Below are 56,438 nucleotides of genomic sequence, written 5' to 3'. Positions count from 1 at the left end.
CTGGTGGAACCGCTGAGCCTCGACGAGGCGTTCGTCGACCTCGAGGCGGGCGGCGTGGAGCCCACCTCGGCGGCGGTCCGGGCCGTGGGGGAGCGGCTGCGGCAGGACATCGCGGCGGCCACCGGGCTCACCGGCTCGGTCGGGCTCGCCGGCTCCAAGATGCTCGCCAAGATCGCCTCCGAGGAGGCCAAGCCCGACGGCCTGGTCGTCATCGAGCCCGGCACGGAGCTGGAGATACTCGGGCCCATGTCGGTCCGCGCCATTCCCGGGGTGGGTCCCGCCACTGCCGAAACGTTGCGCCGGGCCGGGATCACCACCGTGGCCGAGACTGCCGAGGCGGGCGAGGCCGAGCTGGTGCGGCTGCTCGGCAAGTCCCACGGCGCCGGCCTCCACGCGCTGGCCACAGGCCACGACGACCGGCCCGTCGTCGCCGAGCGGGACGCCAAGTCCGTCTCGGCGGAGGACACCTTCGCCGAGGACCTCACCGACCGCACCCGGGTCCAGCTGGAGCTCGCCCGCCTCGCCGACCGGTGCGTGCGGCGGCTGCGGGAGGCGGGCCGCTCCGGGCGCACGGTGGTCATCAAGGTCCGTAGCTACGACTTCTCGACGCTGACCCGCTCGGAGACGCTGCGCGGCCCCACCGACGACCCCGCGGTGGTGCGGGAGGCGGCGGCCCGGCTCCTCGACGGCGTGGACACCACCGCGGGCGTGCGGCTGCTGGGCGTCGGGGTCTCCGGGCTGGCCGACTACACCCAGGAGGACCTCTTCGCGCAGGCCGCGAGCCGGGCGGAGGAGGCCGCCGGGGCCACCCCGCAGGACGGCCCCGAGCCCCAGCAGGCCCCGGAGGCCCCGGAGAGGCCCCACCAGTGGCTCCCGGGGCTGGACGTGCGGCACGCGCAGTACGGGAACGGCTGGGTGCAGGGCAGCGGCGTGGGGCGGGTCACCGTCCGCTTCGAGGAGCCCTGGTCCGGGCCCGGGCGGGTACGCACCTTCCGCGTCGACGACCCCGCGCTCGAACCGTCCGAGCCGCTGCCGCTCGTCCGCGCCCCGGAGGATCAGGTGCCGGAGGTCTCGGAGGTGCCCGGGGTGCCGGAGGTGCCGGGCAGTTCGAGCCCGTAGTGGTGGTACAGCTGCAGCTCCTGCTCGGGCGAGAGGTGCCGGCCCACCCCGAAGCCCGGTGCCTCCCTGATCAGGGCCCGGTCGTAGGGGATGCGCAGGACGTCGCCCTCGACACGGCTCGGCTCCAGCGGTACGAACGCGTCCCGGCCGAACAGTCCGGTGCGCACCGCCGCCCACTCCGGTTGCCCGGTCGCGTCGTCGAGGTAGACCTCGTCCACCGTGCCGATCTTCACGCCGTCGCGGTCGAAGGCCTTCCGGCCGATCAGACTGCGGGGGTCGATGTCGGTCTGCACGGTTCCTCCCTTGATCGCGCCTGCCTGCGCCGGGCCCCCGGACAACCCGCCCGCGAGCCCCCCGGGACGCCCCGCAGAGCACTTCGGAGCCCTTCGGTAACCACGAAAAGCCACAAAGCGGGAACCGGCCACTCGGGAGATCCGCCCGGAAAGCCGCGCTGGTAGGCTGGCGATTGGCCGCAGAACCCGTGCGGGAGAGTCCTCCGTCGAAACCCAGCCGATGCGCTGGGGGACGAGAGGGGGCGCCGAAGGAGCAAATCCTCCCCGGAATCTCTCAGGCACACGTACCGCACAGGCGAGGTCACTCTGGAAAGCAGGGCGGGCCCCGGTCAGGCACGACGCCGAGCCCTTCCTCACCGACGGTGAAAGCCGGGCCGCAGCATGGCCCGGTGAAGCTCTCAGGTTGACATGACAGAGGGGGAGGCCGTCCGGGTACCCGCGCCGTGGTACCCCTCGCAGGTCGTGTATGACCAGGAGGCCTCCGCAGATGACAGCCCACCGCAGCTCCCTTTCCGACCTGGAACGCGGCACTCCCTTCGAGGCCCGCCACATCGGCCCCGACGCGGGCGCCCAGGCCAAGATGCTCGCCCAGGTCGGCTTCGGCTCGCTCGACGAACTCACCGCGGCCGCCGTGCCCGAGGTGATCAAGAGCACCGAGGCGCTCCGGCTGCCCGACGCCCGCACCGAGGCCGAGGTCCTCGCCGAACTGCGCACCCTCGCGGACCGCAACCAGGTGCTCGCCCCCATGATCGGCCTCGGCTACCACGGCACGTTCACGCCGCCGGTGATCCTGCGCAACGTCATGGAGAACCCCGCCTGGTACACGGCGTACACGCCCTACCAGCCCGAGATCTCCCAGGGCCGCCTCGAGGCGCTCCTGAACTTCCAGACCGTCGTCGCCGACCTGACCGGCCTGCCCACCTCCGGCGCCTCCCTCCTCGACGAGGGCACCGCCGCCGCCGAGGCGATGTCGCTGGCCCGCCGCGTCGGCAAGGTCAAGAACGGCGTCTTCCTGGTCGACGCCGACACCCTGCCGCAGACCATCGCCGTCATACAGACGCGCGCCGAGCCCACCGGCGTCGAGGTCGTCGTCGCCGACCTCGCGGCCGGCATCCCCGACGAGATCGCCGAGCGCGGCGTCTTCGGCGTCCTGCTGCAGTACCCCGGTGCCTCCGGTGCCGTACGCGACCTGCGCCCCGTCATCGAGCAGGCCCACGGCCTCGGCGCGATCGTCACCGTCGCCGCCGACCTGCTGGCCCTGACGCTGCTCACCCCGCCCGGCGAGCTCGGCGCCGACATCGCGATCGGCACCAGCCAGCGCTTCGGCGTCCCCATGGGCTTCGGCGGTCCGCACGCCGGCTACATGGCCGTGCGCGAGCAGTTCGCCCGCAGCCTCCCCGGCCGCCTCGTCGGCGTCTCCGTCGACGCCGACGGCAACAAGGCCTACCGCCTGGCCCTGCAGACCCGCGAGCAGCACATCCGCCGCGAGAAGGCCACGAGCAACATCTGCACCGCCCAGGTGCTGCTCGCCGTCATGGCCGGCATGTACGCGGTCTACCACGGCCCCGAGGGCCTCGCCGCCATCGCCCGCCGCACCCACCGCTACGCCACCGTCCTCGCCGAGGGCCTGCGCGCCGGCGGGGTCGAGGTCGTGCACGGCTCCTACTTCGACACCCTCACCGCACGCGTCCCCGGCCGGGCCGCCGAGGTCGTCGCCGCGGCCCGCGAGCTCGGCGTCAACCTGCGGCTGACCGACGCCGACCACGTCGGCATCGCCTGCGACGAGACCACCACCCGCGCCCAGCTGGCGTCCGTGTGGGCCGCCTTCGGCGTGGAGGGCGATGTCGAGGCGATCGACGCCGCGGTGGCGGACACGCTCCCCGAGGGCCTGCTGCGCACCGACGAGTACCTCGCGCACCCGGTCTTCCACCAGCACCGCTCCGAGACCGCGATGCTGCGCTACCTGCGTCGCCTCGCCGACCGGGACTACGCCCTGGACCGCGGCATGATCCCGCTCGGCTCCTGCACCATGAAGCTCAACGCGACCACCGAGATGGAGCCGGTGACCTGGCCCGAGTTCGGTGCGCTGCACCCCTTCGCGCCGGTCGAGCAGGCCGGGGGCTACCTCACGCTCATCACCGAGCTGGAGGAGAGGCTCGCCGAGGTCACCGGTTACGACAAGGTCTCCATCCAGCCCAACGCCGGCTCGCAGGGCGAGCTCGCGGGCCTGCTGGCCGTCCGCGCCTACCACCGCGCCAACGGTGACGAGCAGCGCACCGTCTGCCTCATCCCGTCCTCCGCCCACGGCACCAACGCCGCGAGCGCCGTGATGGCCGGCATGAAGGTCGTCGTCGTCAAGACCGCCGACGACGGCGAGGTCGACGCCGAGGACCTGCGCGCCAAGATCGAGAAGCACCGCGACGAGCTCTCCGTGCTGATGATCACCTACCCGTCCACGCACGGCGTCTTCGAGGAGCACGTCGCCGACATCTGCGCGGCCGTGCACGAGGCCGGCGGTCAGGTCTACGTCGACGGCGCCAACCTCAACGCCCTGGTGGGCGTGGCCAAGCCGGGCGAGTTCGGCGGCGACGTCTCGCACCTGAACCTGCACAAGACCTTCTGCATCCCGCACGGCGGCGGCGGCCCCGGCGTCGGCCCGGTGGCCGTCCGCGCCCACCTCGCCCCGTACCTGCCCAACCACCCGCTGCAGCCCACCGCGGGCCCGGAGACGGGCGTGGGTCCGATCTCGGCCGCCCCCTGGGGCTCCGCCGGCATCCTGCCGATCTCCTGGGCGTACGTCCGGCTCATGGGCGGCGAGGGCCTCAAGCGCGCCACCCAGGTCGCCGTCCTCGGCGCCAACTACATCGCCAAGCGCCTCGAGCCGCACTACCCCGTGCTCTACACCGGCCCCAACGGGCTGGTCGCGCACGAGTGCATCGTGGACATCCGGCCGCTGACCAAGGCGACCGGGGTGAGCGTCGACGACGTCGCCAAGCGGCTCATCGACTACGGCTTCCACGCGCCGACCATGTCCTTCCCGGTGGCCGGAACGCTGATGATCGAGCCGACGGAGAGCGAGGACCTCGCCGAGCTGGATCGTTTCTGTGAGGCGATGATCGCCATCCGCGCCGAGATCGAGAAGGTCGGCTCGGGGGAGTGGGACAAGGACGACAACCCGCTGCGGAACGCCCCGCACACCGCCGCCTCGGTGGCCGGGGCCTGGGAGCACCCGTACAGCCGCGAGGACGCCGTCTTCCCGGCCGGGGTGACGCCCGCCGACAAGTACTGGCCGCCGGTGCGCCGCGTCGACGGCGCCTACGGCGACCGCAACCTCGTCTGCTCCTGCCCGCCGCTGGAGGAGTACGACGGCTGACGCAGGAGGCCCGTACACGGGTCGGGGCCGGTTCGGCGTTCTCGCCGGGCCGGCCCCTTCATCTTTTTCTGTGTGTCATATGAAGTGGTGCAGGGTAGATGCCGCGCTAGGCGGCCGTCACCACATGATCGGTGCCGAGCGACCGGTGCGGCGCGATGATCTGGCCGTCCGGCAGCAGCTCACCGGTGTCCTCGAAGCAGAGGACGCCATTGCACAACAGGCTCCATCCCTGCTCCGGGTAGGCGGCCACGAGATGGGCGGCCTCCCGGTCGGCGGAGTCGGCTGACGGGCACGTGGGCTGGTGCTGGCACATGGAAGGGATCTTTCGCTCTGATGTGGTGGCTGTCCTGCGGCTCGATGCGGTGGTCATGCCGCCCCCCGTAATCAATCGTCGGTCGGTCCCAGTGTTGCCCTACGGGCCTGATTCCGCAGGGATTTCACAGTGACGCTCCTCACAGGGTGATGACGCGTCACCCATGCGGGCGGTTGCCTCCAACTCGGCAGTCCCTTTGGGTGGTTAGGGCTGACCCCGGTGGGCTAGCCCGTGAGGGTGAGGGTGGGGACAGCGGTGCGCCCCGCGGCTCCCCGGTCTGAGGAGGTGCGGGGCGCGTGATCGTACGGCCCGCTCAGGCGGTCGCCTTGAGCGCGGGTCCGGGGGTCAGCCGGAGGGTGAGCATGGGCAGCAGATCGGAGACCCGGTGCGGGCGGTGCGCGGCGATGCCGGGCGGCGCGGGGGCGAGCGGCACCAGAAGGTCGCCCGGGGCGAAGAGCTCTGACGAGGCGTCGGCCGCGATGTCGGCATGCAGCCAGAGCGTGAGCATGTACAGCTCCGGCACCGACAGCAGCCGCGGCTGGTACGGCGTCGGCAGCGCCTCCGCCTGGCGCAGCGCACGCTCGGTGGACGCGAGGTAGGGGCCCTCGAAGAAGTGCGAGAAGGCCCAGCCGTCGGGGGTGAGCATCGCCTCGCCCGCGGCCACCGCGCGGTCGCCCCCCTTGATGAGGAAGCGCCAGCCGGTGAGCCGGGTGCGGGGTGCCGTGCCGCGCGGGGTGACCCGCTCCAGGACGTGGACGGGCAGCGGGAGTTCGGGGCTGAGCGGCGTCCGGGCGGACGTCAGCGACGGAGTGCGCGCCTCGCGGACCGCGGTGGGGGAACCGAGGGCCGTGCGGACGCTGCGGAGGGCAGGCGCGGGGGCAGGGGGGACATGCAGCGGCATGGTGTGGGTCGCCTCTCGCTTCGGAGACACGGTGGAGCTGGGCAGGTGCGGACGACGCTGTCGGCGTGCGGGGCCAGAGGGGGGCCGGGACCGACTCCAGGGCGCCTACTCTCTGCCTCATTCCGGAGTTTATACGACACATGTTCACATGATGTTTCGCCTAGCGGTCGCCAGTATTTCCGGCAAGGGCAAATCGGGACCCGTTCGAGGGGGGATTTCGGTGTTTTTGTGACGGGCCCGCGCCGATGACCTCGGCCTTTTCTCCGTATACGGTAGGCCGGATCCGATCGGTGTTTATCACCAGCGCATTACGTCGCGCCCCGGTGGCCACTTTATGCCGACGGAATGTGCCGGAGTGCGCTCGGCGAGAGCCTACCGGGTATGCGGCCGCCGTGAGGCGTTATCGATCGCGTCGCCTGGGCATCATCGACCGTGACACGGAGGTCGGCGCCGGGGGCGACCCGCTTGAGAAGGGACGCTTGAATGGGTGAGAAGGTCGTGGCCATGGGGTTCGACCTCGCCGACCGACAGCACCACCGGGACAAGCTCCGGCAGTGTCTGGAAGGGCTGGCGAGGCTGCTGGCGGAGAAGCGGTTCGACCGCCCCCGGAATCTTATGGGGCTGGAGATCGAGCTGAATCTCGCGGGCCCCGACGGCATGCCGAGCATGGTGAATGCCGAGGTGCTGGAACGCATCGCGAGCCATGATTTCCAGACCGAGCTGGGACAGTTCAACCTGGAAGTGAACATCGTCCCTCACCGGCTCTCGGGAAGGGTTCTGGACCAGCTTGCCGAGGAGTTGCGCACGGGTCTGTCGTACGCCGACCGCAAGGCCATGGAAGTCGATTCCGGAATCGTCATGATCGGAATTCTTCCGACCCTCACCAGCGGCGATCTCGTGCCCACGAGCCTGTCCGTCGCGGACCGGTACTACCTGCTCAACGACCAGGTGGTGGCCGCCCGGGGCGAGGAGTTCACCATCGACATCTCCGGCGTCGAGCACCTCACCTGCACCGCCAGGTCCATCGCCCCCGAGGCCGCCTGTACGTCCGTGCAGCTGCACCTGCAGGTGACCCCCGGACGGTTCGCCGCGGTGTGGAACGCCGCGCAGGCCGTCGCGGCTGCCCAGATAGCCGTCGGCGCCAACTCGCCCTTTCTCTTCGGCCGGGAGCTGTGGCGAGAGTCCCGACCGCCGCTGTTCGTCCAGTCCACCGACACCCGTCCGCCCGAGCTGCAGGTCCAGGGTGTGCGGCCGCGCACCTGGTTCGGGGAGCGCTGGATCACCTCCGCGTACGAGCTGTTCGAGGAGAACCTGCGCTTCTTCCCGCCCCTGCTGCCCATCTCGAGCGACGAGGACCCCCTGAGCGTCCTGGACGCGGGCGGGGTGCCGATGCTGCATGAACTCACCCTGCACAACGGCACCGTCTACCGCTGGAACCGCCCCGTCTACGGCATCGCCGACGGCGTCCCCCACCTGCGCGTGGAGAACCGGGTGCTGCCCGCAGGCCCCACCGTCACCGACGTCATCGCCAACACCGCCTTCTACTACGGGCTGATCAGGGCGCTGGCCGAGGAGCCCCGCCCGGTGTGGACCCGGATGCCGTTCGCCGTCGCCGCCGACAACTTCGACGTCGCCTGCCGCCACGGCATCGAGGCCTTCCTGCGCTGGCCACGGGCGGGCCGGGGCGGCGCCCCCGCGCGGGTGCCCGCCGTGCGGCTGGTCCTGGAGGAGCTGCTGCCGCTGGCCGCCGCCGGCCTCGACGCCTGGGGCGTCGAACCCGCCGACCGCGACCACTACCTCGGCGTCATCGAAGGACGCTGCCGCCGCCGGGTGAACGGCGCCTCCTGGCAGGCCGCCACCTACCACCGGGCGCTGGAGAAGGGCCTGGACCGCGAGCAGGCGCTCGCCGCCACCACGCGGCGCTACTGCGAGCTGATGCGCACCGGCGAACCCGTGCACACCTGGCCCGCCGGCCTCGCCGGCTGACACGGGGCGCACCCCTGTCGGTACCGGCGCGCGGCCGTCGGGCAAGCTGTGACGACCGTCGTACGACGGTGGTGACGGCGGCCAGACGGGAGACGACAGTGCGGCGGAACGCTCCAGACGGTGGCGCGGGCACCCGGCCGGAGGCCCCGGCCGGGCTGCCGGGCGGCGACGGCACACTGCCGCGGCGGACGCTGCGCGCGGAGCTGCTGATCGTCCTGGCGCTCTCGCTCGGGGCCAGCGGCGTGTCGTCGCTGATCAGCTTTGTCGGGGCGGCCACCAGGCCGGGCGGGCTCAAGGACCAGGCCGCCACCCTCAACGCCTCGCACGCGCCCGGCAGGCCCTGGCTCGACCTCGCCTGGCAGCTCTTCGGCATCGCCACCGCGCTCGTGCCCGTCTTCCTGGTGGCGTACCTGCTGATGCGCGAGGGCCGGACGCTGCGCGTCATCGGCTTCGACCGGGAGCGGCCCGCCTTCGACCTCAGCCGGGGAGCGGGCCTGGCCGCGGCCATCGGCGGCACGGGGCTGGCGTTCTACCTCGCCGCGCGGGCGGCCGGATTCAACCTGACCGTGGTGCCGGAGAACCTGCCCGACGTGTGGTGGAAGATTCCCGTGCTCATCGCCTCGGCCCTGCAGAACGCGGTGCTGGAGGAGGTCGTGGTCGTCGGCTATCTGCTGCGCCGGCTGGGACAGCTGGGCTGGACGCCGGCGGCGGCGCTGGCGGCGAGCGCGGTGCTGCGCGGCTCGTACCACCTCTACCAGGGGATCGGCGGCTTCGTCGGCAACATGGCGATGGGCGTGCTCTTCGTCCTGCTCTACCGGCGCTGGGGGCGGGTCGGGCCGCTGGTCGCCGCGCACGCGCTGATCGACATCGTGGCCTTCGTCGGTTACGCGCTGCTCGCCGGCAAGGTGGGCTGGCTGCCCACGGCCTGACCCGTCCCCCGGTGGCTCTTTACGCCAGCAGCTCGCCGTCGATGACGGTGACGGCGGAGCCGGTCAGCAGCGTCCGGTCGCCGCGCAGCGTGGTGCGGACGAGGCCGCTGCGGGCGGACGCCTGAAGACCCGTGAGCTCCTCGCGGCCCAGGCGGGCGGACCAGAAGGGCGCCAGCGCCGTGTGCGCGCTGCCGGTGACGGGGTCCTCGTCGATCCCGACGTTCGGGAAGAAGCAGCGCGAGATGTAGTCGTAGCCGCGGCCGGGGTCCTCGGCCGGGGCGGTGGCGATGATGCCCCGGCGGGAGTGCCGGGCGAGCGCGGGGATGTCGGGGGACAGGGCCCGTACGGTCTTCTCGTCGGCGAGCTCGATGACGAGGTCGCCGATGTGCGAGCCGGTGTCGTGCGTGCTCAGCGGCGTGGCGCCGAGGGCCTCGGCCACCCCGTCGGGCGCGGCCACCGCGGTGAGCGGCGCGGTCGGGAAGTCCAGGGTGATCGTGCCGTCCTCGTGCGCCGTCGCGGTGAGGATGCCGCAGCGTGCGGCGAAGCGCACGGTTCCGGTGGCGGCCCCCGTGGTGCGCAGGACATGGGCCGTGGCGAGCGTGGCGTGGCCGCACATGTCGACCTCGGTGGCGGGCGTGAACCAGCGCAGCGCCCAGTCGGCGTCGGAGCCGGGCGGCAGCCGGTGGGCGAAGGCCGTCTCGGCGTGGTTGACCTCCCTGGCGACGTGCTGCAGCCAGACGTCGTCGGGGAAGGCGTCGGCTTCCAGGAGCAGGACTCCCGCGGGGTTGCCGGCGAAGGGACGGTCGGTGAAGGCGTCGACGATTCGAATCCGCATGGCGGTGACCGTAGGCGCCCGTAAAAGCCGCAGGCCAGAGCCAATTGGCGAGAGGTGGCCCGGGTGCGGGCCCGGGACGGCCCCTGCCGCGGTGCCTGCGTGATCTTGCTGACCCGGTCGACTTCTCTTGTCATCCGATCGGTTCCGATATATCGTTGAGGTATCGCGACCGATCAATGATTGGAGGGACGCAATGCGTTTCCATGGACACGGTCATGAACACCGCGGACCCCGCTCCGGCGCCGGCCCGCAGGGCTTCGGAGGCCGGCGCGCCTTCGGCCCCTTCGGCCCGCCGTTCGGCGGCCCGCCCATGGGCGGCCGCGGGCGCGGCGGAAGGGGCGGCAGGGCGCGGCGCGGCGACGTACGGGCCTCGATCCTGGCGCTGCTCAAGGACCGCCCGATGCACGGCTACGAAATGATCCAGGAGATCGCCGAACGCAGCGGCGGCAGCTGGAAGCCGAGCCCCGGCTCCGTCTATCCGACGCTGCAGATGCTGGAGGACGAAGGCCTGATCGTCAGCGAGAGCGAGGGCGGCAAGAAGCTGTTCACGCTCACCGCCGACGGCCGCGCCGAGGCCGACGCGGGCCCGCAGACCCCCTGGGAGGACGTCGGGCGCGGCGCCGACTGGGAGGGCGCGATGGAGATCCGGCAGGCCGGTTCCGGCCTCATGGAGGCCCTGGTCCAGGTCTGGCGGACCGGCAGCCCCGAGCAGCGGGAGAAGGCCCTCGCCGTCGTCAACGACGCGCGGAAGAAGATGTACCTGATCCTCGCCGACGAGGACTGAGGCGACGAGGACCGACGCACCACAATGGCGGGGCCCACGGAATCGGTATTCCGTGGGCCCCGCCGCGTTCCTTGACCGGGTCGCGGGGCGTGAGCAGACTCCGGTTCCGGATCTGATCGGAACGGAGCCCCCATGGCCCTGCGTACGCACCGGCGGCATGCCGCGGTCGCGGTCACCGCCTTCGCCGTCTGCGCGGCCGCTCCCCTCGGCGTCCCCGCCGGCGCCGGCGACGCACAGCCGCTCTACCGCGACGCCCGCGCCGATCCGGACGAGCGGACGCGTGACCTGCTGCGCCGCATGACGCTCGACGAGAAGATCGGGCAGATGGCCCAGATCGCCGTGGTCCGGCTGCAGGGCGACTGCCACGAGAGCGGCGGCGAGCTGAGCCGGGCATGCCTGAAGAGCGTGCTCGACGACCACGCCGTCGGCTCCGTGCTCTCCGGCGGAGGCATGGGACCGCCGCGCAACACACCGGGCGACTGGGCCCGCATGGTCAACGGGGTGCAGAAGTACGCCCTGGACCACAGCCGGCTGCGCGTTCCCGTGCTCTACGGCGTCGACGCCGTCCACGGCCACAACAACGTCCTCGGCGCCACCGTCTTCCCCCACCAGATCGGCCTCGCCGCCGCCTGGGACCCCGCGCTCGTGCGCGCCGTCGCCGACACCACCGCCCGCGCGGTCGCCGCCACCGGCATGGACTGGAACTTCACCCCCGTCGCAGACCTCGCCCGCGACCGGCGCTGGGGGCGCTACTACGAGACCTTCGGCGAGGACCCCCTGCTCGCGGGCGCGCTGGCCGCCGCCGCGGTGCGGGGCACCGAGAGTGCCGCCGGCGCCAAAAAGGTCGCCTCCACGGTCAAGCACCTCGGCGGCTACTCCGAACCCGCCAACGGCCACGACCGGGTACCCGCCGACGTCTCCCCGCGCTACCTCCAGGACACCCTCCTCGTGCCCTACCGCACCGCGATCCACGCCGGCGCGAAGACCGTGATGGTCAACTCCGGAGCCCTCAACGGCGTACCGGCGACCGCCTCCCGCCATCTGCTGACGACGGTGCTGCGCCGGCAGTGGGGCTTCACCGGCGTCACGGTCTCCGACTGGCAGGACGTCCGCGCCCTGTGGACGAAGTACAAGGTGGCGGCGGACTATCCGCACGCGATCGCCCTCGCGGTCAACGCGGGCGTCGACATGGCGATGGAACCCTATGAGGCGCGCGAGTTCACCGAGGGCCTGCGCGGCGCGGTACGGGCCGGCCTGGTGCCGCGGGAGCGGATCGACGAGGCCGCCGGGCGCGTGCTGCGGCTGAAGTTCGACCTCGGGCTCTTCGAACGACCATTTGTCGACGCCGAGCGCGCAAACACCGAAATCGTGGGGACGGGACGTGAACTGGCCCGGCATGCCGCCGCCGCGTCGCAGGTCCTGCTGCGCAATGAGAAGCGCCATGGCAAGAACGTCCTGCCGATCGGGCCGTCCGCACGGAAGATCGTGGTCGCCGGCGCCCTCGCGGACGACATCGCGGACCAGGCGGGCGGCTGGACCGTCGGCTGGCACCGGGTGCCCGCAGGGGTGAAGCTCGAGGGCGCCACCGTGCTCGAGGGCATCAAGGCGGCCGCACCCGACGGCACTCGCGTCGTCCACGCCGAGAACGCCGCACAGGCGGCGCGGGAGGCCCGTACCGCCGATGTGACGGTCGTCGTGGTCGGGGAGAAGGCCGCGGCCGAGGGCGAGGCCGACACTCCTCGGCCCGAACTTCCCGCGGACCAGCAGGCGCTGGTGTCGGCACTGAAGGCGAGCGGACGTCCGGTCGTGGTCGCCGTGATCGCCGGCCGACCACTGGCCCTGGGAGAGGCGGCCGGCACGGACGGGCTGCTGATGTCCTGGCTGCCGGGCACCGAGGGCGGCCACGCGATCGCCGATGTGCTCTTCGGCAAGGTGAACCCCGGCGGACGGCTTCCCGTGTCCTGGCCCCGGCGGACGGGCAACGAACCGCTGTACTACCAGCAGTTGCCCGGAACCAACGCGGGCGCGGAATCCGCGCACGACGTGGCGTACGACTTCGGCGACGGGCTCTCCTATACGACCTACCGCTTCGACTCGATCGCCCTCGCGGCGTCCTCCGTACCCGCGGGCCGCGAGGTAGGGGTGACGGTGAAGGTGAGCAACACCGGTGCGCGCGACGGCGACCTCGTCGTACCGGTCTACGTCTCCCGGCCCGTCAGCGACGTCCTCGCCCCGCCACGGAAGCTGGTGGCGTTCGCCAGGATCCATCTGAAGGCCGGGCAGTCGGACACGGTACGGCTCACCGTCCCGCCGAGCGCGCTCGCGGTGACCCCGGGCGACCTCGACGGCGCGGGGACGCCGCGCGTCGAACAGGGGGCGTACGTCTTCACGGCCGGGGAGCGCACGGCCCCACTGGACGTCACCCCGGGCGAACCGGCGGGAAACGCGCGCCCCTGAGACGAAATGCGTCACTCGTCCTTCTTGAGGATGAGGAACCCGCGTCGCATACCCGACCGGCGTCGGATGTGTGAATGCAACTCTCCGGGGATGCTCTCATCACATGGGACTGATGGGGTAGCGGGGTGCAAAGCCGTACACCTGACACCGGACGGACCGGGGCCGCGGGCGGGACTCCGCTCAGCACGGAACTCGCCTCGGCGGTCATGGGTGCCCGCAGGCGCGCCGCACGCGACGGCGACCGGCAGATCGACACCGCCCATCTGCTGCACACGCTGCTCGAGGCCGACCCCGCCGCGCGGGGTGCCTTCCCCGGCGGGCCGGCCCAGGTCGCCCGGCTGCTCGGCTATCTCGTCCAGCGCACCATCGGCTACGGACTGCGCTGGAGCGGCACGGTGGAGGACTCCGGTCGCCTGCCCGCCCTGTCCGGCGGCGCGATGCCCGGCTGGTCGCCCGCCGCCGCCGGCGCCATGCGGGAGGCGTACGCCCGGGCCCACGCGCGCGGCGCGGGGCGCGTGCACGGCACGGACCTGCTCGCGGCGCTGGTACGCGACCCCCGCTGCCGGGCCGTCGACGTCCTGCAGCGGGCCGGCGTCGACGCGGGCCTGCTCGCCGCATGTGTGGATGGTGCGTGTGTGGATGGCGCGCTGATGGACGCGGGCAATCACTCCGAGTGCGGCTGAGCCGTCGCCTGCGCGGGCGGGTTGTGGCGGGCCCGTGTCTGGTCCGGGGTGGTACGTGGTGGGTCGTGATGGGTCGTGATGGTTCGTCGGGCGGGGCGAATCTGCCAGGACCAAAAAGGGTGACGGTCCTGTCCGTTGCTGCCATGATGCAGCGATGCAAGCGTCTCCAAGAAAAAGCGCCGGTCTGGGCCTCGCCCTGGTGTCCGCGCTCGCGTTCGGTGGATCGGGTGTCGCGGCCAAGCCGCTGATCGAAGCGGGCCTGGACCCCCTCCATGTGGTGTGGTTGCGGGCGACCGGCGCGGCCCTGGTCCTGCTGCCCGTCGCCTGGCGCCACCGCGCTCTGGTGACGCGGCGCCCCGCGCTCCTCGCCGGCTTCGGGCTGCTCGCCGTGGCGGGCGTCCAGGCCTGCTACTTCGCGGCGATATCCCGGATCCCGGTCGGCGTCGCCATGCTGGTCGAGTACCTCGCGCCGGCGCTCGTGCTGGGCTGGGTGCGGTTCGTCCAGCGGCGGCCGGTGAGCCGGGCCGCGGCCGTGGGCGTGGTCCTCGCCGTGGGCGGGCTCGCCTGCGTCGTGCAGGTCTGGTCGGGGCTGACCTTCGACGCCGTGGGCCTGCTGCTGGCGCTGTGCGCGGCGTTCTGCCAGGTCGGTTACTTCATCCTGTCCGACCACGGCGGTGACGGCGAGAACCCCGTCGACCCGATCGGAGTGATCGCCTACGGGCTGCTCGTCGGCGCCGTCCTGCTCACCGCCGTGGCCATGCCCTGGAAAATGGACTGGGCAGTGCTCGCCGGGAGCACCGACATGAACGACATGCGGGTACCGGCCGCGCTGCTGGTCGGCTGGCTCGTCCTGGTCGCGACGGTGGCGGCCTACCTCACCGGAGTGCTGTCCGTACGCCGGCTCTCGCCGCAGGTCGCCGGCGTCGTCGCCTGCCTGGAGGCGGTCATCGCCTGCGTGCTGGCCTGGGTGCTGCTGGGGGAGCACCTCTCCGTCCCCCAGATCCTGGGTGGCGCGATCGTGCTGACAGGGGCCTTCATCGCGCAGCGCTCCACGCCCAAGGAGGCGTCGGCGACGCCCGTGGCCGGGGGAGGCGCGGGAGCTGGGGCGGATGTGGGCGTGGCCGCGTGCAGGGATGCGGGTGTGGCCGCCGGGGCGGGCGCGGAGGTGGACGCCGGGCGGGAGTTGTCCGGGGGAACCCGTTCGGCCTAGGCTGACGATCATGCCGATGACTGTTCTGCCGCCTCCCGCCGCGTAGCGCGGGCGGCCGCTTCCCGGAGGACCGGGCCCGGGACGAGCTCCCGGGCTGATCGCCGCTGCCCGCAGACGGACCAAGCGATCATTCATGTCTTCCGCGGGAGAACAGTCGTGCACCACACCTCTCTTCCGGCCTGCCCTTCTTCGGGCGAGCCGGCCACCGGTCTGTCGTCATCGGCCGGTCTGTCATCCACCGGTCTGTCATCCACCGGTCTCTCAACCACCGGGCCGTCGTCATCCGGTCCGTCGTCATCCGGTCGGTCGTCATCGACGGGCCCGGCCCTCGGCGGGCCGGCCACCGGCCATTCCGGCGGGCCGGCCACCGACCCGGCCGACCGCTCGTCCACGGGCCTGTCCGTACGCCGCGGGCTCGCCTACGTCACCTTCGCGGCCGTGGCGTGGGGCACCTCCGGACCGGTGGCCGCCGTCGTCTTCGACGCCAGTGGCCTCGGCCCCCTCGCCCTCAGCTTCTGGCGCACTGCCGGCGGTTTCGCCCTCCTGCTGGCCGTTTGGGCCGTCCGCGTTCTGCGGCGGGGCCGCCCGCGCGGAGGGCGCCCGGCGGAGCCGATGCGGCGACGGGTGACACGGATCGCGATCACCGGCGCCGGCCTAGCCGTCTTCCAGGCCGCCTACTTCGCCGCGGTCGACGGGACGGGCATCGCGGTCGGCACCGTCGTCACGCTGGGGGCCGCGCCCGTGATGGTGGCGCTCGGCGGCAGGGTGCTGATGGGCGAGCGGCTCGGTACGGGCGGCAGGTTGGCCGTCTCCGGCGCGCTCGCCGGCCTGGCGGTGCTGATGCTCGGCGGCGACGGCGGGGGCGCGGTGCGGCCGGCGGGTGTCGTCATGGCGCTGCTGTCGGCGGCTGGCTATGCGGTGATCACCCTCTACACGCGTTTTCTCGGCCACCAGGGCAGGGGCTCGGATCCGTTCACGACGACTCTGACGTCGTTCGGCGTCGGCACGCTGTGCCTGCTGCCGCTTGCCGCGGCCGAGGGGCTGTGGCCCCGGACGCATGAACTGGGGCGCACGCTGGGGCTTTTGGGGTACCTGGTGTCGGTGCCGACCGCGCTGGCCTACGCGTTGTTCTTCGCGGGGCTCACGGCGGTGCGGGGCACGACGGTCACGGTGATCACCTTGCTGGAGCCGGTCACGGCCGCGGTCATCGCGGTGGCCCTGCTCGGGGAGCGGCTGACAGCCGCGACCGCGGTCGGCACGGCCGTTCTGCTGAGCGCGGTGGCCGTGCTGGCCTGTGCGGAGGCGCGCGACTCGGCGGCCCCCGCGCGGGCGGACGTGCTCAGAGACCGGTGAGGTAGGCCGGTACGGGGATGCCGGGGGCGAGGTCGTCGGCCGGGACCGGGGCGCCGTACGTGGTCGTCACGGGGACGACGCCGCTCCAGTGGGGGAGGGCGAGGTCCTCGACGTCGTCGCTGGGGCCGCCCACCCGGGCCTTGGCCGACACCTCGGTGAGGTCGACGCATAGCACGGCCGTCGCGGCCAGCTCCTTGGGCGACGCCGGGCGGGAGTCCGCCGCCCTGCCCGGCACGACCTGCTCCACCAGCGCGTCGAGGGCGGCGGTCAGCTCGGCCTCGTCGGTGACCCGGCGGGCCGTGCCCTGCACCACGACCGAGCGGTAGTTGAGGGAGTGGTGGAAGGCGGAGCGGGCCAGGACGAGGCCGTCGACGTGGGTGACCGTGATGCACACGGGCAGCCCTGGCTCCTCCGCCTGCCCGGCGGCGCGCAGCGGCCGCGAGCCGGTCGAACCGTGCACGTACAGGCGCTCCCCGATCCGCCCGTAGAGCGTCGGGAGGACGACGGGGGCGCCGTCGCGGACGAAGCCGAGATGGCAGACGTAGCCCGCGTCGAGTATCGCGTGGATGCGCTCGCGGTCGTAGGAGGCCCGGTCGCGGCCACGGGTGGGGATCGTGCGCTCGGTCCGCTCGTACTGCCCGGCGCCGGAGGACTGCTCACCGGCCCCGGAGGACTGCTCGACGACCGTGGAAGAAGGCATTGCGCTCTCCATTGCACTAGTGCATACTCATGTTTGTGCTAGGAGAGTATCGGATCGAGGGTCGTCGCGCAGCGGACATTTCCGCGAGCGTGGAGCGCGCGGTGGGGGCCGGCAGGCTCGCGCCGGGCGAATTGCTGCCGCCGATGCGGGAATTGGCGGTGGAGCTGGGCGTCAATCCCAACACCGTGGCGGCCGCGTACCGCACGCTGCGCGACCGCGGGGTGATCGAGACGTCGGGGCGGCGGGGGAGCCGGGTGCGGCAGCGCCCGGCCACTGCGCCGCGCGAACTGATCCGTGTGGAGGCGCCGGAGGGGGTGCGGGACGTCTCCGCCGGCAACCCCGATCCGGCGCTGCTGCCCCCGCTGGGCGAGGCGCTCGCGGCGGCCGCGGAGCGTGCCCGCCGTGATCCGGTGCTGTACGGCACTCCGGCGGTCGACACGGAGCTCGAGCGCATGGCCCGGGCGATGTTCGCGCAGGACGGCGTGCCCGAGGGGCCGGTGGCGGTCACATCGGGGGCGTTGGACGGGATCGAGCGGGTGCTGACCGCGCATCTGCGGCCCGGGGACGCCGTGGCGGTGGAGGATCCGGGCTGGGGCAGTCTTCTGGACCTCGTGCCCGCGCTCGGCCTGCGGGTGGTCCCCGTCGCGGTCGACGACGACGGTCCCCTGCCCGAGGACACCGAGCGGGCGCTGCGGGAGGGAGCCAGGGCCCTGGTCGTCACCGACCGGGCGCAGAACCCCACGGGAGCGGCCGTCGGCGAGGCGCGCGCCCGCGAGCTGCGGGCCGTCCTCGCGCGCCACTCCCATGTGCTGCTCATCGAGGACGACCACGGCCATGGCATCGTCGACCTTCCGCTGCACCCGCTGGCCGGCGTCACCGCTCACTGGGCGCTGGTGCGTTCCGTCGCCAAGGCGTACGGCCCCGACCTGCGGCTCGCGATGCTGACGGGCGACGCCGTGACCGTGGACCGGGTGCGCGGGCGCCAGCGGCTGGGGCACGGGTGGGTGAGCCATGTGCTGCAGGACGCCGTGCTGCACCTATGGCGCACTGGGGCCGTGGACGCCGTCGCGGTGGCGCGTGCGTACGGGCGGCGCCGGGACGCCCTCGTGCGGGCCCTGCGGGAGCGGGGGATCGAGGCGCACGGGCGCAGCGGGATGAATGTGTGGCTGCCCGTGCCCGACGAGACGGGGGCGGTGACGCGGCTGCTGCAGGCGGGGTGGGCGGTGGCGCCGGGCGCGCGCTTCCGGGTGGCCTCGCCGCCCGGAGTTCGTCTGACCGTCTCCGGCGTGACGATGGACGAGATAGGGAAGGTCGCGGACGCCCTGGCGGCCGCGACCGTACCGGTGCCGGCGGGGCGCTACGACTGACCCCGGCGGGGCGCTACGACTGGGCGGACTCGGCCCGGGCCGCCGGGGTCCGGGCGGCGCCGACCGGGTCCGTGGCGGCTGGAGCCGACCCGGTCCGGTCCGCGCCGGTCTCGCCCGGCCCGCCTGTCCCGTCCGTCCCGTCTGCCTTGTCCGTCGCGCTCGTGCCCGTCCGGAGGGTCCGGGAGCGGACGGTCTTGGCGGGGGCGCTCGCGCTGCTCTGGGTGAGGGCCGCGCCGGCCAGCACGATCAGGGCGCCGACCGGGGTGTTCCAGGTGAGGTCCTCGCCCAGGAGGACCACGCCGGCCCCGGTCGCGACGACCGGGATGAAGTAGGTCGTCAGGGTGGCGGTCGTCGGCCCGACCTCGGCGACCAGGCCGTACTGGATGAGGAAGGCGAAGCCGGTGCCCAGCGCGCCGAGCGCGACGACGGCCAGCAGCGGCAGCACGGGGAAGGAGGTCGGCAGGGGACTGAACACCGGGGCGGCGAGCGCCAGCTGGACGGTGCCGACGAGCAGCTGGGCGCCGGACAGCGACAGATTGGATTCGCCCGTGCCGGACAGTGTGCGCCGGACGTAGATCCAGCCGACGGCGTAGCTGGCGGAGGCGATGAGCGCCATGACCGTGCCCGCGGTGTCCTGGCCCGAGAAGCCCTGCCAGGCGCCGAGCACGATGAGCACGCCGGCGAAGCCGAGGCCGAGCCCGGCGAAGCGGCGCCGGGTGGGGCGGTCCTCGGACAGTGCCACGAGGGAGAGCACCATGCCCCACAGCGGGGTCGTGGCGTTGCAGATGCCGGCCAGGGTGGAGGGGATCGTCAGCTCGGAGTAGGCGAAGAGCGTGAACGGCAGGGAGTTGAGGAGGAAGGCCGCCACGGTCAGGTGGGCCCAGGTGCGCGGGGAGCGCGGCAGCCGCTGCCGCTTGACCGCCATCGCCACGGCGAGCACTGCCGTGCCGAAGAGCATCCGGCCGAAGGAGACGTACGCCGGGGCGTAGCCGTCGGTGCCGAGCTTGATGAACAGAAAGCTGAAGCCCCAGATGAGGGCGAGCGCGCCGAAGCGGATCCGCCAGTCGACCGGCGAACGCCCCTGACCGGCAGGGGCGTCTGTGACGGAAGGGGCGGATGTCGTTTTGGGTGTGGCGCTGGTGCTCATGTGACTACGATGCAGTCTCGTACGGATTAGAACAAGCAAATAATTGTGGGCAGCATCGCGTAGCATCGCTTACATGTTGAACCTCGAGCGCCTGCGTACCCTCGATGCCGTCGCCCGTCATGGCTCCGTCAGCGGCGCGGCGGACGGACTGCATGTGACGACGTCCGCGGTCTCGCAGCAGCTGGCCAAGCTGGAGCGCGAGGCGGGCCAGCAGCTGCTCGCCAAGAACGGCCGCGGGGTGCGCCTCACCGATGCCGGCCGGCTGCTCGCCGACCACGCCTCGCGCATCCTCTCGCAGGTGGAGCTGGCCCAGGCCGACCTGGAGGCCCAGCGCGGCCATGCCGTCGGGGAGCTCCTGCTGGGCGCCTTCCCCACGGCGGCCCGCGGCCTGTTCCCGGCGGCGCTCGTCGGGCTGCGCGGCGAGCACCCGCAGCTGCGGGTCCGGCTGGAGGAGATGGAGCAGGACGAGGCCGTCCCCCGGGTGATGCGCGGCGACATCGACCTGGCCATCGTCCTCGACTGGTACAACAAGCCGCTGCCGGTGCCGGACGAGCTCGTCAAGGCCCCGCTGCTCGACGACCGCGTCGACGTCGCCGTCCCGGCCGACCACCCGCTCGCGGACCGGGAGCAGGTCGCGCTGGAGGACTTCGCCGAGGACGAGTGGATCTCCTGGCCCAAGGGCGAGTTCTGCCACGACTGGCTGCTGTTCACGCTGCGCGGCAAGGGTGTGGAGCCCCGCATCTCGCACAAGGCCGACGAGCACCCTACCCAGCTCGCCCTGGTCGGCGCGGGCCTGGGCGTCGCCGTCGCGCCCCGCCTGGGCCGCGGTCCGGTGCCGGAGGGGGTGCGCGTGGTGCGCGTACAACCGACGATGTGCCGTCACGTCTTCGCGATCTGGCGCGCGGACGCCGACCGCAGGCCCTCGATCCGCGCGGCGGTCGAGGCCCTCCGAGCGGCCGGCGCGGCCGTCGGCGCCTAGCGGTGGCCCGGGCCCAACGGGTGCCGTGCCCAGCGCCGGCCCATACCTGACGGGTGCCGTGCCTGGCGCGTGCCCGAGCCTGCCCGGCATCAGGCCGCGTGCCCCGTCACCCTCCCGGCAGCTTGCGGAAGTCCCACGAGAGCACGCTCTGCGGCGTCAGCCGCAGCCAGGCGTGGCGGCCGTCGTGGGGCATCGCGTCCAGGCCGAAGTACTTGGCCGCGAACAGTCTTTCCGGCGTTTCCAGGGCGGGGCACGCCTCGCCCCGGCGGGGTGCCTCGCCGACGCTCTCCGCGGTGCCGGACAGCTCCGCCCCGCGCAGCTCCCCGTACTCCCGGCCGTCGTCGACGATGACCGCGAGGCGCGGATCGCGTCGCACGTCGGCCCAGCGCCGGCTGCGGGTGAGGGAGTACAGCCACAGCGCCCGCCCGTCCCATACGAACCACAGTGCGCTGACGTGCGGCCGCCCGTCGCGGCCCGCCGTCGCGACCCGGCAGGTGCGTTGCGCGGTGAGGAAGGCGTCCAGCTCCGCCGGATCCATCATGATCCGGCGGCCCCGCCGCTGTGTGACGGCCATCGTCCACCACCCGCCCTCCGGAAGCTGACTGACTGTCAGAAAGGATGGGTCCTCTTCCCCCGCCGCGCAATGCCCGCTACCCTCACGCGCCCCGGACCCCACCCCGTGCCGGACCCGACGAGGGAGCACCATGGCGCCGCAGGACCAGCCCGCCGAGGGGCTCGACCCGGCAACCACCGTGCTGATGACAGTCGAGTGCCAGCGCGGCGTCGTCGGCCCCGACAGCGCCCTGCCCGAGCTCGCCGCCGTCGCCCGCGCCTCCGGAGCGCTGGTCAACGTCGCCCGCCTCGTCGCCGCCGCGCACCAGGCGGACATCCAGGTCGTGCACGCCATCGCCGAGCGCCGCCCCGACGGCCGCGGCGCCAGCCGCAACGCCCACCTCTTCCGCGCCGCCGAACGCCTGCCCGTCCAGCAGCTGACCGGCACCCTCGCGGTCCGCGTCGCCGAGCCCGTCCCGGTCGGCGACGGCGACCTGGTCGTCCGCCGGCTGCACGGCCTCTCGCCGCTGGCCGGCACCGGCGTGGACGCCCTGCTGCGCAACATCGGCTGCCGCACCCTGATCGTCGCGGGCGTCTCCGCCAACGTCGCGATCCCGAACACCGTCTTCGACGCCGTGAACCTCGGCTACACCGCCGTCGTCCCCTCCGACGCCATCGCCGGAGTGCCCGCCGAGTACACGGCGGCCATGGTCCGCCACACCCTCTCGCTCGTCGCCACCGTCACCACGACCGAAGCCCTCCTGCGCGACTGGCGGCACCGGCGGCGGCAGCGCTGAGCGGGTGCGGCGGACCGCTCGTACGCCGCTCGGCCCGGGGTCAGCCCACCGTCAATCAGCCCAGCGTCAAGGAGTCGCCGCTGACGGAGATCCGCTCCGGCGGCAGGGGCTTGGTCGCCGGGTCCTTGCGCACACTGCCGTCCTCGATGGAGAACGTGCTGCCGTGACAGGGGCAGACGATGGTCCCGTTCGTCACCTCCTTCACCAGGCACCCCTGGTGTGTGCAGACCGCCGAGAACGCCTTGAACTGCCCCTTCGTCGGCTGGGTCACGACCACCTTCCGGTCCGGGAACACCTTCCCGCCGCCCACCGGAATGTCCGCGGTCCGGGCCAGGGCCTCGCTTTCGCCCTTCTTCTCACCCCCGGAACCTCCGCACGCGGCGAGCACGGCGGCCAGAGAGGCGACCCCGGCCGTCGCGACGACGGTGCGCCGGGTCGCTCCGGCCGGGGCGGGTGACGAATGCGTCATGATCGATCCCTCGCTGTTCGTTCCAGGAGTCGGCTGGTTCGAGGAGCCATACGGTTCGCGCGCCTGTGGCGTTCAACGGCCGAGTAACCTGGGGCGATGCTCCCCGAAGTCACGGCGACCCGCTATGTCACGCCCTTGCGTGAGGGCGGCTCGCTTCCCGGGATCGTCGAGGCCGACGATCTCGGTACGTACGTCATGAAATTCACCGGCGCCGGCCAGGGCCGCAAGACGCTGGTGGCCGAGGTCATCTGCGGGCAGCTCGCCCGCCGCCTCGGGCTGCGGGTGCCGGAACTGGCCGGCATCCAGCTCGACCCGGTCATCGGCCGCGGCGAACCGGACCCCGAGGTGCAGGCACTCCTGAAGGCCAGCGGCGGCCTCAACCTCGGGATGGACTTCCTCCCCGGCGCCCTCGGCTTCGACCCGCTCGCCTTCGAGACCGACGCGGCCGAGGCCGGGCGCGTGGTCTGGTTCGACGCGCTGATCAACAACGTCGACCGCTCCTGGCGCAACCCCAACCTGCTGGTCTGGCACGGCCGGCTGTGGCTCATCGACCACGGCGCCACCATGATCTGGCACCACAACTGGCCGAGCGCGGCGGCCGCGGCCGGCAAGGCGTACGACGCCTCCGACCATGTGCTCGCCTCCTTCGACCCGGACGTCGCGGGCGCCGCGGCCGAGCTGGCCCCGCGCATCACCGCCGAGCTGCTGACCGAGGTCGCCGCCGACGTGCCCGACGAGTGGCTCGTGGACGAGCCCGGCTTCGACAGCCCGGACGCCCTGCGCCGCGCCTACGTCGAGGTCCTGCTCGACCGCGCGGCGACCATCGGCGATCGCATCACCGTTGGCGAGCGTAGCGCCGACAAACCCTCGCAGGCCCCGGAATGGGTGCGTGTCAGGCTGGACGGAAAGGCCGGGAAATGACGCGCCACAACGGACGCGACGTCTTCGAGTACGCGCTGCTGCGCGTCGTACCACGCGTCGAGCGCGGGGAGCAGATCAACGCCGGAGTCGTCGTCTACTGCCAGGCCAAGTCCTACGTCGCCGCCCGCATCCACCTGGACGAGGCCCGGCTGCTGGCCCTCGACCCCACGGCGGACGTGGCGGGCGTACGCGCGGCTCTGCACGCCGTGGAAGGCGTCTGCGCGGGCGGCGAGCGCGCCGGGCAGGCGGCCTGCGACGACGCCGGCCGGCGGTTCCGCTGGCTGATCGCGCCGCGCAGCACGATCGTCCAGCCCGGGCCCGTACACACCGGACTGACCGTCGACCCCGACAGCGAGTCCGAGCGTCTGCTGGACCTGCTGGTCAGGTGAGCGGCGGGCCACGCGGGAGGCGGTGCGCCGCGAGGCGTTGACAGCGGGTGGCGGTGCTTCTAGCGTCGGAGATCGTCCGACGTTACTAAGCGGTTGCTCACCCGCTGTTCGAAGGCGGGGGAGCCGCCTTCGAGGTGAGGAGAACCCGCATGTCCACCACCGAGCAGCGCGTAGCCCTGGTCACGGGCGCGGCCCGTGGCATCGGCGCCGCGACCGCCGTGCGCCTGGCCGCCGAGGGTCGCGCGGTCGCCGTCCTCGACCTCGACGAGGCGGCCTGCGCGGAGACCGTGGAGACGATCAAGGCGGCGGGCGGCACGGCCCTCGCCGTCGGCTGCGACGTCTCCGACTCCGCCCAGGTGGACACCGCCGTGGCCCGCGTCGCTGCGGAGCTGGGCGCCCCCGTCATCCTCGTCAACAACGCGGGCGTGCTGCGCGACAACCTGCTGTTCAAGATGAGCGACAGCGACTGGGACGCCGTCATGAACGTCCACCTGCGCGGTGCGTTCCTGATGTCGCGCGCCTGCCAGAAGCACATGGTGGACGCCGGCTTCGGCCGGATCGTCAACCTCTCCAGCAGCTCGGCCCTCGGCAACCGTGGCCAGGCCAACTACGCGGCCGCCAAGGCCGGGATCCAGGGCTTCACCAAGACCCTCGCCAAGGAGCTCGGCAAGTTCGGCATCACCGCCAACTCCGTCGCGCCCGGTTTCATCGCCACCGACATGACGGCGGCCACCGCCGCCCGGGTGGGCATGACCTTCGAGGACTTCAAGACCGCCGCCGCGAGCCAGATCCCGGTGCAGCGCGTCGGCGAGCCCGCGGACATCGCCCACGCCGTCGCCTTCTTCACCGGCGAGCAGGCCGGCTTCGTCTCCGGCCAGGTCTTGTACGTGGCCGGCGGCCCCCTCAACTGACGGAAAGGCGGACAGACATGACCGTTCAGGAGCGGGAGCTCACCGGAAGAGTCGCCCTCGTCACCGGCGCCAGCAGGGGCATCGGCTACGGCATCGCCGAGGCCCTCGTGGCCCGCGGCGACCGCGTCGTCATCACCGGCCGCAACGAGGACGCCCTCAAGGAGGCCGTGGCGAAGCTCGGCGACCGGCAGGCCATCGGTGTGGCGGGCAGGGCCCACGACGAGGACCACCAGGCCGTGGCCGTCGAGCGCGCCATGGAGGCCTTCGGGCGCGTGGACTACCTCGTCAACAACGCCGGCACCAACCCGGTGTTCGGCCCCATCGCCGACCTCAAGCTGAGCGTCGCCCGCAAGGTCTTCGAGACCAACGTCATCTCGGCGCTCGGTTTCGCCCAGCAGACGTACAAGGCCTGGCAGAAGGAGAACGGCGGCGCGATCGTCAACATCGCCTCCGTCGCCGGTCTCGGGTCGTCCCGCTTCGTCGGCGCGTACGGCATCAGCAAGGCCGCCATGATCAACCTCACCCTGCAGCTCGCCCACGAGCTGGCGCCGGGCGTACGGGTCAACGCCATCGCCCCGGCCCTGGTGAAGACCCAGTTCGCCGCCGTCCTCTACGAAGGCCGCGAGCAGGAGGCCGTGGCCTCCTACCCGCTCGGGCGCCTGGGCGTCCCGGAGGACATCGGCGGCGCGGCGGCGTTCCTGCTGTCCGACGCCGCGGGCTGGATCACGGGCCAGACCCTGGTCGTGGACGGCGGGCTCTTCCTCAACGCGGGGGTCTGACGGGATCTGACGGGGTCTGACGGGGTACGACGCCCCCGGCCGCCGGGGCCCGCAGGGTCCCCGGCGGCCGGGCGGACGGCGTTGTCAGTGGTGGCGGGTAAGTTCTCACGCGAGAACGGAACGAACCACCGGAGGTTGTCGACGTGAGTGTCACCGACGTGCTGCCCGAGTCCTGGCACGGAGTCCTCGGCGAGGAGCTGGACAAGCCCTACTTCAAGGACCTCACCGCCTTCGTCGAGGAGGAGCGGACGAAGGCGCCGGTGTACCCGCCGCGCGGCGAGGTGTTCGCCGCCCTGGACGCCACTCCGTTCGACCGGGTCAAGGTCCTCATCCTCGGCCAGGACCCGTACCACGGGGCGGGCCAGGGCCACGGCCTGTCCTTCTCCGTGCGCCCCGGTGTCAAGACGCCGCCCTCGCTGCGCAACATCTACAAGGAGATGCGGGAGGAGCTCGGCTACGACGTCCCGGACAACGGCTACCTCCAGCCGTGGGCCGAGCAGGGCGTCCTGCTGCTCAACGCCGTCCTGACGGTGCGCGGCGGCGAGCCCAACTCCCACAAGGGCAAGGGCTGGGAGAAGTTCACCGACGCGGTCATCCGCGCCGTGGCCTCCCGGCCCGACCCGGCCGTCTTCGTGCTGTGGGGCAACTACGCCCAGAAGAAGCTGCCGCTCATCGACGAGGAGCGGCACATCGTCGTCAAGGGCGCCCACCCCTCGCCCCTGTCGGCGAAGAAGTTCTTCGGCAGCCGCCCCTTCAGCCAGATCAACGAGGCCATCGCGGCCCAGGGCCACGAGCCGATCGACTGGCGCATCCCGGACCTCGCGGTCTGAGCGGTCTGAGCCATCTGATGGTTCCGGGCGGGCAGTCCGACCTGACCGCCCGCCCGGGGTGGGGCCGACGCGGTCAGTTGCCGTACACCTGACGGCAGATCCGCGAGGCGTCGCCGCCCTTCTGCCACTTGCCGTAGGTGTCGCCCATCGCGCAGACGCCGTTGCCGCCGCGGCCCCGCGGTGGCGCGGGCGCGGCCGGCGCGGGGGCCGGGGCCTCGTGGTGCGACTCGTGGCCCGACCGGCCGTGGGACTCCTCGTGCCGGCGGGCGGGCGGGGCCGGCGCCTCATGCGCCTCCCGGGCGGCGGGTGTCGAGGCGGGCGGTTCGGCGGAACGGTCGCCGCCCGCGGGGCGTTCTGCCGTCCGCGGCGGCTCCGCGCGCTCCCGCTCGCCGGGAGCGGCGGGACGGGGCGAATCAGGCGTGCCCTGCCCCCGATTCCACGACGGCCTCCATGACGGCCGCCAGGAGGGCCCCCACCCGGCGTCCCGGGACGGTTCTCCTCCCGGGCCCTCGCCCGTACCCCACACCGGCTCCCGGCCCGGTTCCCACGAAGGGCCCCAGGGCGGGTCACCGGTCAGGAGCAGGGGCGGATCCGTGGACCGCCCGAGCGACGCCCTGCCACGCTCCGGGCCGTCCCCGGTGGTGACCAGGGACTCACGGGCAGGGCCGGGCCCGGCCTCGGGCTCCGCGGCACGGGAGAGGCGGGGCGGTACGGACCGGTCGTCATGCGGGGAGACGGCGACGCAGCCGGTGGCGGCCGACATCGCCACCGCCACCAGGCAGGCCGCTGCGGGCATTCGATGCACCCGCCCAACCCTGCTGGGGCCCACGGCCCGTTGGGAATTCCTCGCGGGGGTGATACGGGATCACGGACGGCCCCCGTGCGCCGTCCGTCACACCGTCACTCCCCGGTCATCCCGCCCCGGTCATTCCCCGTCAATCCCCGGTCACGCCGTCGATCCGTTCACGGATGAGGTCGGCGTGACCATTGTGGCGTGCGTACTCCTCGATCATGTGGAGCAGGATCCAGCGCAGATCGACCCGGTCGCCGTTGGCGCGCGTGCCGACGCTCTGGTCGTCCAGTGAGTGTCCGCCCGCCGCCTCCCGGGCCGCGGCGACCTCCGCCTGCCAGGCGGTGAAGGCTTCCTCCGCCGTGTCCTGCTCGGAGGTGCGGAAGTCCCCGTCGAGGTCCTCGTCGCTGTAGAAGATCGGCGTGGCCGACGTCTCCCCGGTGAGTATCCGCCGGAACCAGTGCCGTTCGACATCGGCCATGTGCCGTACGAGCCCGAGCAGCGTCAGCCCCGACGGCGGCACCGAGGCCTCCCGCAGGCTCTTGTCGTCGAGTCCGGCGCACTTCATGGCGAGGGTGGCGCGCTGATAGTCGAGAAAGCCCTCGAGAGCGATGCGTTCGCCGGCGATGGTGGGCTGCTCGATGCGTTCGGGTGTGATCATGGCTGCCATCATCGCGGTTGGCGTTCGGTCACGCCACAGAATTAAATGACTTCGTCGTGCTGCTGCGATGCTGGTAGGTCGAAGGCCTTCCTCAGCGTAACGAAGAAAGGCATGAACCGGTCTTTTACCCGCCGTGATGGCTAAAACGCCTGACGCAGGGACGTTGGTTGTCTGGTTGAAGATACCCAACCTCGCCAGGTGAGGTCGACGAATCGCGCATCGCCGCATCCCATGGAGGCAACCTTGCATGCGCCTAGGCCGGCGATCGCATGCAACTACGGGGTGTTCATTTCGGGGCTGGTCAGGCTGGGAGGGTGAAACCAGTTGATTGCGACGGAAGTGCTTGCCCTCGGGAATCTCTAGGGCTTGCCGGGGGTGAAATGATTGCTGAACGTGCGGCGACCTCGAATATCGGGAGCGCGACCGCAGAGAGTCTGTGCGTCAACTCGGCGTCGAAGAGTAGGATGATGACCTTCGATGGTGCATCGGTGTTGCATTCCTTCGGGTCGGGGTGGTCAGGTGGTCGCGGCACCCCAGCCGAGACCGGCTGGTTTCCGATCTTCTACGGGCGCTCGTAGTGCATCGTCGGTGACGCCGCTCAGGTTCTCCGCCCAACTGACGCGGTCGCCGTGGCCCGGTGCATATTCCACGTTCAGGTAGCGAGCGGTGCGCAAGGACCAGTCGAGGTTTCCCCTGATCCAGCTTTCAAGTCCGACGATGTAGCGCTCAACTGCCTGTCGTGTTGCGGGAGATGCCTCAGACTCCTCCAACCAGGCCGGAATCTGCTCTTTGTGGTCGAGGAACAATCGAATCCGTGAATTCTGTATTGCGTTGACGAGGTTCACGGATTGTTGGATCTCGCCGCCGGTGAGTTGTTGGGCGACGTGAACGATGTTGTTGACCTCGCCGCGCGCCATTTCCTTTTCGTGCGACAGGATGTCGTTCGAGATGCAGATCACGTCGATGGCTGCCAGTTCCATGGTCCGGAGAAGGAGGCTATCGTTGAGCCAGGTTGGCACCTCCAGCCCTTCGGTGTAGGGGATAAGGTCGAAGCCGATCCACGTCGCACCAGTGTCCCGCCTCATGTCGATGTACATGACGAGGTCTGGAGTGTGCCGCCGGGATCTATTGGAGATCTCCCAGAAGTACGACATCAGATAGTCGTGCATGTGTCGTTTGAATCGCCCCCTCCAGGAGGGGGACATCCTGGTTGCTGTTTGTGGCCAGAGGTCCAGCAGTGCGGCCTCCAGCGGGTTGCCTGGGATCAGTGGCTCGATCTCCGGGCTCGCAAGGCATCGAAGCAGGTTGGGGAGGACTGCCTCCGCGTCGGATTTACTGCGTCCCAAGTAGCAGTCATCGAAATGGTCGTCGAACAGAAACAGCCAGGCGCACCACTTAGCCGCCACCACGAGCCGATCCGTGGGGGCATCAGGATACGTGCGGGCCGCGAACTCTCCATAGAGAGCAGATTCGAAACGCTCCTGGGCGGATGGTGAAGCCACCAATTCCATATCCTGAGCCCACCTCAGTGACTCGTCAGCAGCCGTCATCAGTTCAGGGCTCAGGCGGGATGGGAACGGGTTGTAGAATTGCGGCAGTGTGAAGGAAGAGATGATGCACCTCCTTTTTCGCGCCCCTCGGTCGGGCGAGACTTGCTCGACCAACTGCAACACGTGCTCGATGAGAGTGTCGACGATCTTGCCTCCGGGGGCAATCGCGACGACTGCGCCTTTCATGAAGACCTGGTGACGCCTCGGCGTGGCCTGACGTGTGATCACCGTCTCGCCGAGCCGGACCGGTCACCTGGAGGTGGTCAAACAGGAGGATCCGGCCCAGGCGGCTTCCACCGTGACGCGGGAGCGATATCCGCAGGCAGAGCGTGAATCGGGGGCGCGTGAAGCACCGGTGACCCGTCCCCAGGTCTGTAAGTAAGGCTTGAGCCCAGTGGTGTTGGTGTGTCGTACGGTGTTTCTGTGGCACGTTCCGCGATGCCAGCCGCTGAACGGCAGGCCTTCATCGGCATTGCGGCGAGCATCGGATGGCAGGGTGCGGCCGCTGCACCGGCTCTGCTGCCATCGTCGACTCCAGGGAGGCGCCCCACCTCGGGTGGTGTCGCTGGCCTCCCTGAGACGCCACAAACCACTTGGTGAGGATCATTATCGCCTCAGTGCGCCCCGCAGTAGTTCGACGAGACCATTGCGCAGCTCTGCTCGGGTGGGCACCTCGGCGTGGAACGACCCGGCGACGCACGAGAACATCAGCCCCTCGCTCCAGGCGAGCAGGCTCAGTGCATGCCGCTCCGGCTCGGTGGAGCCCGCCGCCGCCATGAGCGCGACGAGGGGTTCGCGGAAGGCACGCCCCTCGGCGTCGTAGATCTTCCGCAGCTCCGGCCGCCGGGTCGCTTCCAGGGCCAGCTCGTAGCGGGCGATGAGCAGTTCGCGGTGGTCGGTGAGGATGCAGTGCAGGGCCAGGGCGACTGCATCGGCGAGGGCCTCCGGGCCGTCCGTGAGGCCCGGCATCTCCGTCGGCGTCAGCACTCGTGCCTCGCGCACCGCGTGCCGGCGCACCGCGAGTTCCAGCAGTGCCGCGCGCGTACGGGCGTGGTTGGAGGTCGAGCCGGGCGGCAGTCCGGCCGCCTCGTCCACGGCGCGGTGGGTCAGGCCCCGCATGCCCCGCTCGGCGAGCAGTGCGATGGCGGTGTCGGCGATCAGTTCGGCGCGGGAGGGCGCCCCCGGGGTGCGGGCGCTGCGTGGTGCTGCGGTCATGGTCCCAACCTAGCCGCATCACTACGGGCGTAGTAATCTCTCACTACAGATGTAGTGACGAGGAGGAGTCATGGAACAGCCCCGTGCCGTCGTCATCGGTGCCGGAATCGGCGGACTCACCGCGGCGGTCGCCCTGCGGCTGAGAGGCTGGCACGTCACCGTCCTCGAACGGGCCGCCACCCTCGAACCCGTCGGCGCCGGCATCTCCCTCGCCCCCAACGCCCAGCGCGCCCTGGACGTCATCGGCCTCGGCGACGAGGTCCGCCCGCTGGCCGCCTGGCAGGGCGACGCCGGACTGCGCAGGCGGGACGGCCGCTGGCTGGCCCGTACCGACAGCCGGGCCGCGGCCCGGCGCTTCGGCGGCCCGCTGGTCCTGCTGCACCGCGCCACCCTCGCCGCTCTGCTCACCGCGCACCTGCCCGACGGAGCCGTCCGCACCGGTACCCCCGCGACCCTCGCCGACCCCGGCGCCGCCGGCCGTCCCGCCCGCGTCGCCACCCCGGACGGGGAGTTGGAGGCGGACCTCGTCGTCGGCGCGGACGGCGTCAACTCGGCCGTGCGCCGCGCACTCTTCCCCGCCCACCCAGGGCCGACGTACGCCGGATTCACCACCTGGCGCGTGGTCGTCCCCGCGCCCGAGCAGCCCTTCGCGCCGCACGAGACCTGGGGCGAAGGGCGGCTCTGGGGCAGCCAGCCGCTGAAGGACGGACGCGTCTACGCCTACGCGGCGGCCCCCGCCCCCGCCCGCGACCGCGCCCCCGACGAGAAGGCCGAGCTCCTGCGCCGCTTCGGCGGCTGGCACCACCCGGTCCCCGACATCCTCGCCGCGGCCGAACCCGGGGCGGTCCTGCGGCACGACGTCCACTACATGGCCCAGGCCCTGCCCGCCTACCACCGGGGCCGCACCGCCCTCCTCGGCGACGCCGCCCACGCCATGCCCCCGAGCCTCGGACAGGGCGGCAACCAGGCCATCGAGGACGCGGTCGTCCTCGCCCACCACCTCGCCCCCACCCGCGAGGACCCCACGGCCGCACTGGCCGCCTACACCCACGACCGGCTGCCGCGCACCATGGACGTCGTACGCCGCTCGGCGCGGGCCGGCCGGGCGTCGATGCTCAACGGCGCCCCCGCCGTCCTGCGCGACGCCGCGCTCGGCGCCGCCGGCCGCCTCGCCCCGGGGCTCATGCTCCGCGGCCTCGACGGCATCGCCGACTGGCGCCCGCCCGTACAGACGTATGCTGCCTGAGCAGGAAGCAGTAGGCGCGCCCAGGGGAGGCCAGAATGAGAATCGGCTGCATCGGCCTCGGAGACATCGCGCAGAAGGCGTATCTGCCCGTACTCACCACCCGGCCGGACCTCGAAGTCCACCTGCAGACCCGCACCCCGGCCACCCTGCACCGCGTCGCCGACACCCACCACGTGCCGGACGAACGGCGCCACACCGACCTCGACTCCCTGCTCGCGGCCGGCCTCGACGCGGCGTTCGTGCACGCCGCCACCGCCGCACACCCCGAGATCGTCACCCGCCTCCTCGAGGCGGGCGTCCCGGTCTACGTCGACAAGCCGCTCGCCTACGACCTCGCCGAGAGCGAGCGGCTCGTCCACCTGGCCCGGGAGCGGCAGGTCTCCCTCATGGTCGGCTTCAACCGCCGCTACGCCCCCGGGTACGCCCAGTGCGCCGATCACCCGCGCGAGCTGATCCTGATGCAGAAGAACCGCGTGGGCCTTCCCGAGGACCCGCGCACGCTCGTCCTCGACGACTTCATCCACGTCGTCGACACCCTGCGCTTCCTCACGCCGGGCACCGTCGACCACGTCGACGTACGGGCCAGGGTCCGCGACGGCCTGGCGCACCACGTCGTACTGCAGCTGTCCGGCGACGGCTTCACCGCCATCGGCACCATGAACCGCATGAGCGGCTCCACCGAGGAGATCCTGGAGGTCTCCGGCCAGGAGACCAAGCGCCAGGTCCTCAACCTCGCCGACGTCGTCGACCACAAGGGCCAGCCGACCGTCCGCCGCCGCGGCGACTGGGTGTCCGTCGCCCGGCAGCGCGGCATCGAGCAGATCGTCGACGCCTTCCTCGAGGCCGTGGCGGCGGGCAGGACGCTGGACGCGGCGGACGCGCTGCTCACCCACGAGCTGTGCGAACGGATCGTCACCGCGATCGCCGCGGACTCCTGACGGTCCGTCGGACGCCTTCGACGGCACCGTAGCCGGCCAGGATCGCCAGCGAACCGTACAGGGCCCAGTCCCCGGTCCGTACGTACGGGCTGGTGCCCCGGGCCAGCGGGACGTCGTAGACGGCGGCGGCACTGCTGTCCGTGCCGAGCGGCCGTCCGACCGTACGGCCGCTCGGGTCCGCCACCGTGCTCACTCCGGTGAGCGTCGCGTGCACCATGGGCCGCCAGGTCTCGGCGGCGCGCAGCGCGGCGAGCGAGGCGTGCTGGGCGGGCGCCCAACTGCCCTGGAAGGTGGACGTCGCCGACTGCGCGACGAGCAGCTGGGCCCCGTCCCGGGCCAGCTGCCGGCTCATGTCCGGAAAGGCCGACTCGAAGCACACCAGCGGCCCGACCCGCAGACCGCGACCGCTGGTCTCCGGCAGCCGCATCACCACCTGCGTGTCACCGCGACGCCGGTCCTCGTCGGCCGCCTTGCCCACGGACGTCGCCCAGCCGAGCAGCGAACGCGCCGGAACGTACTCCCCGAACGGCACCAGCCGCATCTTGTCGTAACGGTCCCCGGTGGGACCGTCCGGACCGATGAGGACGGAGCTCTTGAAGATCCCCGGCTGGTCCGAGCGCCGGGCGTCGACGTTGACCAGCACGTCGGCGCGGACCGCCCGGGAGAGCGCGGTGAGCCGGTCGCGCAGGTCGGGGCGGTTCTGCAGGTCCTGACCGATGCTGCTCTCGCCCCACACGACCAGGTCTACGCGCTGCCCGGCCAGGGAGCGCGTGAGCTCCTCCTCACGATCGAAGCGCCGCTGCACGCTGCCCTTGCCGCCGATGACCCCGGGCTGGACGATCGCGACCCGCACCGTACCGGCGTACTGAGGCAAGGGCGCCCACACCCAGATGCCACCCACGGCGAGGGCGCAGGCCAGCAAGCCACCGAATGCGGCGGCACGGGCCCGAGGCGCCGAAATCACCGCGGCAAGCCCGGTATTGAAGGCGACGATCAGAAACCCGACCAGCCACACCCCTCCGACGGAGGCGACGCGCAACGCGGGAGCGACCTGCCACTGACTGGCCCCGAGCAGCCCCCAGGGCCCACCCAAGTACTCCCAGGACCGCACCAGTTCCACCAACAACCACCCGGCCGGCACCACGAACAGCGCCACCACGACCCGCCCGGCCCCCGGGACGCCCCCCAACAGCCGATGCACGAGCAACCCCCAGGGCGCCCACAACAGCCCCAGCAGCGCGGCCAGCACCAGAATGAACACATGCAGACTAGGCAGCAGCCAATGATGCAGAGCAAACAGGAACCCGGCCCCACCGAGCCAGCCATCGAGCGCGGCCCGCCGACCCGTACGGGCTGACCGGACGAGCAGCAGCCAGGGCACCAAGGCGACCCAGGCTAGCCACCACAACGAGGGCGCGGGGAAGGCCAACGCAGGCACGGCCCCGGCGCCGACGGCCATACAGGCCCGTGGCCAGGGCGAGGCGAGTGGTCGCCCTGGCTGTCTTGCCGGGGTCCGTACCGTCATCACGTGCCTCCCTCATGCGCGCTGATCACAGTGTCGGGCATGCCCCGGTCGTTCACCTGAGTCACCACGCATGAGCGAGATCCGGCCTGTGCCGGAAGTGGGCGGACCCGCCCCCTAGCGGCGGCGCAGCCACTTCCGGACCGACCGCCACCACGAGGAACGCGTGGCCAGGGGCTCCCTGACAGGCGTTGCCGGGGAGGCTGCCGACTGCACCGGAGCACCCGACTGTGCCGGGGTGGACTCGCAGGCGGTCAGCTCCGACAAATGGGGCTGGTGCGCCTTGAATTTCACCGGCAGTTCGCTCAGATGGCGAGTCATCATCGTCGAACGGTAGGTGAGCTCGTACTCCTCACAGGCGAGGTTGAGATCGGGCAGTCGTAGCAGCAGGGCGTCGATGCCCGTGCCTGCGATAGCCCGGCCCACGTCTTGACCGGGGCATTCGTGTGCTCCGCCACTGAAGGCCAGGTGGGAGCGATTGCCGTGGATGGGTGCGTCCAGGTCGGGTCGGATCGCCTTGTCCACATTGGCGGCGGCGAGCCCCAGCACCAGTGCGTCGCCCGACTTGATCTGCTGTCCGCCGAGCTCCGTGTCCTGAGCGGCCCAGCGGCCCAGGATGGTGATGAACGGAGGCTCGTCCCAAAGGACTTGTTCGACTGCGTCGGGCAACGTCATGTGCCCGCCCGCAAGGGAAGCCCGGAAGCGGACGTCGGTGAGCACCATCTTCAGAGTGTTCGCGATGACGTTCGCAGTGGATTCGAAAGCGGCGATCAGGACGAGTCGCAGGTGCTGCTGCACCTCGTCGTCCGAAAGGCCGGAGGGATGTTCCAGCAGCCAGGTGGTGAAGTCGGCTCCGGGCTGTGCGTGCTTCCGCGCCACGAGCTTGCGCAGCGTCTCCTGGAGGAATTCATTGCTCGCCACCGCCGTCTCGGTGCCCCTGAGCATGTCGCGGGCGGCATTCACCAACTGGGGGCTGTACTCCTCGGGCATGCCGAGCAGCTGGGTCATGGCCATCATCGGCAGGTGCTCCGCGAACTGACTCACGAGGTCGGCATGCCCCGTGGTGCAGAAGCGGTCGACCAGCTGATTGGCACAGTCTGCGACATGGCGGCGGATGCCCCGCTTGTCGAAGCGGGCGATGCTGTCGTTGACGGCCCCACGCCATCGCTCATGCTGCTCGCCATCGGCGAAAGTGCAGATCGGCTGCCAGGTGGTGACAGGCGTCAGTGGGTGATCGGGGGGGACCCGGCCCTCGCGCATATCGGCCCACAGTCGGGAGTCCCGCGAGAATCGTGAAGGCGTTCGCGTCACGTCGAGGGTCTCCCGGTACCCCAGCACCAACCAGGCGGGAAGGTCACCATGGAGCAGAATGGGAGCTACAGGCCCATGCTCCTCGCGCAGCCGCTCGTACAGTCCGAACGGGTCCTTCTCCGCCTCCGGCCCGTACAACCGGGTCCTGTCTCCCGGGCCCGGGCTCATGCCCAGCTTGCTCGCCGGACACTGGGGCGGCGGCGTCGAAAGGGCTTCGGTGCGCGAGTGTTCAGACGTGTCGGTCACTGTGACTCCGTGGGGACGGTAGTGAGGGTGTACAGATAGCGCATCAGGGCCATCAGGGTGTCGCGGCAGGAGGCGCGGTCGCGGGCGTCGCAGTCGACCATGGGGACGGAGTCGTCCAGGTCCATGGCGGTGCGCAGTTCCGACATGGGGTATCTGGGGGCGCCGGGGAAGGCGTTGACGCCGACGACGAAGGGGACGCCGCGTTCCTCCAGGCGGCCGATCACGTCGTAGCTGACTTCCATCCGGCGGGTGTCGAGGAGGACCACGGCACCCAGCGCGCCCTCGAAGAGGCCGTTCCACAGGAACCAGAAGCGCTGTTGCCCGGGTGTGCCGAACAGGTACAGCACCAGTTGGTCGTTGATGCTGATCCGGCCGAAGTCCATGGCGACCGTGGTCTCGGTCTTCTGTTCGATCCCGGCCAGGTCGTCCACCCCGACGCCGGCCTGGGTCATCGTCTCCTCGGTCGTCAGTGGGCGGATCTCGCTCACCGCGCCGACCAGGGTCGTCTTGCCGACCCCGAAGCCTCCGACGATCACGACCTTCACGGCCGCGGTGGCGGAGGCCGGGAGGATGTCCTCGGTCCGCGGTCCGGCGTAGCCGTCAGAGCTTTTGTAGTCCATGCATCACCGCCTCAAGCAGTCGAACATCGGGCAGCGCGGCCGCCGGTACCGGCGGCCGGGCCTCGACCTGCCCGCCGGTGAGCAGCTCGGTGAGGAGCGGGGAGAGGGTGCTGACCGGCAGCTCCAGGTAGGCCGAGATCTCGGCGACCGACAGGGGGTAGTCGCACATCCTGACGACGGCGGCGTGCTCCGGCTGCAGTCCGGGGTCGGACTCCGTGCGGGAGACGATCAGTGTCACCAGGTCGAGGTCCCTCTTGACCTCCGCGGTGCCCTCGGCACCGGTGAGGATGTACAGCCGGTCCGGATTGCCCGGTGGCTCCGGACCGGACGCGGGGTGGGGTCCGGCTCCGGTCATGTCACCGGCCCACCGACCCGGGGCGGGCTCGTGAGATGGGAGCCGATACGGGCCACCAGATCCCGCATCTTCATGCCCATCAGCCCGGCGTCCACGTCGTCGTCGGCCAGCACGGCCAGATAGGCCCCGGCCCCGGCGGCCATCAGATAGAAGAATCCGCCGTCGACCTCGATCACGACCAGGCGCATCTGCCCGTCCCCGTGGGGGAACTCCGAGGCGATGGCCGAGGACAGGCTCTGCAGTCCGGCGCAGGCGGCGGCGAGGCGGTCGGCTACCTCCGTGTCCGTGCCGTGCTGGGCCATGCGCAGGCCGTCCGAGGACAGCACAATCACATGGCGGGTCTGGGGGACGCTGGTGGCCAGGTCCTTGAGCATCCAGTCCATGTTGAACCGCGGCTGCTGCGTCACTTGGCTACTCTTCCTTGTCTGACGGGATATCACTGATCTGCCGTCCGTTCCGCTCCTGCGGCAGCTCTCCGTTGATGCCGCTGGTGAAGGCGGCCAGCCACAGCCCGGGCTGTACGGATTGCTCCTCGGGAGCGGGCGGGGCCGCCGGGGTCCGCCGGGCGGGTCCGCCGCGGCCGCGTTCGGCCGCACCCCGGCCGAACGGGAGCGGTGCGGGGCCGCGCCGGCGCCGGCGCTGGGGGAGTCCACTGTCGCCCAGTGGCGGGGGGACGGGGCTGTCCATGATCGGCGCCGCCGAGGGCTGGGCGGGGATGGAGCCGGAGCCGGGCCGCCGCTTCTTCTTGTACGGCGGAAGCTTGGGCGCGCGGGCGATGTCGCCGCCGGGGAACCGGCTCGCGGTGATCAGGTTCGGGGGGATGACCAGCACCGCGCGGACGCCGCCGTACGCCGAGGGCCGCAGCGAGACGATGAAGTCGTGGGCGTTGGCGAGCCGGCTGACCACCGCCAGGCCCAGCCGCGGGGACTCGCCGAGGTCGTCCAGGTCGAGGCCGCCCTCCTTGGACAGCACCCGGTCGGTACGGCGGCGGGCCTCGTCGGTCAGGCCGACGCCCGCGTCCTCGATCTCCACCGCGATGCCGGACTGGATGTCCACGGCGGTCAGGTGCACCCGGGTCTGCGGCGGGGAGTAGCGGGTGGCGTTGTCCAGCAGCTCGGCCAGCGCGTGGATCACGGGCTCGACGGCGGGGCCGACGACGGCCACGTCCGCCACCGAGTGCAGGTCCACGCGACGGTATTCGAGGATGCGCGACATCGCGCCGCGCAGCACGTTGTAGAGCGGGATCTCGGACCGCCACTGACGGCCCGGGCGCGAGCCGCCGAGCACCGCGATGCTGTCCGCGAGCCGGCCGGTCAGGGCGTTGCCGTGGTCCAGGTGCAGCAGGTCGCCGAAGACGTCCGGGTTGTTGCCGTGCTTGTGCTCCATCTCCCGGATGTCGTAGGCCTGTTGGTGAACGATGGCCTGCATGCGGCGGGCGATGTTGACGAACGCGCGGTGGGCGGCGTCACGCAGCGCCTCTTCCGCCTGGACGGCTTCGATCACGGACCGCACCACCGAGCGGTGCGCCGCGGCGAAGCCCGGCTCCAGCTCGTGGACGGGGATGGTGACCCGCAGGACCTGGTCGGTGGGGGCACCGTGGCGCATCAGCTTGAGCGCCTCGGGCATCACATCGCGGGCGAAGCGCCAGGTCTCCGCGTCGTGCTGGTCGAGCCGGTGCTGCAGGAGGGCCTCCCGCTCGGCGTGGCGCCGGCGCAGCCCGGCGATCACCCGTCCCCGGCGGGCCGCCTCGGCGGCGGCCAGTGCCACGGCGATCGTGGCCGCGGCCCCGCACCAGGCCACGGGCGCGCGCGCCTCGGGCGTCACGGCGAGGGACGCCGTGACCGTGCACACGGCCAGTACCAGAGGGGAGACCACCCATATAAGAGCGGAGGGGGGCCGCCCTGAAGCCGACGAGCCAGTACCAACCATCGAGATCCTCGGAACTCTTGAGACATAAAGGAGTGGGGGCCGGCGCGCGGCGTTTTCCGTATCTCCCGGAAAGGCGGCGGCAGCACAGCACTTGGCCGCAGCGTGCCGAGCCAGGCGGCCCGCTGCGCGAGATGGAGCGTAGCTTGTCGCACCGATGCTCCGGCGCGAAGTTGTCATATTCGCGTGATGGGCTGACGAGCGAATTCGAATGGCCTCATAATGACCTGCACCACGAGAGCGAATGCATTTCCGAACAGCCTGAATGGACGTTCGGTGGGGGGTGAAGGTCACGCTCACGGGTGGTCCGTCCGGCGAACCGGGCCCGTGCGCCGACGGACGGGGCTAGGCTCGCCCCACCACATTCTCCGGGGAGACATCGCCATGTCGGGGCATCAGCGTGAACGCGACCCATCTGCCGCCCTGTTCGAGCGCGAGCGCGAGCTCGACGTCGTCGAACGGGCGGTGTACGGCCTCTGCGGCCGCCAGGGACCGGACGGATCAGAGGACGGCGGCGAGCAGCCGAAGGAAGGCGGTCTACTCCTCTTCAGCGGTGAAGCGGGCCTGGGCAAAACGGCGTTGCTCACCGAGGTGCGGCGGCTGTCCGCCGAGTGCGGCACGTGCACGGTGCTCTTCGCCCGCGGCAGCAGGTCGGCCGAGAAGGTGCCGTTCCACGTCGTGCGGCAGCTGCTCCAGCCCGCTCTGGCGCCGATGACCACGTCCGCCCGGCAGGAGCTGCTGGGCGGCTGGTACGACATCGCCGGGCCCGCGCTGGGCATCGTGCCGCCCGTCGGCCCGCAGGCCGACCCCCAGGGCGTGCGCGACGGACTCGACTGGGTGGTCACCCAACTCGCCGTCCAGAAGAAGCCCTTGGTCGTCGTCGTGGACGACGCCCACTGGGCCGACCCCGAGTCGCTGTCCTGGCTCACCTCCTTCAGCGTGCGGCTGGGCGAGATGCCCCTGCTGCTCGTGCTGGCCTACCGGCCCAAGGAACTGCCCGAGCACACGCCCGCCTTCCGCGACCTGGTCGAGGGCCGGGCGGTCCGGCCGGTCGAACTGCGGACCCTGACTCCGGAGGCCGTGGCCGGCCTGGTCCACGAAGCCCTCGGCCCCAAGGCCGATCCGCCCTTCTGCCGGGAGGTCTGGGCGGTCACCGGGGGAAACCCGTACGAGGTCGTCGAGCTGATAGCCAAGGCACAGGACCGGGACATCGAGCCGGTCGAGGAGTCCGCGGCGCTGCTGCGTGATCTGGGTGCGGCGGCCCGCGGCAAGGGCCTGGTGTCCCGTCTCGAGCTGCTCGGCTCGTCGGTCACCCGCTTCGCCTGGGCCGCGGCCGTCCTGGGTACGGAGATCGAGGCACGGCTGGCGGCCAGCCTCGCGGGCATGGGCCCGGCCGAGGCGTCCGACTGCGCCGACCAGCTGCGCGAGAACCGCATCCTCGTGGGTGCCGAGCGGCTGGAGTTCGTCCACCCGCTGATCGCCACCGCGGTCTACCGTGCCATCCCCGCGGCCACCCGTACCGCCATGCACGGCCAGGCCGCCTGGCTGTCGGCGGACGCGGGCAAGGGCGTGGCCGTCTCCGCCCGGCACCTGCTGGAGGTGCACCCCGACAGCGACCCCGACGTGGTCAACCAGCTGCGCGCCGCCGCCCGCGAGCACCTCGCGGTGGGCGCCCCGGACGCCGCCCGTCGCTGTCTGGAGCGGGCGCTGCAGGAGCCGCCGGCGGAGGAGGAGCGCGCCATGCTCCTCTACGAGCTGGGCTGCGCCGCCCTGCTCACCTCGCCGCAGACCACCGTCAACCACCTGCGTGCCGCGCTGGACCTGCCGGACCTCAGCGAAGAGCTGCGGGTCGACGCGACCTACCGGCTCTCCCAGGCGTACGCGCACAACAGCCAGCTGCGCGAGGCCGTCGCGGTGGTGGCGGACCAGGCCTCCCGTACGCCACCGGGGCCCGGTCTGATGCGTCTGCAGGCCGCCCACTATCTGTGGAAGGGCATCCAGATCGAGGAGGAGGACGCGCACGGGCGGTCGCTGCGCATCGCCGAACTCGCCCGTCCGCTCAGGGGCCGGGACAACTCCGAGCGGGCCCTGCTCGCGCTGCGCGGCTTCGACGGCATGATCCGTGGCGACAACGCCCTGGAGGTCATCGAGGCAGCGGAGCGGGCGCTGGTCGACGGTCGGCTCGCCGAGGGCATGGGGTGGACCAATACCGAGTGGGGCTTCGAGCTCCCCAGCATCCTCGGTATCACCTTCGCCTACACCGACAGGCTCGACCAGGCCGAGCAGTTCTTCACGGACGCCGTGCGCGCCTTCGAGATCTCCGGCTGGAGCGGTGCCCATCTGGCCCTCGCCCATGACTTCCTGGGCCTGGTCCAGCGGCGTCGCGGTCAACTGGACCGTGCCGAGGAGACCTTGCGCAAGGGGCTGGAGCTGGCCTACCGCCTCGGCCCGGGGCTTCCCACCCAGTGGGACGGCACCTGCCTGCTGATCGACACCCTGATCGCACGCGGCAAGGTCGACGAGGCGCAGGTCGTGGCGGAGGAGAACCTCTTCGAGCCGCCCTACTCCCCGGTGATCGTGCTGCCGGACGCCGCCTGCCTGGCCGGTCGGCTGCTGCTGGAGCGGGGCCGGGTGAAGGAGGCCGTCGCCGAACTCGAGGCCGCCGGGCGCAGACTGGACGAGCGTGGCCGTCACAACACGCTCTGGGCTCCCTGGGCGCTCGACCTCGCGGCCGCCGTCGCCGACGAGGAGCCCGAGCGTGCCCGGGACCTCGCCGACAAGGCCATCCGGCATGCGAACCGGTTCGGCACCGAGACCGCGATCGGTGAGGCCCTGCGCCGCTCCGCGCGGTTGTACGGGCCGGAGGAGCGGCTCGCCCGGCTCGAGAAGGCGGTCGGACTGCTGAGCCAGTCGCCCTGTCAGTACGAGTACGCGGCGGCGCTGGTCGACCACGGTTCCATGCTGCGTGCGGTGGGCCGTGAGGTCGAGGCGGTCGAGCGGCTGCACGAGGGGTTGGTCATCGCGGAGCGCTGCGGGGCGGACGGGCTGGTGGAGCGGGCCCGGTCCGAGGTCGTGGCGTGCGCGTTCAAGGGCGGTGAGCAGAAGGACTGACGAGGGGAGCGGGTCGCCGCCCGAGGGCATGGAGAGCTCAGGAGGCGCGGCGGCCCGTTTTCTTGGCGGTGGCCTTTTTCGTGCTCTTTGCCGATGTGCTCTTCGAGGCATCGCTCTTCGATGCCGTGCTCTTGGCGGCCGTGCCTTTCGAGGCGGCGCTCTTCGAAGCGGTGGTTTTGGCCGCGGTCTTCTTGGCCGCGGCCTTTTTGCTCGGGCTTTTATTCGATTCGGTGCTCTTCTTCGCGTGACTCCGCGGGGTGCCCCCGGTCGCCGCTTTCGCCTCTTTTCCCGCCTCGCCCTTTCCGCCCGCCGAGTCGATGGACGCCTGCAGGGCGGCCATCAGGTCGATGACGTTGTCGGGTGCGGGGGTGGTCTCCTTGCGGGGCGCGGGCCGGTGGTCCAGGTGGGCGGTGATGAGCTCGTCGAGGGCCACTTCGTACTCGTCCTGCAGGGAGTCGAGGTCGAAGTCCTCCGAGAGGGTGTCCATCAGGCTCGTGGCCATCTTGAGTTCCTGCGGCCGTACGGTGACGGACGAGGGAGGGGCCAGGTCGCCGGCGTCGCGGATCTCGTCGGGCCAGTACATGGTGTGCAGGGTCAGCAGGTCCTCGTGGACGCGCAGCAGGGCCAGTGACTCACGGGTGCGCAGGGCGATCTTGGTGACGGCGACCCGCTCGGTCTGCTTGAGGGTCTCGCGCATCAGGACGTAGGGCTTGTTCGCCGCCGCGCTCTCGGGTGCCAGGTAGTAGGCGCCGGACAGCTGGAGGGGGTCGATGCGGTCGGCGTCGACGAAGGCCAGGACGTCGATGAGCTTCTTGCTCGGCAGGGGCAGGCCCGCGAGCTCGTTCTTGGTGACGACGGCGGTGCGGCCCTCGTCGTCCTCGAAGCCCCTGGCGACGTGTTCGTAGTCGACTTCCTTGCCGCACGCGTCGCAGAAGCGCTTGAGGTGGATGCGGCCGCCGTCCGCGTCGTGGACCTGGTGCAGCCTGATGCCGTGCTCCTCCGTGGCGGCGTACAGCCGCACGGGCACGGAGACCAGCCCGAAGCCGATCGAGCCTTTCCACATGCTCCGCATAGCTCATGTCCCTCCGTGGGAATTATCACCTTATGTCCACTTCTTCGGAGCGGCAGTCCCCGGAACGGCAGGTGGTGGAGGTCGAGGGCCGCAGGCTCTCCCTGTCCCACCTCGACCGGGTGCTCTTTCCCGCGTCCGGGCACACCAAGGCCCAGATCCTGCGGTACTACGCCCGCGTCGCCGCGGCGATGCTGCCGCACGCGGCGGGCCGGGCCGCCTCCTTCGTCCGCGCCCCCGAGGGCACCGGCGGGGAGAGCTGGATCGCCAAGACCCCGCCCAACGGATCACCCGGCTGGGTGCCCCGGGTGCCGGTCCGGCACAAGGACGGGGTGGCCGAACAGGTGATGATCGACTCCACGGCGGCCCTGATCGCCATGGTGAACCTCGGCGCGTACGAGGTGCACGTACCGCAGTGGACCGCCGAGGCGGGACCCGAGGGCCACGACCGTCTGGTCCTCGACCTCGATCCCGGCCCCGGCACCGACCTCGTCGTCTGCTGCCGCGTCGCCCAGCGCCTGCGCCAGCTGCTCGCCGACGACGGGCTCACGGCGTATCCCGTGGTCTCCGGAGCGAAGGGGCTGCACCTGTACGCGCCCGTCGAGGCCGCCTCCGGACGGGCCGCCGGGCACTACGCCAAGGCACTGGCCACGCGGATGATGAACGAACACCCCGGCCTGGTGGTGGTCTCCATGACCAAGTCCGAACGCGAGGGCAAGGTGCTCATCGACTGGTCGCAGAACGCGAGCGCGAAGACCACGGCCGCCCCCTACACCGTGCGCCTGCTGCCGGACCGCCCCGGCGTCGCCGCCCCCGTCACCTGGGACGAGGTCGCCTCCTGCACCGCACCCGACGCGCTCTCCTTCACCCCCGAGGAGGTCCTCGACCGCCTCGACGCGCACGGCGACCCGCTGGCCGGACTCTGCGGCGACCACACCCGGGGACGGCTGCCCTGAGCCTCACCCCAGCTGGGTCAGATCCGGCCGCAGCCGGTGCCACGTCGGGTGCCGCAGCCGGTCGGCGGCCGTCCAGCCGGTGAAGGCGATCTCGGCGACCAGGCGCGGCTCGACCCAGTGCGCGCCGGAGACGTCGACCGGGCCGGCGAAGGGGGAGTCGGCGCGCGGGATCACCGACAGGTAGCGGGCGAGGTCCTGGCGTTCGTGCTCGGAGAGCCCGGACCCGACGGAGCCCACGTAGCGCAGCCCGGAGGGGTCCCGCAGGCCGGCCAGGACCGCGCCGGGAAGCCCCGCAAGGTGGCCGCGCCCCTCCGCCCAGCCGCCGATGACCACGTCGAGGGTGATCACATGCTTGGTCTTGCGCCAGTCGGGTGACCGCACGCCCGGCAGATAGCGGGACGTCAGCCGCTTGGCCAGGACGCCCTCGAAGCCGCCGCGCAGCGTGGCGTCCCACGCCTGCAGGCCGTGCCCCTCCACGTGCGCGGGCACCGACCAGTTGGGGCCGCCGACGCCCAGCCCGTACAGCAGGGCACGGCGCTCGCGGTAGGGCAGCTCGGTCAGCAGCGCGCCGTCGAGGTACATGACGTCGAAGAGCATCAGGTGGACGGGGTACTCCATGGCCAGATGCGCCGCGCGGCGCGGATTGGCGACCCCCATCCGGCGCTGCAGCAGCCCGAAGTCGGGCCGCCCGCGCTCGTCCACGACCACGACCTCCCCGTCCAGCACCACCGGCCGGCCGGGCAGCCGCTCGCCCAGTCCCCGCAGTTCGGGATAGGTGGCGGTGGCGTCGTTGCCGGCCCGGGTGACCAGCCGCAGGGTGCCGTCGCCCGGCGCGTAGGCGACGCAGCGCACGCCGTCCCACTTGACCTCGAAGCCCCAGGAGGCCTCGTCGTCCTCGGCGGGCAGCGGGGCCGGCGTGGCCAGCATGGGGCGGATCTCGGGGAGAGCGTGCGCCGGCGTCACTTCGAGGCGGTCCATTCCAGCAACTCCCGGGCCGTCCAGGTGGTGATGACCCGCTCGGCGGGCACGCCGCACTCCTCGGCGCGGGCGCAGCCGTGGATCTGCCAGTCCAGCTGACCGGGGGCGTGGGCGTCGCTGTCGACGGAGAACAGCACTCCCGCGTCCAGCGCCGTGCGCAGCAGCCGGCGCGGCGGGTCGAGCCGCTCGGGCCGGCTGTTGATCTCGACGGCGGTGCCGAAGCGGGCGCAGGCCGCGAAGACCATCTCCGCGTCGAACTCCGACTCGGGCCGGTGCCCCAGGATCCGTCCCGTGCAGTGCCCCAGGACGTCCACGAGCGGGCTGGCGACCGCCGAGACCATGCGCCGGGTCATGCTCGCCGCGTCCATCCGCAGCTTGGAGTGCACGGAGGCGACCACCACGTCCAGCCGCTGCAGCAGCTCCTCCTCCTGGTCCAGTGAGCCGTCGGCCAGGATGTCGCACTCGATGCCCGTCAGCAGCCGGAAGCCGTCCCCGAGGCGCTCGTTGACCTCCGCGACCACCTCCAGCTGGGCCCGCAGCCGCTCGGGGGACAGGCCGCGGGCGATCGTCAGCCGGGGCGAGTGGTCGGTCAGGGCGGCCCACTCGTGCCCGAGCGCGCGGGCCGCGCGGGCCATTTCCTCGATGGGGCTGCCGCCGTCCGACCAGTCCGAGTGGAGGTGGCAGTCGCCGCGCAGCGCCGCCCGCAGGGCCAGTCCGCCCTCGGCCAGCGGCTCTGCGGTCTCCTCCTCCAGGCGGGCCAGATAGGCCGGGACCTCGCCGCGCGCCGCCTCGGCGACCACGCCCGCGGTCTTGGGGCCGATGCCCTTCTCCTGCGTCAGCGAGCCGTCGGCCGCACGGCACCGCACCTCCTGGGGCTTCATCGCGGCGATCACGGCGGCGGCCGTGCGGAAGGCCTTCACCCGGTACGTGGGCGCCTGGGCGCGCTCCAGCAGGAACGCGATCCGCTCCAGCGCCTCCACGGGCTCCATGGCACCCACCTCCACGTCACCACCGTGCGCCACGGGCCGCGCGCCCGCACGTGTTCGGGCGGCGTGCGGCGCGGGCAGGTCACCTCCCACCGGCCGAGAAGAGGGAGCCGCACGATGAGTGATCCGCAGCACCGGGACCGCACCGAGCCCAGAGCCCGCCGGGCGGTGGTGCTGGGCGGCGGCATGGCCGGGATGCTGGCCGCGTCCGCCCTGGCCGACCACGTCGGCGAGGTGGTGGTCGTCGAGCGGGACCGGCTGCCGGCCCGGGCCGTGCCGCGCACGGGGCTGCCGCAGGCCCGCCACGCGCACCTGCTGATGTCCGGCGGCGCCCGCGCCGTGGAGTCGCTGCTGCCCGGCACGCTCGGACGCTGGATCGCCGCGGGAGCCCGGCGCATCGCCATACCGACGGACCTGGTGGTGTTCTCGCCGCCCGGCTGGCTGCCGCGCCGGCCGGAGATGCAGTTCATGGTGGCCTGCACCCGTGACCTGCTGGACCTGGTGGTCCGTGAACAGGTCCTCGCGCACCCCCGCGTCACCCTGCGCGACGGCACCGAGAGCCTGGCGCTCCTGGGCGGCCCCGGCCGCGTCACCGGGGTGCTGGTCCGGGGGACCGGTGCGCGGCAGGACGAGGAGCTGCCCGCCGATCTGGTCGTCGACGCCGCGGGGCGCGGCTCCCGGGCCGTGCGCCGGCTGACCGATCTGGGGCTGCCCGCCGTGCGGGAGCAGACCGTCGACTCCGGGCTGGTGTACGCCACCCGGATCTTCCGTGCCCCGCCGGGTGCCGAGGGCTTCCCCGTGGTCACCGTCCAGCCCGACTCCGCCGTCCCGCGCCCCGGCCGGGCCGCCACGCTGATGCCCGTCGAGGGCGGCCGCTGGCTGGTGACCGTCTCCGGCACCCGGGGCGGCGAACCCACCCGGCACGCCGCCGACTTCGAGCCCTTCGCACGGGGCCTGCGCCATCCGCTGATCGCGGACCTCATCGCCGGGGCGGAGCCGCTGACCGATGTGCACCTGACGCGCAGCACCGTCAACCGGCGCCGGTTCTTCGAGCGCCTGTCCTCCTGGCCCGAGGGGTTCGTCGTGCTGGGCGACGCCGTCGCCACCTTCAACCCGATCTACGGGCAGGGCATGACGGTGGCCGCCCAGGGCGCCGTCGCGCTGCGCGGGGTCCTGCGGCGGAGGGGCACGGGCGCGCCGGGCCTGGCGCGTGAGGCCCAGCGGGCCGTCGGCCGGGCGGCGGCCGGTGCGTGGGACCTGTCGACGGGGGAGGACATCAACTATCCGGGCGCGATCGGCCCCCGGCCGCCGCTGCCGGCCCGGCTGCTGCGCGGCTACGTCGCCCGGATGATGCGGGCCGGGCTCGTGGACGCGTCCGTCATGCGGGCCCTGATGGGCGTGATGACGCTCTCGGCACCGGTGAACGCCCTGGTCAGCCCAGGGGTGCTGCTAGCCGTGGCGCGTTCCTCGGGCCGCCCGGTGCCGCCCGGGCCGACCCTGACCGCCGAGGAGCGGGCCCGCGTGGGGCTGACGCCGGGCTGATGGGTCCCGCGGCTCACGACCCGGGCCCGGCCAGCCGGATCGGCGGCAGGTACTCGCCCTGAAGGGTCCGGTGCCACCAGGCACCGGTCTCGCGCAGCTCCCGCCATGTGGTGAAGCGGTACAGGTACAGCCGGGCGCGGACGTGGGTGGGCGGGGCGGCGGGGAAGGGGTTGTGCCGCAGCAGGCGCAGCGTCGCGGGGTCGCCCGTCAGCAGCCGCTCGACGAAGGGGCCGAACCATTCGCGTGCATAGCCCGGCGAGATGCCGGCGAACCACATCAGCCAGTCCAGCCGCAGGTGGTACGGGGCGAACTGGCGCGGGACCCGTCGGGGGTCGCCCGGCTTGCCCTTGAAGCCGTACTCCTTCCACACGGTCGCGTGGGTGACCTCGTCCTCGTCGGTGCCCTCGACGACCACCTCGTAGCGGCGGCGGTTGATGCTGCCGAAGGCGCCGTAGGTGTTGACGAGGTGGAAGGCGTTGAAGGACATGTTCATCCGCTGGTGCGAGGAGAGCAGGTTGCGCACCGGCCACCAGCTGAGCGTCAGCACCAGGGCCGTGGCGGCGAGGACCAGGACCTCGAACCACAGCGGCGCGCCGCCGAGCGGCGCGTGCGGCGGGAGGGAGAAGAGCTCGGCCATGGCCGTCCCGTCGACGGCGGCGAAGGCGAGGACGATCGTCACCCAGTTCAGCCAGGCGAAGTTGCCGGAGGCCACCAGCCAGAGCTGGGTGACGATGATCAGTCCCGCCGCGACGCTCGCGAACGGCTGGGGTGCGAAGAGCCCGAAGGGCACCACCAGCTGGGCGACGTGGTTGGCGGCCGTCTCGACGCGGTGCAGGGGCCGGGGCAGCCGGTGGAAGAACCAGCTCAGCGGGCCCGGCATGGGCTGCGTCTCATGGTGGTAGTACAGGCACGTCAGGTCCCGCCAGCAGCTGTCCCCGCGCATCTTGATCAGCCCCGCGCCGAATTCCACGCGGAAGACCAGCCAGCGCAGCAGCCACAGCACCAGGACCGGGGGGTCCGTCCGGGCGTTGCCCAGGAAGACGGCCAGGAACCCGGCCTCCAGCAGCAGGGACTCCCAGCCGAAGCTGTACCAGGTCTGGCCCACGTTGACGACCGAGAGGTAGAGCACCCACAGCGCCGCCCACATCGCCGTCGCCGCCCACAGCGGTACCGCGTCCGCGCCGCCGAAGAGCACCGCGGCCGACAGCAGCGCACCGCCCCACGTCCAGGCGGCGAAGAAACGGTCGGAGTAGTGGAAGTGGAAGACGCTGGGCGTCCGGCGCAGCGGCGCGAGCGCGGTGAAGCGGGGCACCGGCAGCATGCCCCGCTCGCCGATCAGCGCGCGGAACTGCAGGGCCGCCGAGGCGAAGGCGACCAGGTAGAGGGCGGCGAGCCCCCGCTGCAGGACCAGCCGGCTCAGCCAGTACCCGGATGCCGTGAACCACTCCATGGCGGTATCCGTACCACTCGGGCCCCGGAGAACCGTGCAGTCACATCGAAGAAACGGACAAAAGATGGCAGAGTGGCTCTATGGTTGATCGGGGAGCGACGCCTGCCGCCGTACCGCCGCCGGACGACTGGCCCGCTCGCCCGGAGCTCATCCTCGCCCTCAACCGCACGGGAGGCTTCGACTGGGACCTCGACGGCGGCCGGATGCACCTGGACGAGGCCGCCCTGGAGATCCTGCACGTGCCGCCGGGCACCTTCCACGGCAACATCTCCGACCTCGCCGGCCGGCTGCCCCGGACCGACGCGAGCCGCCTGGACGCCCTGGTCTCCAGCGCCCTGAAGGACGGCAGCGAGAGCTACGGCGCCTACTACCGCGTCCGCGTCCCCGACGGCAGCCTGCGCTGGACGTACACCCAGGGCCGCATCCTGCGCGCCGAGGACGGGCGCCCCCGCCGCATCATCGGCATCGTCCGCGACGCCACGCTCGAGCTCGACCGGGCCGGGCCGCGCATGCAGGACGAGGAGCGCCGTCACCAGACCACCGTGGTGGAGACGATCACCGCCGCGCTCGCCCACGCCCGGACCGTCCAGGACGTCATCGACTTCTTCAAGGACGCCCAGGCCGTCGAGCACCTCGGCTCCGACCTCCTCGTCCTCGGCCTCGTCGAGGCAGGCCGCATCCACCTCGTCGCCGAGGGCCCCTCCGTGCACTTCATCCCGGGCACCCGCTACACCCGCGTCGACGACAACTTCCCCATGAGCGACGTCATCCGCACCCTCGCCCCCCGCTTCATCGAATCCCGGGAGGAGTTCGCCTCCTCCTACCCCTGGCTGTGGGAGCGGATCAAGGACATCGGCATCGCCTCCGCCGCCTACCTCCCGCTGATCGCCCAGGCCCGCCCCATCGGCGCCCTGGGCCTGCTCTACCGGGACGCGCGCGGCTTCACCCGGCAGGAGCGCAACCTCTTCATCGCCCTGAGCAGCAGCCTCGCCCAGAGCATCGCCCGCGCGATGCTCTTCGACCAGGAGCACGACCTCGCCGAGGGCCTGCAGCAGTCCATGCTGCCGCGCCGCATCCCCGACGTGCCCGGCGCGAACATCGCCGTGCGCTACCGCTCCGCCCGCATGGGGCGCGACATCGGCGGCGACTGGTACGACGCCATCCCGCTGCCCGGCGGCCGCGTCGGGGCGGTCATCGGCGACGTCCAGGGCCACGACACCCACGCCGCCGCCGTCATGGGCCAGCTGCGCATCGTGCTGCGCGCCTACGCCACCGAGGGCCACGCCCCGGCCACGGTCATGGCCCGCGCCTCCGCCTTCCTCCACGACCTCGACACCGACCGCTTCGCGACCTGCACCTACGCCGAGGCCGACCTCACCACCGGCGTCGTCCAGCTCGTACGCGCCGGCCACATAGACCCCATGCTGCGGCACACCGACGGCACCTGCCGCCGCCTGCCCGTCTCCGGCGGACTGCCGCTGGGCCTGTCCGCCGAATTCGGCCGCCTCGACTACCCGGTCACCACCGTGGAGCTCGACCCCGGCGAGACCCTGATGCTGTTCACCGACGGCCTGGTCGAGGTGCCCGGCTCGGACCTCGACCAGGGAATGCAGCAGCTCAGCGGCATCGTCCGCGAGGGCCCCTACGAGCTGCAGAAGCTGGCCGACCTCCTGTGCGACGTGGTCGGGGAGCGCGTCGGCGAGGACGACATGGCCGTCCTGCTGCTGCGCCGCCAGGGCGCGGCCGTCCGCGGCGGCGGCAAGCTCCAGCAGCACATCGCCCCCGCCGACCCCGAGGCCCTCTCCGCCGGCCGGCACATGATCCGCGCCGCCGTACGGGCCTGGGGCGCCCGCGAGCGCGCGGACGAGATCGAGCTCGTCGCCGACGAACTGGTCACCAACGCCCTGCTCCACACCGACGGCGCCGCCGTCGTCACCATCCGCATGCTCCCGGGCCCCGAACGCCGCGTACGGGTCGAGGTCGAGGACAAGTCCAGCGCCCTGCCGCGCCGCCGGGAGCCGGGGGAGTCGGGCGTCTCCGGACGGGGGCTGCTGCTGGTGGACCGGCTCGCCGACGTCTGGGGCACGGAGCCGCGCGGCGGCGGCAAATCCGTCTGGTGCGAATTCGTCGTACCCGACCGCCACCACACCCCCGAAAGCCCCGACTGAGGGGCCCGCCCGGCCGACGATTTGCGCAGTACGCCGTTCTCCGGTTCCACTTGCGGCTTTGCTCCCTGACGAACCGTCGAAAAGGCCGTAGAACCATGTGGACCTCCAGACCCCACACCGCCCGCCGCGCCACGCTGCTCCTGGGCGCCGCCACCATGACCCCCCTCGCCCTGCTCACCGCACAGGCGCCGCCGGCCCAGGCGTTCGGCACGGTCAACGCGCTCGGCCAGCACGCCGAGCACGAGCGCATCACCCGTGCCGCCCTGGCCTGCGCGCCCGGCACCCCGTCCGACGGCACCTGCTTCGAGCCCCGCTCCCTGGACCAGGTCGCCGGCCACAAGGGCACCTTCGGCGCCGTCGGGGCCCCCGACACCGACGAGGTCGCCACCCCCGAGGCCCACTGCGACAACGCCGACTTCCTCGCCGCCCCCGGCTACCCGCGCGGCCGCGAAGAGGCCACCCGGCAGCTCCAGGCCTGCGTCGCCAAGCTGCAGACCCGCTTCGCCGAAGGCGTCGCCGCCGCCGGCGGCACCCTGAAGCCCGACGGCACGATCGATGCGGGCGAGAGCAACCTCGCCAAGAGCTGCACCTTCACCCTCGGCCTGCCCGGCCGCAACAAGTGCGAGGCCATCGAGGGCTTCGGCCGCGCCCTGCACGGCGTCCAGGACTTCTACTCGCACAGCAACTGGGCCGACGCCGCCGGCGACCGCCCCCTGGGCAAGGACAACCCGCCCGGCCTGAACCTGCCCGGCCCCTCCCCGCTGCTGGCCCTGTCCACCGGCCGGCCCCCCGCCGCCTCGGCGGTGCCCCGCGAGCTCACCACCGGCTGCTTCTCGCTCGTCCCGCTCGGCTGCTCCAAGCGCGTCCAGCACAGCGGCCTCAACAAGGACACCGGCCTGATCGACCCCGCCACCGGGGCCACCGGCGGACCGACCACCGCCCGGGGCAAGGTGGGCGACAACTTCGACCGCGCCGTACAGGCCGCCGTCGCCGACACCCGCCGCCAGTGGTCCGACTTCCGCGCCGCGCTCACCGCCCGCTACGGCAAGGACCGTGCGCGCAGCATCGGTTGCGCCCTCACCCACGACGATCCCGCCCGCGACTGCGCGCCCAAGGGCTGATCCCCAAGCCGTCACGCAGGATCACGGCGGGACCACGGAGGAAGAGGCCAAGGTCACAGCCGCTTCCTCTGCTGCCGGGCGCACCCGCTCCCCTAGCCTTCCCCCCATGACGGTCCTGCCTGACGACGGCTTCTTTCTGGCCGCCGAGTTCCCGGACGCGACCCGCCAGCAGTGGCAGCGCCTCGTCGAAGGCGTGCTGAGCAAGGCGGGCACCGTGGCCGAGGGCCCGGCGGCCGAGGAAGCGCTGTCCACCACACTCCTGGACGGGCCCACGATCCGCCCGCTCTACACGGCCGACGACAGCGCCCCCGCGGCCGGCCACCCCGGCTTCCCGCCCTTCGTCCGCGGCGGCCGGCCCGAGGGCACCGCCGTCTCCGGGTGGGACGTACGCCAGCACCACGCCGACCCCGACCCCCGGCGGGCCAACGAGGCCGTCCTCGCCGACCTCGAGAACGGCGTCACCTCCCTCTGGCTCACCACGGGCGAGGCGGGACTGCCCGTCGACGCCCTCCCGGCCGTCCTGGACGGCGTCTACCTCGACCTGGCCCCCGTCGTCCTCGACCCGGGCGCCGACTTCGAGGCCGCCGCACACCAACTCCTGGCGCTCCACGACGAACGCGGCCTGCCGCCCGAGGCCGCCCTCGGCAACCTCGGCGCCGACCCGCTGGGCACCCTGGCCCGCACCGGCGACGCCACCGACCCCGCCGAGCCCCTCGCGGCCGCCGCCGCGCTCGCCGCCCGCTGCCTGCGCGAGCGTCCGGGCATCCGCGCCCTGACCGTCGACGCGCTGCCCTACCACGAGGCCGGCGGCTCGGCCGCCCAGGAGCTGGGCGCCTCCCTGTCCACCGGCGTCGCCTACCTCCGCGCGCTCACCGCCGCCGGGCTCACCGTCGACCAGGCCTGCGCCCAGCTGGAGTTCCGCTACGCCGCCACCGCCGACCAGTTCCTGACCATCGCCAAGCTGCGCGCCGCGCGCCGGCTGTGGGCCCGGGTCGCCGAGGTCAGCGGGGCGAGGACCGCGGCGGCCGCCCAGCGCCAGCACGCCGTCACCTCCTTGGTGATGATGACCCGCCGCGATCCGTGGGTGAACATGCTGCGCACCACCATCGCCTGCCTGGGCGCCGGCGTGGGCGGCGCGGACGCCGTGACCGTCCTGCCCTTCGACGAGGCACTCGGCCTTCCCGACGCCTTCGCCCGCCGCATCGCCCGCAACACCTCCTCCATCCTGCTCGAGGAGTCCCACCTCGCCCGCGTCGTCGACCCCGCGGGCGGCTCCTGGTACGTGGAGCGGCTCACCGACGAGCTCGCCCACGAGGCCTGGGGGGTCTTCCAGTGGATCGAGCGCCTGGGCGGCCAGGCGGCGGCCCTGCGCGAGGGGCACCTGGCCAAGGCCCTGGCCGACGTCTGGGAGGCGCACAGCGACAGGACCGCCAAGCGGCGCTACCCGATCACCGGTGTCAGCGAGTTCCCGAACCTGACCGAGAAGCCCCTGGAGCGCCGGCCCGCGCCCGAGCCGCGCTCCGGCGGCCTGCCCCGGGTCCGCCGCGACGAGGCGTACGAGCGGCTGCGCGCCCGCTCCGACGCCCACCTGGCCGCCACCGGCGCCCGGCCGCGGGTCTTCCTCGCCGCGCTCGGCCCCGCCGCCGCGCACACCGGCCGGGCCACCTTCGCCGCCAACCTCTTCCAGGCCGGCGGCATCGAGCCCGTCCACCAACCCGCCACCGTCGACGCGGAGTCCGCCGCCGAGGCCTTCGCCGCCGGCGGCGCCACGATCGCCTGCCTGTGCTCCAGCGACGCGCTCTACGCCGAACAGGCCGAGGCCGTGGCCGCCGCGCTCAAGGAGGCCGGCGCCGAGCGGGTGTTCCTCGCCGGGAAGCCGCGCGGCGAGCAGCGGGAAGCCTTTGAGCGAGCCGGAGTCGACGAGTTCGTCTTCGCCGGCGGCAACGCGGTAGCCGTCCTCTCCTCCGTCCTCGACCGCATGGGAGTGGCGTGATGTCGATCCCCGACTTCTCCGGCATCGACCTGGGGCCCGCTTCCGCCGCCCCCGCCGACCCGGCGGCCTGGCGCGCGGCGCTGAAGGAGCGCACCGGCAAGAGCGCCGAGGACCTGGTGTGGGAGACCCCCGAGGGCATCGGCGTCAAGCCGCTGTACACCGAGGAGGACCTGCAGGGCCTGGACTTCCTGGGCACCTACCCGGGCATCGCGCCCTACCTGCGCGGCCCGTACCCGACGATGTACGTCAACCAGCCCTGGACCATCCGTCAGTACGCCGGGTTCTCCACGGCCGAGGAGTCCAACGCCTTCTACCGCCGCAATCTGGCGGCCGGTCAGAAGGGCCTGTCCGTCGCCTTCGACCTGCCGACCCACCGCGGCTACGACAGCGACCACCCGCGCGTCACCGGCGACGTGGGCATGGCGGGCGTGGCCATCGACTCCATCTACGACATGCGGCAGCTCTTCGACGGCATCCCGCTGGACAGGATGAGCGTGTCGATGACGATGAACGGCGCCGTCCTGCCCGTTCTCGCCCTCTACATCGTCGCCGCCGAGGAACAGGGCGTACCGCCCGAGAAGCTGGCCGGGACCATCCAGAACGACATCCTCAAGGAGTTCATGGTCCGCAACACCTACATCTATCCGCCCCGGCCCTCGATGCGGATCATCTCCGACATCTTCGCGTACACCTCGCAGAAGATGCCGCGCTACAACTCCATCTCCATCTCCGGCTACCACATCCAGGAGGCCGGGGCCACGGCCGACCTGGAGCTGGCCTACACCCTCGCCGACGGCGTGGAGTACCTGCGCGCCGGGCTCGGCGCCGGACTGGACGTCGACGCCTTCGCGCCCCGCCTGTCGTTCTTCTGGGCGATCGGCATGAACTTCTTCATGGAGATCGCCAAGCTGCGGGCCGCCCGCCTGCTGTGGGCCAGGCTCGTCAAGCAGTTCGAGCCGAAGAACGTCAAGTCGCTGTCCCTGCGCACCCACTCGCAGACCTCCGGCTGGTCCCTGACCGCCCAGGACGTCTTCAACAACGTGGCCCGCACCTGCGTCGAGGCCATGGCCGCCACCCAGGGCCACACCCAGTCCCTGCACACCAACGCCCTCGACGAGGCGCTGGCCCTGCCCACCGACTTCTCCGCCCGCATCGCCCGCAACACCCAGCTGCTGCTGCAGCAGGAGTCGGGCACCTGCCGGGTCATCGACCCCTGGGGCGGCAGCGCCTACGTCGAGCGGCTCACCCACGACCTCGCCCGCCGTGCCTGGCAGCACATCCAGGAGGTCGAGGCCGCCGGCGGCATGGCCCAGGCCATCGACGCCGGCATCCCCAAGCTGCGCGTCGAGGAGGCCGCCGCCCGCACCCAGGCCCGCATCGACTCCGGCCGGCAGCCGGTGATCGGCGTCAACAAGTACCGGGTCGACAGCGACGAGCAGATCGAGGTGCTCAAGGTCGACAACTCCTCCGTGCGCACCCAGCAGATCGACAAGCTGCGCCGGCTGCGCGCCGAGCGCGACGAGGGCGCCTGCCAGGACGCGCTGCGCGCGCTCACCGCGTCCGCCGAGGCCGGCCCCGGCCAGGGGCTCGAGGGCAACCTGCTCGCCCTGGCGGTGAACGCGGCCCGCGCCAAGGCCACCGTGGGCGAGATCTCCGACGCCCTGGAGAAGGTCTACGGCCGGCACGCCGGCCAGATCCGTACGATCTCCGGTGTGTACCGCGAAGAGGCCGGACCGTCGTCCGGGGTGGAGCGCACCCGCGCGCTGGTGGAGGCGTTCGAGCGGGAGGACGGCCGCCGCCCGCGCATCCTGGTCGCCAAGATGGGCCAGGACGGCCACGACCGCGGCCAGAAGGTCATCGCCACGGCCTTCGCCGACCTCGGCTTCGACGTCGACGTCGGCCCGCTGTTCCAGACCCCCGCCGAGGTCGCCCGGCAGGCGGTGGAGGCGGACGTGCACATCGTCGGCGTCTCCTCGCTGGCGGCCGGCCACCTCACCCTGGTCCCCGCACTGCGCGAGCAGCTCGAGGAGCAGGGCCGGGAGGACATCATGATCGTCGTCGGCGGGGTCATCCCGCCCCAGGACGTCGAGCCGCTGCGGGAGATGGGCGCCGCCGCCGTCTTCCCGCCCGGCACGGTCATCCCGGACGCCGCCCACGATCTGCTGAAGACCCTCGCCGGGGTCCTCGGCCACGAGCTGTGAGGCCGCTTCCCTGATGGCCCGCGCGATCGACATCGACGCCTACGTCAAGGGTGTGCTCGACGGCAAGCGGGCGGCGATCGCCCGCGCCATCACGCTCGTCGAGTCCACCCGCGCCGACCACCGCGCCCTCGCCCAGCGCATGCTGACCGAGCTGCTGCCGCACGCCGGCGCGGCACGGCGGATCGGCATCACGGGCGTGCCCGGCGTCGGCAAGTCCACCTTCATCGACGCCCTGGGCACGATGCTCACCGGCCTCGGGCACAAGGTCGCCGTGCTCGCCGTCGACCCCTCCTCCAGCCGCACCGGCGGCAGCATCCTGGGCGACAAGACCCGCATGGAGCGCCTCGCCGTCGACCCGGCGGCCTTCGTCCGCCCCTCGCCGACCGCCGGGACGCTCGGCGGGGTG

Annotated in this window: 49 protein-coding genes and 1 riboswitch (2 of these 50 running past the window's edge); of the genes, 27 read left to right on the top strand and 22 right to left on the bottom strand. The window is 72.2% G+C overall.

Translation table 11 applies throughout. The features are described from left to right. Positions 1-1,119, top strand: the 3' portion of a protein-coding gene (locus AB0G59_RS11710; protein ID WP_360910464.1) for a DNA polymerase IV. It extends 291 nt beyond the left edge of the window; the window shows 1,119 of its 1,410 coding nt (coding positions 292-1,410); the start codon falls outside the window, past its left edge; its stop codon occupies positions 1,117-1,119. On the opposite strand, the gene AB0G59_RS11705 is transcribed toward AB0G59_RS11710, so the two are convergent. Next, complete coding sequence (locus AB0G59_RS11705) at positions 1,056-1,412, bottom strand: PRC-barrel domain-containing protein (protein ID WP_071964757.1); 357 nt, start codon at positions 1,410-1,412, stop codon at positions 1,056-1,058. The genes AB0G59_RS11710 and AB0G59_RS11705 overlap by 64 nt on opposite strands. A 181-nt stretch (positions 1,413-1,593) precedes the next feature. Beyond that, positions 1,594-1,712: riboswitch (glycine riboswitch) on the top strand. A gap of 187 nt (positions 1,713-1,899) precedes the next feature. Here AB0G59_RS11705 and gcvP point away from each other — a divergent pair. Continuing rightward, positions 1,900-4,785, top strand: coding sequence for an aminomethyl-transferring glycine dehydrogenase (gene gcvP / locus AB0G59_RS11700; RefSeq protein ID WP_360910461.1), 2,886 nt, complete (start codon positions 1,900-1,902; stop codon positions 4,783-4,785). Positions 4,786-4,891: 106 nt separating this feature from the next. Here the strand turns inward: gcvP and AB0G59_RS11695 are convergent, their stop codons facing one another. Then, positions 4,892-5,098 carry a DUF5999 family protein gene (locus AB0G59_RS11695; RefSeq protein WP_071964758.1) on the bottom strand — a complete coding sequence of 69 codons (207 nt, stop codon included), beginning with the start codon at positions 5,096-5,098 and terminating at the stop codon, positions 4,892-4,894. A 313-nt stretch (positions 5,099-5,411) separates the two neighbouring features. After that, on the bottom strand, positions 5,412-5,999 hold the full coding sequence (locus tag AB0G59_RS11690) for a hypothetical protein (RefSeq protein ID WP_360910459.1): 588 nt from the start codon (positions 5,997-5,999) through the stop codon (positions 5,412-5,414). Positions 6,000-6,482: 483 nt separating this feature from the next. On the opposite strand from AB0G59_RS11690, the gene AB0G59_RS11685 reads away from it, so the two are divergent. Together AB0G59_RS11685 and AB0G59_RS11680 are read left to right on the top strand one after the other, a co-directional pair. Beyond that, positions 6,483-7,985 carry a glutamate--cysteine ligase gene (locus AB0G59_RS11685; RefSeq protein ID WP_360910457.1) on the top strand — a complete coding sequence of 501 codons (1,503 nt, stop codon included), beginning with the start codon at positions 6,483-6,485 and terminating at the stop codon, positions 7,983-7,985. Between the two features lie 155 nt (positions 7,986-8,140). Further along, positions 8,141-8,914 carry a CPBP family intramembrane glutamic endopeptidase gene (locus tag AB0G59_RS11680; protein ID WP_360910500.1) on the top strand — a complete coding sequence of 258 codons (774 nt, stop codon included), beginning with the start codon at positions 8,141-8,143 and terminating at the stop codon, positions 8,912-8,914. 19 nt (positions 8,915-8,933) lie between these two features. Here the strand turns inward: AB0G59_RS11680 and AB0G59_RS11675 are convergent, their stop codons facing one another. Further along, positions 8,934-9,749 carry a PhzF family phenazine biosynthesis isomerase gene (locus AB0G59_RS11675; protein WP_360910455.1) on the bottom strand — a complete coding sequence of 272 codons (816 nt, stop codon included), beginning with the start codon at positions 9,747-9,749 and terminating at the stop codon, positions 8,934-8,936. A gap of 193 nt (positions 9,750-9,942) precedes the next feature. On the opposite strand from AB0G59_RS11675, the gene AB0G59_RS11670 reads away from it, so the two are divergent. The 5 genes from AB0G59_RS11670 (at position 9,943) to AB0G59_RS11650 (ending at position 16,236) form a co-directional block, all read left to right on the top strand. Further along, positions 9,943-10,533, top strand: coding sequence for a PadR family transcriptional regulator (locus AB0G59_RS11670; RefSeq protein ID WP_360910453.1), 591 nt, complete (start codon positions 9,943-9,945; stop codon positions 10,531-10,533). 132 nt (positions 10,534-10,665) lie between these two features. Continuing rightward, positions 10,666-12,990, top strand: a complete 2,325-nt coding sequence (locus AB0G59_RS11665) for a glycoside hydrolase family 3 N-terminal domain-containing protein (protein ID WP_360910451.1) — start codon at positions 10,666-10,668, stop codon at positions 12,988-12,990. A 206-nt stretch (positions 12,991-13,196) separates the two neighbouring features. Next, entirely contained in the window at positions 13,197-13,673 is a 477-nt protein-coding gene (locus AB0G59_RS11660) for a Clp protease N-terminal domain-containing protein (protein ID WP_360910449.1), read from the top strand. A gap of 154 nt (positions 13,674-13,827) precedes the next feature. Further along, complete coding sequence (locus AB0G59_RS11655; protein WP_360910447.1) at positions 13,828-14,883, top strand: EamA family transporter; 1,056 nt, start codon at positions 13,828-13,830, stop codon at positions 14,881-14,883. A gap of 438 nt (positions 14,884-15,321) precedes the next feature. Then, complete coding sequence (locus tag AB0G59_RS11650) at positions 15,322-16,236, top strand: EamA family transporter (protein WP_360910445.1); 915 nt, start codon at positions 15,322-15,324, stop codon at positions 16,234-16,236. Here the strand turns inward: AB0G59_RS11650 and AB0G59_RS11645 are convergent. Next, the gene (locus AB0G59_RS11645) at positions 16,223-16,936 is read right to left on the bottom strand and encodes a pyridoxamine 5'-phosphate oxidase family protein (RefSeq protein WP_360910443.1); all 714 of its coding nucleotides are present in this window, start codon (positions 16,934-16,936) and stop codon (positions 16,223-16,225) included. The genes AB0G59_RS11650 and AB0G59_RS11645 overlap by 14 nt on opposite strands. Before the next feature lie 35 nt (positions 16,937-16,971). Here AB0G59_RS11645 and AB0G59_RS11640 point away from each other — a divergent pair, with 35 nt between their 5' ends. Next, on the top strand, positions 16,972-18,303 hold the full coding sequence (locus AB0G59_RS11640) for an aminotransferase class I/II-fold pyridoxal phosphate-dependent enzyme (protein WP_360910441.1): 1,332 nt from the start codon (positions 16,972-16,974) through the stop codon (positions 18,301-18,303). A 13-nt stretch (positions 18,304-18,316) separates the two neighbouring features. Here the strand turns inward: AB0G59_RS11640 and AB0G59_RS11635 are convergent, their stop codons facing one another. Next, positions 18,317-19,450, bottom strand: coding sequence for a DMT family transporter (locus AB0G59_RS11635; RefSeq protein ID WP_360910439.1), 1,134 nt, complete (start codon positions 19,448-19,450; stop codon positions 18,317-18,319). A 73-nt stretch (positions 19,451-19,523) separates the two neighbouring features. Here AB0G59_RS11635 and AB0G59_RS11630 point away from each other — a divergent pair, with 73 nt between their 5' ends. Continuing rightward, positions 19,524-20,429, top strand: coding sequence for a LysR substrate-binding domain-containing protein (locus AB0G59_RS11630; protein ID WP_360910437.1), 906 nt, complete (start codon positions 19,524-19,526; stop codon positions 20,427-20,429). 106 nt (positions 20,430-20,535) lie between these two features. Here the strand turns inward: AB0G59_RS11630 and AB0G59_RS11625 are convergent, their stop codons facing one another. Next, complete coding sequence (locus AB0G59_RS11625; RefSeq protein ID WP_360910435.1) at positions 20,536-21,003, bottom strand: pyridoxamine 5'-phosphate oxidase family protein; 468 nt, start codon at positions 21,001-21,003, stop codon at positions 20,536-20,538. 130 nt (positions 21,004-21,133) lie between these two features. Here AB0G59_RS11625 and AB0G59_RS11620 point away from each other — a divergent pair, with 130 nt between their 5' ends. Further along, complete coding sequence (locus tag AB0G59_RS11620) at positions 21,134-21,778, top strand: cysteine hydrolase (protein ID WP_360910433.1); 645 nt, start codon at positions 21,134-21,136, stop codon at positions 21,776-21,778. 55 nt (positions 21,779-21,833) lie between these two features. On the opposite strand, the gene AB0G59_RS11615 is transcribed toward AB0G59_RS11620, so the two are convergent. Next, positions 21,834-22,247 carry a Rieske (2Fe-2S) protein gene (locus AB0G59_RS11615; protein ID WP_360910431.1) on the bottom strand — a complete coding sequence of 138 codons (414 nt, stop codon included), beginning with the start codon at positions 22,245-22,247 and terminating at the stop codon, positions 21,834-21,836. 96 nt (positions 22,248-22,343) lie between these two features. Here AB0G59_RS11615 and AB0G59_RS11610 point away from each other — a divergent pair, with 96 nt between their 5' ends. From AB0G59_RS11610 to AB0G59_RS11590, 5 genes are all read left to right on the top strand, one after another. Continuing rightward, positions 22,344-23,168, top strand: a complete 825-nt coding sequence (locus AB0G59_RS11610; RefSeq protein ID WP_360910429.1) for a HipA family kinase — start codon at positions 22,344-22,346, stop codon at positions 23,166-23,168. After that, on the top strand, positions 23,165-23,557 hold the full coding sequence (locus AB0G59_RS11605; protein WP_360910427.1) for a DUF3037 domain-containing protein: 393 nt from the start codon (positions 23,165-23,167) through the stop codon (positions 23,555-23,557). The genes AB0G59_RS11610 and AB0G59_RS11605 overlap by 4 nt, the downstream gene beginning before the upstream one ends. 149 nt (positions 23,558-23,706) lie before the next feature. Beyond that, positions 23,707-24,468, top strand: a complete 762-nt coding sequence (fabG, locus tag AB0G59_RS11600; protein WP_360910424.1) for a 3-oxoacyl-ACP reductase FabG — start codon at positions 23,707-23,709, stop codon at positions 24,466-24,468. A 17-nt stretch (positions 24,469-24,485) separates the two neighbouring features. Next, entirely contained in the window at positions 24,486-25,247 is a 762-nt protein-coding gene (locus AB0G59_RS11595; RefSeq protein ID WP_071964172.1) for an SDR family oxidoreductase, read from the top strand. Positions 25,248-25,390: 143 nt separating this feature from the next. Continuing rightward, entirely contained in the window at positions 25,391-26,077 is a 687-nt protein-coding gene (locus AB0G59_RS11590; protein WP_071964173.1) for a uracil-DNA glycosylase, read from the top strand. Positions 26,078-26,150: 73 nt separating this feature from the next. On the opposite strand, the gene AB0G59_RS11585 is transcribed toward AB0G59_RS11590, so the two are convergent. From AB0G59_RS11585 to AB0G59_RS11570, 4 genes are all read right to left on the bottom strand, one after another. Continuing rightward, positions 26,151-26,873, bottom strand: coding sequence for a hypothetical protein (locus AB0G59_RS11585; protein ID WP_360910421.1), 723 nt, complete (start codon positions 26,871-26,873; stop codon positions 26,151-26,153). 139 nt (positions 26,874-27,012) lie between these two features. Beyond that, on the bottom strand, positions 27,013-27,528 hold the full coding sequence (locus AB0G59_RS11580) for a DinB family protein (protein WP_360910419.1): 516 nt from the start codon (positions 27,526-27,528) through the stop codon (positions 27,013-27,015). 515 nt (positions 27,529-28,043) lie between these two features. Next, positions 28,044-29,264, bottom strand: a complete 1,221-nt coding sequence (locus AB0G59_RS11575) for a hypothetical protein (protein ID WP_360910417.1) — start codon at positions 29,262-29,264, stop codon at positions 28,044-28,046. A gap of 420 nt (positions 29,265-29,684) precedes the next feature. Then, positions 29,685-30,293 carry a TetR/AcrR family transcriptional regulator gene (locus AB0G59_RS11570; RefSeq protein WP_360910415.1) on the bottom strand — a complete coding sequence of 203 codons (609 nt, stop codon included), beginning with the start codon at positions 30,291-30,293 and terminating at the stop codon, positions 29,685-29,687. A 70-nt stretch (positions 30,294-30,363) separates the two neighbouring features. Here AB0G59_RS11570 and AB0G59_RS11565 point away from each other — a divergent pair, with 70 nt between their 5' ends. Together AB0G59_RS11565 and AB0G59_RS11560 are read left to right on the top strand one after the other, a co-directional pair. Continuing rightward, a complete protein-coding gene (locus AB0G59_RS11565) occupies positions 30,364-31,539 on the top strand; it encodes an FAD-dependent monooxygenase (protein ID WP_360910413.1) in 1,176 nt (391 codons plus the stop codon). 35 nt (positions 31,540-31,574) lie between these two features. Next, entirely contained in the window at positions 31,575-32,477 is a 903-nt protein-coding gene (locus tag AB0G59_RS11560; protein ID WP_360910411.1) for a Gfo/Idh/MocA family oxidoreductase, read from the top strand. On the opposite strand, the gene lnt is transcribed toward AB0G59_RS11560, so the two are convergent. From lnt to AB0G59_RS11530, 6 genes are all read right to left on the bottom strand, one after another. Beyond that, positions 32,452-34,002, bottom strand: a complete 1,551-nt coding sequence (lnt, locus tag AB0G59_RS11555) for an apolipoprotein N-acyltransferase (protein ID WP_360910409.1) — start codon at positions 34,000-34,002, stop codon at positions 32,452-32,454. The genes AB0G59_RS11560 and lnt overlap by 26 nt on opposite strands. Positions 34,003-34,116: 114 nt before the next feature. Next, positions 34,117-35,478 (bottom strand): cytochrome P450, encoded by a 1,362-nt coding sequence (locus AB0G59_RS11550; RefSeq protein WP_360910498.1) that lies wholly within the window; start codon positions 35,476-35,478, stop codon positions 34,117-34,119. Positions 35,479-35,552: 74 nt separating this feature from the next. Next, the gene (locus tag AB0G59_RS11545; protein WP_360910407.1) at positions 35,553-36,176 is read right to left on the bottom strand and encodes an ATP/GTP-binding protein; all 624 of its coding nucleotides are present in this window, start codon (positions 36,174-36,176) and stop codon (positions 35,553-35,555) included. Continuing rightward, positions 36,157-36,531, bottom strand: coding sequence for a DUF742 domain-containing protein (locus tag AB0G59_RS11540; protein WP_360910405.1), 375 nt, complete (start codon positions 36,529-36,531; stop codon positions 36,157-36,159). The genes AB0G59_RS11545 and AB0G59_RS11540 overlap by 20 nt, the downstream gene beginning before the upstream one ends. Continuing rightward, positions 36,528-36,914 (bottom strand): roadblock/LC7 domain-containing protein, encoded by a 387-nt coding sequence (locus AB0G59_RS11535; RefSeq protein WP_071964198.1) that lies wholly within the window; start codon positions 36,912-36,914, stop codon positions 36,528-36,530. The genes AB0G59_RS11540 and AB0G59_RS11535 overlap by 4 nt, the downstream gene beginning before the upstream one ends. Positions 36,915-36,942: 28 nt before the next feature. Next, positions 36,943-38,460 carry an ATP-binding protein gene (locus tag AB0G59_RS11530; protein ID WP_360910403.1) on the bottom strand — a complete coding sequence of 506 codons (1,518 nt, stop codon included), beginning with the start codon at positions 38,458-38,460 and terminating at the stop codon, positions 36,943-36,945. 381 nt (positions 38,461-38,841) lie between these two features. On the opposite strand from AB0G59_RS11530, the gene AB0G59_RS11525 reads away from it, so the two are divergent. Next, positions 38,842-41,568 carry an AAA family ATPase gene (locus AB0G59_RS11525; RefSeq protein ID WP_360910401.1) on the top strand — a complete coding sequence of 909 codons (2,727 nt, stop codon included), beginning with the start codon at positions 38,842-38,844 and terminating at the stop codon, positions 41,566-41,568. 37 nt (positions 41,569-41,605) lie between these two features. On the opposite strand, the gene AB0G59_RS11520 is transcribed toward AB0G59_RS11525, so the two are convergent. Then, complete coding sequence (locus tag AB0G59_RS11520) at positions 41,606-42,640, bottom strand: Ku protein (protein ID WP_360910399.1); 1,035 nt, start codon at positions 42,638-42,640, stop codon at positions 41,606-41,608. Between the two features lie 32 nt (positions 42,641-42,672). Here AB0G59_RS11520 and ligD (AB0G59_RS11515) point away from each other — a divergent pair, with 32 nt between their 5' ends. Next, entirely contained in the window at positions 42,673-43,593 is a 921-nt protein-coding gene (gene ligD / locus AB0G59_RS11515; RefSeq protein ID WP_360910397.1) for a non-homologous end-joining DNA ligase, read from the top strand. Between the two features lie 3 nt (positions 43,594-43,596). Here the strand turns inward: ligD (AB0G59_RS11515) and ligD (AB0G59_RS11510) are convergent, their stop codons facing one another. Continuing rightward, complete coding sequence (gene ligD, locus AB0G59_RS11510) at positions 43,597-44,571, bottom strand: non-homologous end-joining DNA ligase (protein ID WP_360910395.1); 975 nt, start codon at positions 44,569-44,571, stop codon at positions 43,597-43,599. Beyond that, the gene (locus AB0G59_RS11505; protein ID WP_360910393.1) at positions 44,553-45,560 is read right to left on the bottom strand and encodes a PHP domain-containing protein; all 1,008 of its coding nucleotides are present in this window, start codon (positions 45,558-45,560) and stop codon (positions 44,553-44,555) included. Before AB0G59_RS11505 ends, ligD (AB0G59_RS11510) begins: the two co-directional genes overlap by 19 nt. Positions 45,561-45,674: 114 nt before the next feature. Between AB0G59_RS11505 and AB0G59_RS11500 the strand changes: the two genes are divergently transcribed. Continuing rightward, positions 45,675-47,099, top strand: a complete 1,425-nt coding sequence (locus AB0G59_RS11500) for an FAD-dependent monooxygenase (protein ID WP_360910391.1) — start codon at positions 45,675-45,677, stop codon at positions 47,097-47,099. Positions 47,100-47,112: 13 nt separating this feature from the next. On the opposite strand, the gene AB0G59_RS11495 is transcribed toward AB0G59_RS11500, so the two are convergent. Further along, positions 47,113-48,549, bottom strand: a complete 1,437-nt coding sequence (locus tag AB0G59_RS11495; protein ID WP_360910389.1) for a lipase maturation factor family protein — start codon at positions 48,547-48,549, stop codon at positions 47,113-47,115. An 80-nt stretch (positions 48,550-48,629) separates the two neighbouring features. Between AB0G59_RS11495 and AB0G59_RS11490 the strand changes: the two genes are divergently transcribed. From AB0G59_RS11490 to meaB, 5 genes are all read left to right on the top strand, one after another. Continuing rightward, entirely contained in the window at positions 48,630-50,717 is a 2,088-nt protein-coding gene (locus tag AB0G59_RS11490) for a SpoIIE family protein phosphatase (RefSeq protein WP_360910387.1), read from the top strand. A 95-nt stretch (positions 50,718-50,812) separates the two neighbouring features. Next, positions 50,813-51,838 (top strand): CinY protein, encoded by a 1,026-nt coding sequence (locus tag AB0G59_RS11485; RefSeq protein WP_360910385.1) that lies wholly within the window; start codon positions 50,813-50,815, stop codon positions 51,836-51,838. Between the two features lie 106 nt (positions 51,839-51,944). After that, positions 51,945-53,831 carry a methylmalonyl-CoA mutase small subunit gene (gene mutA / locus AB0G59_RS11480; protein WP_360910383.1) on the top strand — a complete coding sequence of 629 codons (1,887 nt, stop codon included), beginning with the start codon at positions 51,945-51,947 and terminating at the stop codon, positions 53,829-53,831. Next, complete coding sequence (scpA, locus tag AB0G59_RS11475) at positions 53,831-56,032, top strand: methylmalonyl-CoA mutase (protein WP_360910381.1); 2,202 nt, start codon at positions 53,831-53,833, stop codon at positions 56,030-56,032. The genes mutA and scpA overlap by 1 nt, the downstream gene beginning before the upstream one ends. Positions 56,033-56,045: 13 nt before the next feature. Next, positions 56,046-56,438 carry the start of a methylmalonyl Co-A mutase-associated GTPase MeaB gene (gene meaB, locus AB0G59_RS11470; protein WP_360910380.1) on the top strand. The gene runs 597 nt beyond the window's last position, so the window shows 393 of its 990 coding nt (coding positions 1-393); the start codon lies at positions 56,046-56,048; its stop codon lies beyond the right edge, outside the window.

The organism is Streptomyces sp. NPDC021096 (genome assembly GCF_040641275.1).
In the GTDB taxonomy this organism is placed as follows: domain Bacteria; phylum Actinomycetota; class Actinomycetes; order Streptomycetales; family Streptomycetaceae; genus Streptomyces.
The sequence above is the reverse complement of the archived record's forward strand: the minus strand, read 5'-3'. Positions and strand labels throughout refer to the sequence as shown.

Bases quoted from the DNA above. Each gene is read 5' to 3' on its own strand.
- gcvP (WP_360910461.1), top strand. From the start codon at position 1,900: ATGACAGCCCACCGCAGCTCCCTTTCCGACCTGGAACGCGGCACTCCC.
- AB0G59_RS11695 (WP_071964758.1), bottom strand. From the start codon at position 5,098: ATGTGCCAGCACCAGCCCACGTGCCCGTCAGCCGACTCCGCCGACCGG.
- AB0G59_RS11690 (WP_360910459.1), bottom strand. From the start codon at position 5,999: ATGCCGCTGCATGTCCCCCCTGCCCCCGCGCCTGCCCTCCGCAGCGTC.
- AB0G59_RS11685 (WP_360910457.1), top strand. From the start codon at position 6,483: ATGGGTGAGAAGGTCGTGGCCATGGGGTTCGACCTCGCCGACCGACAG.
- AB0G59_RS11675 (WP_360910455.1), bottom strand. From the start codon at position 9,749: ATGCGGATTCGAATCGTCGACGCCTTCACCGACCGTCCCTTCGCCGGC.
- AB0G59_RS11670 (WP_360910453.1), top strand. From the start codon at position 9,943: ATGCGTTTCCATGGACACGGTCATGAACACCGCGGACCCCGCTCCGGC.
- AB0G59_RS11665 (WP_360910451.1), top strand. From the start codon at position 10,666: ATGGCCCTGCGTACGCACCGGCGGCATGCCGCGGTCGCGGTCACCGCC.
- AB0G59_RS11660 (WP_360910449.1), top strand. From the start codon at position 13,197: ATGGGTGCCCGCAGGCGCGCCGCACGCGACGGCGACCGGCAGATCGAC.
- AB0G59_RS11655 (WP_360910447.1), top strand. From the start codon at position 13,828: ATGCAAGCGTCTCCAAGAAAAAGCGCCGGTCTGGGCCTCGCCCTGGTG.
- AB0G59_RS11645 (WP_360910443.1), bottom strand. From the start codon at position 16,936: ATGCCTTCTTCCACGGTCGTCGAGCAGTCCTCCGGGGCCGGTGAGCAG.
- AB0G59_RS11635 (WP_360910439.1), bottom strand. From the start codon at position 19,450: ATGAGCACCAGCGCCACACCCAAAACGACATCCGCCCCTTCCGTCACA.
- AB0G59_RS11630 (WP_360910437.1), top strand. From the start codon at position 19,524: ATGTTGAACCTCGAGCGCCTGCGTACCCTCGATGCCGTCGCCCGTCAT.
- AB0G59_RS11625 (WP_360910435.1), bottom strand. From the start codon at position 21,003: ATGGCCGTCACACAGCGGCGGGGCCGCCGGATCATGATGGATCCGGCG.
- AB0G59_RS11620 (WP_360910433.1), top strand. From the start codon at position 21,134: ATGGCGCCGCAGGACCAGCCCGCCGAGGGGCTCGACCCGGCAACCACC.
- AB0G59_RS11615 (WP_360910431.1), bottom strand. From the start codon at position 22,247: ATGACGCATTCGTCACCCGCCCCGGCCGGAGCGACCCGGCGCACCGTC.
- AB0G59_RS11610 (WP_360910429.1), top strand. From the start codon at position 22,344: ATGCTCCCCGAAGTCACGGCGACCCGCTATGTCACGCCCTTGCGTGAG.
- AB0G59_RS11605 (WP_360910427.1), top strand. From the start codon at position 23,165: ATGACGCGCCACAACGGACGCGACGTCTTCGAGTACGCGCTGCTGCGC.
- fabG (WP_360910424.1), top strand. From the start codon at position 23,707: ATGTCCACCACCGAGCAGCGCGTAGCCCTGGTCACGGGCGCGGCCCGT.
- AB0G59_RS11595 (WP_071964172.1), top strand. From the start codon at position 24,486: ATGACCGTTCAGGAGCGGGAGCTCACCGGAAGAGTCGCCCTCGTCACC.
- AB0G59_RS11585 (WP_360910421.1), bottom strand. From the start codon at position 26,873: ATGCCCGCAGCGGCCTGCCTGGTGGCGGTGGCGATGTCGGCCGCCACC.
- AB0G59_RS11580 (WP_360910419.1), bottom strand. From the start codon at position 27,528: ATGATCACACCCGAACGCATCGAGCAGCCCACCATCGCCGGCGAACGC.
- AB0G59_RS11575 (WP_360910417.1), bottom strand. From the start codon at position 29,264: ATGAAAGGCGCAGTCGTCGCGATTGCCCCCGGAGGCAAGATCGTCGAC.
- AB0G59_RS11570 (WP_360910415.1), bottom strand. From the start codon at position 30,293: ATGACCGCAGCACCACGCAGCGCCCGCACCCCGGGGGCGCCCTCCCGC.
- AB0G59_RS11565 (WP_360910413.1), top strand. From the start codon at position 30,364: ATGGAACAGCCCCGTGCCGTCGTCATCGGTGCCGGAATCGGCGGACTC.
- AB0G59_RS11560 (WP_360910411.1), top strand. From the start codon at position 31,575: ATGAGAATCGGCTGCATCGGCCTCGGAGACATCGCGCAGAAGGCGTAT.
- lnt (WP_360910409.1), bottom strand. From the start codon at position 34,002: ATGACGGTACGGACCCCGGCAAGACAGCCAGGGCGACCACTCGCCTCG.
- AB0G59_RS11550 (WP_360910498.1), bottom strand. From the start codon at position 35,478: ATGAGCCCGGGCCCGGGAGACAGGACCCGGTTGTACGGGCCGGAGGCG.
- AB0G59_RS11545 (WP_360910407.1), bottom strand. From the start codon at position 36,176: ATGGACTACAAAAGCTCTGACGGCTACGCCGGACCGCGGACCGAGGAC.
- AB0G59_RS11540 (WP_360910405.1), bottom strand. From the start codon at position 36,531: ATGACCGGAGCCGGACCCCACCCCGCGTCCGGTCCGGAGCCACCGGGC.
- AB0G59_RS11535 (WP_071964198.1), bottom strand. From the start codon at position 36,914: ATGGACTGGATGCTCAAGGACCTGGCCACCAGCGTCCCCCAGACCCGC.
- AB0G59_RS11530 (WP_360910403.1), bottom strand. From the start codon at position 38,460: ATGGTTGGTACTGGCTCGTCGGCTTCAGGGCGGCCCCCCTCCGCTCTT.
- AB0G59_RS11525 (WP_360910401.1), top strand. From the start codon at position 38,842: ATGTCGGGGCATCAGCGTGAACGCGACCCATCTGCCGCCCTGTTCGAG.
- AB0G59_RS11520 (WP_360910399.1), bottom strand. From the start codon at position 42,640: ATGCGGAGCATGTGGAAAGGCTCGATCGGCTTCGGGCTGGTCTCCGTG.
- ligD (WP_360910397.1), top strand. From the start codon at position 42,673: ATGTCCACTTCTTCGGAGCGGCAGTCCCCGGAACGGCAGGTGGTGGAG.
- ligD (WP_360910395.1), bottom strand. From the start codon at position 44,571: ATGGACCGCCTCGAAGTGACGCCGGCGCACGCTCTCCCCGAGATCCGC.
- AB0G59_RS11505 (WP_360910393.1), bottom strand. From the start codon at position 45,560: ATGGAGCCCGTGGAGGCGCTGGAGCGGATCGCGTTCCTGCTGGAGCGC.
- AB0G59_RS11500 (WP_360910391.1), top strand. From the start codon at position 45,675: ATGAGTGATCCGCAGCACCGGGACCGCACCGAGCCCAGAGCCCGCCGG.
- AB0G59_RS11495 (WP_360910389.1), bottom strand. From the start codon at position 48,549: ATGGAGTGGTTCACGGCATCCGGGTACTGGCTGAGCCGGCTGGTCCTG.
- AB0G59_RS11490 (WP_360910387.1), top strand. From the start codon at position 48,630: ATGGTTGATCGGGGAGCGACGCCTGCCGCCGTACCGCCGCCGGACGAC.
- AB0G59_RS11485 (WP_360910385.1), top strand. From the start codon at position 50,813: ATGTGGACCTCCAGACCCCACACCGCCCGCCGCGCCACGCTGCTCCTG.
- mutA (WP_360910383.1), top strand. From the start codon at position 51,945: ATGACGGTCCTGCCTGACGACGGCTTCTTTCTGGCCGCCGAGTTCCCG.
- scpA (WP_360910381.1), top strand. From the start codon at position 53,831: ATGTCGATCCCCGACTTCTCCGGCATCGACCTGGGGCCCGCTTCCGCC.